Origin of the sequence: Streptomyces sp. LaBMicrA B280 (assembly GCF_049222185.1) — a bacterium.
Taxonomy (GTDB): Bacteria; Actinomycetota; Actinomycetes; order Streptomycetales; family Streptomycetaceae; genus Streptomyces; species Streptomyces murinus.
Window position 1 is genome coordinate 1 of record NZ_JBMJCT010000034.1, and the last position, 50,332, is coordinate 50,332.

At 68.3% G+C, this 50,332-nt stretch carries 40 protein-coding genes, 1 tRNA gene and 3 pseudogenes; 36 read left to right on the forward strand and 8 right to left on the reverse strand.

All coding sequences use genetic code 11. The features are described from left to right. Together ACLF5H_RS26775 and ACLF5H_RS26780 are read left to right on the forward strand one after the other, a co-directional pair. The coding region (locus tag ACLF5H_RS26775; protein ID WP_421678568.1) for a transposase at window positions 1-301 on the forward strand (301 nt) is incomplete at its 5' end. 126 nt (window positions 302-427) lie between these two features. Next, window positions 428-501 (forward strand) — tRNA-Thr (locus tag ACLF5H_RS26780). 610 nt (window positions 502-1,111) lie between these two features. Here the strand turns inward: ACLF5H_RS26780 and ACLF5H_RS26785 are convergent. The 5 genes from ACLF5H_RS26785 to ACLF5H_RS26805 all read right to left on the reverse strand — a co-directional run bounded on the left by ACLF5H_RS26785 (window position 1,112) and on the right by ACLF5H_RS26805 (window position 10,992). After that, window positions 1,112-2,713 (reverse strand): protein kinase domain-containing protein, encoded by a 1,602-nt coding sequence (locus ACLF5H_RS26785; RefSeq protein ID WP_421678569.1) that lies wholly within the window; start codon window positions 2,711-2,713, stop codon window positions 1,112-1,114. 68 nt (window positions 2,714-2,781) lie between these two features. Further along, window positions 2,782-5,928, reverse strand: coding sequence for a type I restriction endonuclease subunit R (locus tag ACLF5H_RS26790; RefSeq protein ID WP_421678570.1), 3,147 nt, complete (start codon window positions 5,926-5,928; stop codon window positions 2,782-2,784). Beyond that, entirely contained in the window at window positions 5,925-7,256 is a 1,332-nt protein-coding gene (locus ACLF5H_RS26795; RefSeq protein WP_421678571.1) for a restriction endonuclease subunit S, read from the reverse strand. Before ACLF5H_RS26795 ends, ACLF5H_RS26790 begins: the two co-directional genes overlap by 4 nt. After that, complete coding sequence (locus ACLF5H_RS26800) at window positions 7,253-9,208, reverse strand: type I restriction-modification system subunit M (RefSeq protein ID WP_421678572.1); 1,956 nt, start codon at window positions 9,206-9,208, stop codon at window positions 7,253-7,255. The genes ACLF5H_RS26795 and ACLF5H_RS26800 overlap by 4 nt, the downstream gene beginning before the upstream one ends. 23 nt (window positions 9,209-9,231) lie before the next feature. Continuing rightward, on the reverse strand, window positions 9,232-10,992 hold the full coding sequence (locus ACLF5H_RS26805; protein ID WP_421678573.1) for an N-6 DNA methylase: 1,761 nt from the start codon (window positions 10,990-10,992) through the stop codon (window positions 9,232-9,234). A 714-nt stretch (window positions 10,993-11,706) separates the two neighbouring features. Between ACLF5H_RS26805 and ACLF5H_RS26810 the strand changes: the two genes are divergently transcribed. Continuing rightward, complete coding sequence (locus tag ACLF5H_RS26810; protein WP_421678574.1) at window positions 11,707-13,488, forward strand: DUF6119 family protein; 1,782 nt, start codon at window positions 11,707-11,709, stop codon at window positions 13,486-13,488. Window positions 13,489-13,581: 93 nt separating this feature from the next. Here the strand turns inward: ACLF5H_RS26810 and ACLF5H_RS26815 are convergent, their stop codons facing one another. Continuing rightward, window positions 13,582-14,859: a hypothetical protein gene (locus tag ACLF5H_RS26815; protein ID WP_421678575.1), complete on the reverse strand. Its 1,278-nt coding sequence runs from the start codon at window positions 14,857-14,859 to the stop codon at window positions 13,582-13,584. 678 nt (window positions 14,860-15,537) lie between these two features. On the opposite strand from ACLF5H_RS26815, the pseudogene ACLF5H_RS26820 reads away from it, so the two are divergent. The 19 genes and pseudogenes from ACLF5H_RS26820 to rfbC all read left to right on the forward strand — a co-directional run. Then, window positions 15,538-15,759 (forward strand): annotated as a pseudogene (locus tag ACLF5H_RS26820) (hypothetical protein); the annotation flags it as partial. 532 nt (window positions 15,760-16,291) lie between these two features. Further along, a complete protein-coding gene (locus tag ACLF5H_RS26825) occupies window positions 16,292-16,441 on the forward strand; it encodes a hypothetical protein (RefSeq protein WP_421678576.1) in 150 nt (49 codons plus the stop codon). A gap of 392 nt (window positions 16,442-16,833) precedes the next feature. Continuing rightward, entirely contained in the window at window positions 16,834-17,796 is a 963-nt protein-coding gene (locus ACLF5H_RS26830) for an LLM class flavin-dependent oxidoreductase (protein WP_421678577.1), read from the forward strand. A 181-nt stretch (window positions 17,797-17,977) separates the two neighbouring features. Further along, window positions 17,978-19,033: a daptide biosynthesis RiPP recognition protein gene (gene mpaB, locus ACLF5H_RS26835; RefSeq protein ID WP_421678578.1), complete on the forward strand. Its 1,056-nt coding sequence runs from the start codon at window positions 17,978-17,980 to the stop codon at window positions 19,031-19,033. 5 nt (window positions 19,034-19,038) lie between these two features. Next, a complete protein-coding gene (gene mpaM / locus ACLF5H_RS26840; RefSeq protein WP_421678579.1) occupies window positions 19,039-19,845 on the forward strand; it encodes a daptide-type RiPP biosynthesis methyltransferase in 807 nt (268 codons plus the stop codon). Then, window positions 19,842-21,131, forward strand: a complete 1,290-nt coding sequence (gene mpaD / locus ACLF5H_RS26845; RefSeq protein WP_421678580.1) for a daptide-type RiPP biosynthesis aminotransferase — start codon at window positions 19,842-19,844, stop codon at window positions 21,129-21,131. The genes mpaM and mpaD overlap by 4 nt, the downstream gene beginning before the upstream one ends. After that, on the forward strand, window positions 21,128-22,345 hold the full coding sequence (gene mpaC, locus ACLF5H_RS26850; protein ID WP_421678581.1) for a daptide-type RiPP biosynthesis dehydogenase: 1,218 nt from the start codon (window positions 21,128-21,130) through the stop codon (window positions 22,343-22,345). The genes mpaD and mpaC overlap by 4 nt, the downstream gene beginning before the upstream one ends. Window positions 22,346-22,429: 84 nt before the next feature. Next, window positions 22,430-22,597: a daptide-type RiPP gene (locus ACLF5H_RS26855; RefSeq protein ID WP_421678582.1), complete on the forward strand. Its 168-nt coding sequence runs from the start codon at window positions 22,430-22,432 to the stop codon at window positions 22,595-22,597. 87 nt (window positions 22,598-22,684) lie between these two features. Further along, on the forward strand, window positions 22,685-22,849 hold the full coding sequence (locus ACLF5H_RS26860) for a daptide-type RiPP (RefSeq protein ID WP_421678583.1): 165 nt from the start codon (window positions 22,685-22,687) through the stop codon (window positions 22,847-22,849). Between the two features lie 109 nt (window positions 22,850-22,958). Further along, the gene (locus ACLF5H_RS26865; protein WP_421678584.1) at window positions 22,959-23,153 is read left to right on the forward strand and encodes a hypothetical protein; all 195 of its coding nucleotides are present in this window, start codon (window positions 22,959-22,961) and stop codon (window positions 23,151-23,153) included. Next, window positions 23,146-23,880: an ABC transporter ATP-binding protein gene (locus ACLF5H_RS26870; RefSeq protein ID WP_421678585.1), complete on the forward strand. Its 735-nt coding sequence runs from the start codon at window positions 23,146-23,148 to the stop codon at window positions 23,878-23,880. Before ACLF5H_RS26865 ends, ACLF5H_RS26870 begins: the two co-directional genes overlap by 8 nt. Then, window positions 23,873-24,613, forward strand: a complete 741-nt coding sequence (locus ACLF5H_RS26875; RefSeq protein WP_421678586.1) for an ABC transporter permease — start codon at window positions 23,873-23,875, stop codon at window positions 24,611-24,613. Before ACLF5H_RS26870 ends, ACLF5H_RS26875 begins: the two co-directional genes overlap by 8 nt. A gap of 11 nt (window positions 24,614-24,624) precedes the next feature. Beyond that, window positions 24,625-26,265: a daptide biosynthesis intramembrane metalloprotease gene (mpaP, locus tag ACLF5H_RS26880; RefSeq protein ID WP_421678587.1), complete on the forward strand. Its 1,641-nt coding sequence runs from the start codon at window positions 24,625-24,627 to the stop codon at window positions 26,263-26,265. Window positions 26,266-26,294: 29 nt separating this feature from the next. Further along, window positions 26,295-28,868: a class III lanthionine synthetase LanKC gene (gene lanKC / locus ACLF5H_RS26885; protein WP_421678588.1), complete on the forward strand. Its 2,574-nt coding sequence runs from the start codon at window positions 26,295-26,297 to the stop codon at window positions 28,866-28,868. Next, entirely contained in the window at window positions 28,865-29,911 is a 1,047-nt protein-coding gene (locus tag ACLF5H_RS26890; RefSeq protein WP_421678589.1) for a glycosyltransferase family 2 protein, read from the forward strand. Before lanKC ends, ACLF5H_RS26890 begins: the two co-directional genes overlap by 4 nt. Beyond that, window positions 29,908-30,975 (forward strand): glucose-1-phosphate thymidylyltransferase, encoded by a 1,068-nt coding sequence (locus ACLF5H_RS26895; protein WP_421678590.1) that lies wholly within the window; start codon window positions 29,908-29,910, stop codon window positions 30,973-30,975. The genes ACLF5H_RS26890 and ACLF5H_RS26895 overlap by 4 nt, the downstream gene beginning before the upstream one ends. 16 nt (window positions 30,976-30,991) lie before the next feature. Beyond that, window positions 30,992-31,987, forward strand: a complete 996-nt coding sequence (gene rfbB, locus ACLF5H_RS26900; RefSeq protein WP_421678591.1) for a dTDP-glucose 4,6-dehydratase — start codon at window positions 30,992-30,994, stop codon at window positions 31,985-31,987. After that, window positions 31,984-32,874, forward strand: coding sequence for a dTDP-4-dehydrorhamnose reductase (gene rfbD, locus ACLF5H_RS26905; RefSeq protein WP_421678592.1), 891 nt, complete (start codon window positions 31,984-31,986; stop codon window positions 32,872-32,874). The genes rfbB and rfbD overlap by 4 nt, the downstream gene beginning before the upstream one ends. Further along, window positions 32,862-33,503, forward strand: coding sequence for a dTDP-4-dehydrorhamnose 3,5-epimerase (rfbC, locus tag ACLF5H_RS26910; RefSeq protein WP_421678593.1), 642 nt, complete (start codon window positions 32,862-32,864; stop codon window positions 33,501-33,503). The genes rfbD and rfbC overlap by 13 nt, the downstream gene beginning before the upstream one ends. Window positions 33,504-33,604: 101 nt before the next feature. Here rfbC and ACLF5H_RS26915 read toward each other — a convergent pair whose 3' ends face one another. Then, window positions 33,605-34,579 carry a ScbA/BarX family gamma-butyrolactone biosynthesis protein gene (locus ACLF5H_RS26915; protein ID WP_421678594.1) on the reverse strand — a complete coding sequence of 325 codons (975 nt, stop codon included), beginning with the start codon at window positions 34,577-34,579 and terminating at the stop codon, window positions 33,605-33,607. Between the two features lie 85 nt (window positions 34,580-34,664). On the opposite strand from ACLF5H_RS26915, the gene ACLF5H_RS26920 reads away from it, so the two are divergent. Together ACLF5H_RS26920 and ACLF5H_RS26925 are read left to right on the forward strand one after the other, a co-directional pair. Then, on the forward strand, window positions 34,665-35,309 hold the full coding sequence (locus ACLF5H_RS26920; protein WP_421678595.1) for a ScbR family autoregulator-binding transcription factor: 645 nt from the start codon (window positions 34,665-34,667) through the stop codon (window positions 35,307-35,309). Between the two features lie 89 nt (window positions 35,310-35,398). Continuing rightward, window positions 35,399-36,130, forward strand: a complete 732-nt coding sequence (locus ACLF5H_RS26925; RefSeq protein WP_421678596.1) for an SDR family NAD(P)-dependent oxidoreductase — start codon at window positions 35,399-35,401, stop codon at window positions 36,128-36,130. Window positions 36,131-36,295: 165 nt separating this feature from the next. Here the strand turns inward: ACLF5H_RS26925 and ACLF5H_RS26930 are convergent, their stop codons facing one another. Further along, on the reverse strand, window positions 36,296-37,534 hold the full coding sequence (locus tag ACLF5H_RS26930; protein WP_421678597.1) for an IS701 family transposase: 1,239 nt from the start codon (window positions 37,532-37,534) through the stop codon (window positions 36,296-36,298). 414 nt (window positions 37,535-37,948) lie between these two features. Between ACLF5H_RS26930 and ACLF5H_RS26935 the strand changes: the two genes are divergently transcribed. The 12 genes and pseudogenes from ACLF5H_RS26935 to ACLF5H_RS26990 all read left to right on the forward strand — a co-directional run. After that, a complete protein-coding gene (locus ACLF5H_RS26935) occupies window positions 37,949-38,566 on the forward strand; it encodes a TetR family transcriptional regulator (protein ID WP_421678598.1) in 618 nt (205 codons plus the stop codon). A gap of 937 nt (window positions 38,567-39,503) precedes the next feature. Continuing rightward, complete coding sequence (locus tag ACLF5H_RS26940) at window positions 39,504-40,718, forward strand: FAD-dependent oxidoreductase (RefSeq protein ID WP_421678599.1); 1,215 nt, start codon at window positions 39,504-39,506, stop codon at window positions 40,716-40,718. A 47-nt stretch (window positions 40,719-40,765) separates the two neighbouring features. After that, window positions 40,766-41,113: a cupin domain-containing protein gene (locus ACLF5H_RS26945; protein ID WP_421678600.1), complete on the forward strand. Its 348-nt coding sequence runs from the start codon at window positions 40,766-40,768 to the stop codon at window positions 41,111-41,113. Next, on the forward strand, window positions 41,113-42,714 hold the full coding sequence (locus ACLF5H_RS26950; protein ID WP_421678601.1) for a class I tRNA ligase family protein: 1,602 nt from the start codon (window positions 41,113-41,115) through the stop codon (window positions 42,712-42,714). The genes ACLF5H_RS26945 and ACLF5H_RS26950 overlap by 1 nt, the downstream gene beginning before the upstream one ends. 70 nt (window positions 42,715-42,784) lie before the next feature. Continuing rightward, window positions 42,785-43,153 carry an aspartate 1-decarboxylase gene (panD, locus tag ACLF5H_RS26955; protein ID WP_421678602.1) on the forward strand — a complete coding sequence of 123 codons (369 nt, stop codon included), beginning with the start codon at window positions 42,785-42,787 and terminating at the stop codon, window positions 43,151-43,153. Window positions 43,154-43,218: 65 nt separating this feature from the next. Further along, window positions 43,219-44,550: a SidA/IucD/PvdA family monooxygenase gene (locus ACLF5H_RS26960; protein WP_421678603.1), complete on the forward strand. Its 1,332-nt coding sequence runs from the start codon at window positions 43,219-43,221 to the stop codon at window positions 44,548-44,550. Beyond that, window positions 44,547-45,632 carry an NAD(P)/FAD-dependent oxidoreductase gene (locus ACLF5H_RS26965; RefSeq protein WP_421678604.1) on the forward strand — a complete coding sequence of 362 codons (1,086 nt, stop codon included), beginning with the start codon at window positions 44,547-44,549 and terminating at the stop codon, window positions 45,630-45,632. Before ACLF5H_RS26960 ends, ACLF5H_RS26965 begins: the two co-directional genes overlap by 4 nt. Further along, window positions 45,629-46,969, forward strand: a complete 1,341-nt coding sequence (locus tag ACLF5H_RS26970; protein ID WP_421678605.1) for a hypothetical protein — start codon at window positions 45,629-45,631, stop codon at window positions 46,967-46,969. The genes ACLF5H_RS26965 and ACLF5H_RS26970 overlap by 4 nt, the downstream gene beginning before the upstream one ends. A 4-nt stretch (window positions 46,970-46,973) precedes the next feature. Then, window positions 46,974-47,825 (forward strand): VOC family protein, encoded by an 852-nt coding sequence (locus ACLF5H_RS26975; protein ID WP_421678606.1) that lies wholly within the window; start codon window positions 46,974-46,976, stop codon window positions 47,823-47,825. Next, window positions 47,822-49,507: pseudogene (locus ACLF5H_RS26980) on the forward strand (2-oxoacid:acceptor oxidoreductase subunit alpha); the annotation flags it as partial. The gene ACLF5H_RS26975 and the pseudogene ACLF5H_RS26980, both read left to right, overlap by 4 nt. 12 nt (window positions 49,508-49,519) lie before the next feature. Continuing rightward, window positions 49,520-49,807: pseudogene (locus tag ACLF5H_RS26985) on the forward strand (2-oxoglutarate ferredoxin oxidoreductase subunit alpha); the annotation flags it as partial. Then, window positions 49,800-50,332: 2-oxoacid:ferredoxin oxidoreductase subunit beta (locus tag ACLF5H_RS26990; RefSeq protein WP_421678607.1), on the forward strand; the 533-nt coding region annotated here is incomplete at its 3' end. The pseudogene ACLF5H_RS26985 and the gene ACLF5H_RS26990, both read left to right, overlap by 8 nt.

Below are 50,332 nucleotides of genomic sequence, written 5' to 3' on the forward strand. Positions count from 1 at the left end.
CGCCGTGCTGGCCGACCGCGCCTACTCTTCCCGCGCCATCCGCATCCACCTGCGGCGTCGGGGAATCCGCGCGGTCATCCCGCAGCCGTCCGACCAGATCGGCCACCGCCAGCGGCGAGGCCGGCGAGGCGGCCGCCCACCCGGCTTCGACCGCGAGGCCTACAAGCAGCGAAACGCCGTCGAGCGCTGCATCAACCGACTCAAGCAGTGGCGCGGCCTGGCCACACGAACCGACAAACTCGCCCTTGCCTACCAGGCCGCACTCCACCTCGCCGGCATCCTCATCTGGACCCGACGCTGACCAAAGAGACAGAACCTAGCCCCCGTCCGGCCCCGGATCTCCGCACCCCGGGGCCGGTACGAAGCACCCCCGGAAACTGTGTAGACTTACCGACGTTGCCGACCGCACCCTAGGTGCACGCAGCACGCCGCTTTAGCTCAGATGGCCAGAGCAACGCACTCGTAATGCGTAGGTCTCGGGTTCGAATCCCGAAAGCGGCTCAAATTAACCCCAGGCCAGGCTTCTGACCTGGGGTTTCTTGTATTCGTGAGTCTTGAAAACCGGGCTAATCGGTCACCTGCGACCTACGCATTTCAATGCGTAGGTCGCAGGTGACACTTTCTCGCCCCGGCGGGCGAAGTGCTTCTGGCCTGCTGTTTCTCCGTCTAGGACAGTTGGTCAGGCCATGCAGTGGGTCGCGGTGGACAACCGGTGGACAGGCGCGCTTGGCGCTCCTCCGCAGAGGTCTACCGCTGCCGTCCTAATGATGGTGAAGTGCGCCCCTCCTTCGCTGGGGAATCGGCGGCGTCGAGACTGGCCAGTCTCACAGGCCTCAAGAGCTGGCCTGCCTCGGAGGCGGCTATGCAGCGAGAGACGGTTGCGATACCCGGCGGCGAGCTGGGCGTGGGTGTCACCGCACCGTAGATGAACCGGCGGTACAGTGTCGCCACTGCGCCCCGATCTCCTGCAGCCTCACGTTCAGTCGCGCTCTTGGTGGACACGGGTGATCTCGGTTGAGAGGCTGTCTACCAGGCGTTTCGTCCTTATACAGGACTGTCCAACTCTCGGTCCGCCAGGCCAGCTTGGAAACGGCTCACTGTTTGGGGCGGTTCAGTGTTCCCTCCGTATGTGTTCCGACACCCGGTGGATTTGTTTGTCCAGGTTACGTACCTGGGTCGAGTTGCTACCGAAGGCGGCGGTCAGAAGTGGGCGAACGGCTTCGAGTTCCGCAAGAGCTTCGTCTAGGTGTTCCGAGGCGGCGAGCATCTGGGCGATGACGAAGCGCGACTCGCGGATTTGGTCTGCGGTATCGCGGCTCGCTGAGGCGTCGGCGTTCTGCACGTAGAAGCGGAGTTGGGGCAGCGACTTATCCGGTTTGTCGACTTCCGCATACGCGTGGCCTGCGTGGTAGGCACAGTCAAGGACGTACGAGTCGGTCGAGGCCAGATGCTTGCGGTAGGCACGACCGACGACCTCGAAAAGCGTGGCGGCACGGGTGTACTCGCCGGCGTAGAAAAGTGCGGCGGCGAGGAAGTGCCGCAGGCGCAGGTCCAGGAACGGATCGTGGGCGGCGCGGGCGACACCGTCATCGAGCAGCCGGATGGCCTCGGAGGGATGATCGTTTTTCAGCAGTACCCTTACGTTCGCCTGCAGTTCCTCGGCCTCGGCGTCGGTGAGCTTTCCTCGGCTCGTGGGCTGCTCCCTCTGCCTGGCCGGGGCAAGGAGGGGGCGACGGAATGGACGCGTCGGGTCCCGGTTCTCGTCGCCGCCTGCAGTGGAAACGCTCGGAGTCGATGCCAGGGGCAGCAGAGCCTCGTAGACCGCCTCCGCGGAGGGCCTCTCCCGTGGTTCCTTCGCGAGCATTGACGACAGGAGCGCGCTAAGAGCACCTGGTGTGTCGGCCCGTCGGCTCTGGACGGAGGGGGCGGGTGTCTGCAGGTGATGGGCCCGCAGCGGCATGCTGTCGGTCCCGTGAAAGGGCACGTCGCCAGTGAGCAGCTCGTAGAACAAGCAGCCGAGCGAGTAGATGTCCGAGGCGAAGGTCACCGCCTTGCCGAGACACTGCTCAGGCGACATATAGGGCGGGGTCCCGACGGTCTTGTCGATCTGAGTCAGACGTGGCAGCGCGCCGGCGCCGCGCAGGATGGCAATGCCGAAGTCTAGGACCTTGACCAAGCCGCCGTTGACGAGGATCACGTTGGAGGGCTTGATGTCGCGGTGAACGATGTCAACTCGGTGCACATCCGCTAGTACTGCTGCGATCTGGGCCGCGATCGACGCTGCCCATGCCACGTTCGGCGCTGCGGTGTCGTAATCCGTACGGTCGAGCACCGCTTCCAGCGTCGAGCCGCGCAACAACTGCATGACGAGCCACAGCTGCACGCTGCCATCGGGGACGGTTTCAACTCCCGTGTCGTAGACCGCAGGAATCCCGGGATGCTCCAGCTGCGCCGTGGTACGGATCTCGCGTAGGAACCGCCTACGGTCACGTTCCAGAACGTCAAGGATCTCCGCTGCTTCTGGACTGTCCGGCGAAGCCGGGATCGCAGCCGCCGGCGACGGGCGAAGCACCTTGATGGCGACGCGTCGGTCCAGCCGTTCGTCATAGCCGTGGAAGACCTCGCTCATGCCACCGCGGCCGATCGAACCGTCCACGCGGTAGCGTCCTGCGAGCAGAGGTCTTTCGGCTGGATGTTCTGTATCGTCCGTCATGCCCCACTCCTGCCAGAGAGCTCGGAGCATACGGCTCAGCCTGCCCCGCTGCCTGTCTGTTACAGCGATTACTGCTCGATCGCCTGGCCTCCGGTTTCACGACGCATCTCACTGCGAAGTTTCGCGAGGGCTTCGTCCCGCGCTGGTTCGGTGATGATCCGGTAGGCACGCTTGCGAGCCGCCTCCTTGATCGCCTTCTGGAACTCGTTGTTGTCGAAGTACAACTTCATGAAGTCGGTGTTGCGTTCGGCGTTCTCCGCGACGATGTCGTCGAGGCGGTCGTCGGCGACCTGTCCGAAGCGGGCCTCGTCGTTCATGAGCGCGATCTGCTGCATCGAGGTGTCCTCGACCAGGCCGACGACCTGCTGGTAGACCAGGATCTGGTCGGAGGTGCTCAGGTCGAGGCCGAAGCGCTCGTTGAGATCCTCGATGATTTCGGAGAGCGGTTTGACCTCTGGCTCGCGGTAGCCACCGCCGTCGGCGGCGTGCCCCCGGACGTTGCGGTCGCCCGCGGTGGAGAGCGAGACGTTGTGCCGGCCAGTGAACTCGAGCCGGAAATGACTCAGGTCGGCGTCCCCAATGTCCACCGAGGCCGAAGGCCGCCCCGGCAGGCGGATCAGCAGGATCCTGCCGTACTGGTAGAGGCGCTCCAGGTCCCGGTCGCCCCAGTCGACGATCTGGGCGATGAGGCTGTAGGCGCGTACGTAATCCTGCAACGCGCCTCGGAAGCCTTCGCGTTCGTCGTCTGTTTCCAGGGCGTTGAAGCGGTCGAGAGCGGGCTTGAGATACTCGTGGAGTTCGGCATGGAGCTTGCGTTCGGCGGCGTCCGGCATCCGGCCGGGGCCAGCTGCGGACAATACGCGGATGAAGGCTTCCATTTCCGATGCGGCGAGGAGGCCGTATCCCATCACCTCGTGCTGCTTGGTGTAGAGGAGGTTCGGGTCGCTCGGCTCGGTGATGGTCGTCTCGAACCAGTCTTCGAAGGCGGCCTGGACATCGACAGCCTCGTTGACGAAGTCGAGAATGTGCACGTCATCCTGCGACTTGAGCGGGTGGATGCGGTTGAGCCGGGAGAGCGTCTGCACGGCCGCGACACCGGTCAGCGGCTTGTCGACGTACATCGCGCACAGCAGTGGCTGGTCAAAGCCGGTCTGGTACTTCTCCGCGACGACCAGAAGCCGGTACTCATCCTGGGCACGCGCGACTGCCTGTGGATCGTCGGACTTGGTGTAGCCGAACCTGTCCGGCAACTGCCCCTCGGGGAACCCGTTGAGCTGGGCCTCCGTGAACTCCAGACCGGCGTCGTCCTTGAGCTGCCCGGAGAACGCGACGAGAGCGCCGCAGTCCTTGTACCCGCGCAGAGTGACGTACGCGCGAATCGCTTGGTAAAGGTCGAGCGCGTGCTGACGAGTGCTGGTGACGACCATGGCCTTGGCCCGGCCGCCGAGCCGCCCGGTGATGTTCTCTCGGAAGTCGTCGACGATCAGCCGCGCCTTCTGCTCCAAAGACTTGGGGTGCTGCTCGGCGTATCGGACAAGCTTGGTCTTGGCCTTCCTCTCATCGACATCAGGGTTCGAGATGGCCGACTCGGCCTGGTCGACGGCAGCGTTACGCAGGCGCCACTTGGTGTCATACGTGATGTAGTTGGCGAGCACGTCGAGGATGTAGCCCTCGTCGATCGCCTGCCGCATCGAATAGATGTGGAAGGGCACGTACATGCCCAGCTCGCCGGTGCGCTGATTCACCCGGTCTGGGTCAAAGGTGCCGAACAGCTTGAGGGTGGGCGACTTCGGGGTGGCGGTGAAGGCGAAGTAGGACAGGTTTGGCTGCTTGCCGCGTACCCGTGTCATGTACTCCACGGGGTCCTCGTTCTCCTCGCGAGGGGGAACATTCGAACCGAGTGCTTGCTTGATCTTGATCGCCGATTCGCTGCCCTGTGAGGAGTGAGCCTCGTCGATGATGACCGCGTAGCGCTTGCCGGACAAGCCCATGTCGGTGATCTTCTTCAGCACGAACGGGTACATCTGCAGCGTGCTGATGACAATCTTCGATGTGGAGTCGTCCAGGGAGCTGGCGAGTTGAGTCGAGTCCTCGTCGATCTTCTTGACAACACCAGGGGTGTGGTCGAACTGGAAGATGGTCTTCTGGAGTTGCCGGTCGAGGACCACCCGGTCGGTGATTACGATGATCTTGTTGAAGACCGGCTGATTAGCGGCGTCGAATAGGGTGGAAAGGCGGTGCGCCAGCCACGCGATCGTGTTCGACTTGCCGGAGCCGGCTGAGTGCTGGATCAGGTAGTTGTGCCCGGCCCCGTGCTCCCGTGCGTGGGTGACCATCTTCTGTACGGCGTCCCACTGGTGGTAGCGCGGGAAGATGCGGGGCGAAGTGTGCGGGTTCACCTTCGCGCCCTTCTTGTCCGGGGCCTGGACGTGGATGAAGCGGTGCAAGATCTCCAGCCAGTTGTCGCGCTGCCAGATCTGCTCCCATAGATAGGCGACGCTGTACGAGCCGGGGGCGCCGGCCGGGTTTCCGGCCCCGCCGGACACGCCAGGGCCGTTGGAGCCGAGATTGAACGGCAGGAACTGTGTATCGGCACCGCGCAGCCGCGTGGTGATGAAGGCTCGGTCGGGGTCCACGGCGAAGTGGACCAGGGCGCGTTTGGCGAAGAACACGTCGTTCGGGTCGCGGTCGCGGCGGTACTGCGCGACTGCGTGGTCGGCGTTCTGCTGCGTACTAGGGTTCTTCAACTCGGCGGTGGCCACCGGTAGGCCGTTGACGAAGAGCGCCATGTCGAGGGAACGGCGAGGGTGGCGGGTGCTGTAGTGCAGCTGGCGGGCGACGGTCAGCATGTTCGCGTTGTACTCGGCGAGTGCGTCCACGGCCAGGGTGTGGCCGGGGCGGAAGTACACTAGGTCGATCTGCACGCCCCGGTCGCGTACACCCTGGCGCAGGACGTCCAATACGCCCCGCGCGTCGACTTCGGCGGCGACGCGCTCCGCGAACTGACGTTGGGCGGTGTTCTGGTCGCCACCGTAGAAACCGATGAGCCGTTCCCAGGCTTTCGTTTGCGTCGCGCCGATGAAGCGGTACATCTCTCCGGTGTCGATGCCGAGCTCGACGTTGAACGTGCCTTGGGCGCGGGACCATCCGCGTGTGAGCAGCTCGGCCTCGATGTTGACCTCAAAGGCGTTTTCGGAGTGGGCTCCGTGGTTCATGCGATGCCCCCGGACGGGGTTGCGGTCGTGATGTCGAACTGGCCAGTGACAGCAGAAGTGATGAGAGTCTGGCGGCGTTCCGCGAGTAGGGCAAGCTGGCCGTCAATAGCATCGGCAGCAGAATCGATTGCGAGATTGCTCGACCGAATAACTTCGACGATGTTTCGCTGCTCCCGGATGTCTGGCAACGGGATCCGCAACCCTTGCAGATCTGGCATGTAAATAGTTTTGTGCGTCGAGCCCATTGCGAGCCTATTCAACAGATCGGTGCGCATCGCTCGGAGGCACCACAGCAAGAAGAATGGGTCGAGTTTAGGTCCACATGTCCAGGTCGCGAGATCCTGGCTCGTTGCCATGTCTCGCCCCATGACTGCCGAATATCCAGCTGACGCCGCTGTGCGGCAGAGGACTACCGTACCGCTTGGGTGAATTTCGGCGGAACTGTTCAAGAGTCCCGTCTCGCTGATCTTTTCGCGAGTCTCCGTGAGGACTTCGAGGCGGTCAGAGCGCATCTGACTTACTTCGCCCGTCGTGACCCATGGAATTGTGCAATCCATCCACCATTCCGGCTTGTTTCTGCTCGGCGTATGTCCACTTCCCATGCGAGCCACGTGGCCGAGCTTCACTGCTTCCCAGGTAGAAGGAAGGGTCTCGACCCAAGCCAGGGTCGACGGGATACGCTTTCTAATTTCCGATCCAGTTACCGCACTAAAGATCCCAGCCGCTCGCCGCTCAAGAAGTGCCCGCTTTGCGGCTTCTTGAATAGCCTTCAAATAGTCGATCCGTGCAGTCTCGGCGTCAAGGAAGTCTGCAATGCGGCGCTGCTCCGCTAGAGGAGGGAGAGGGATCGGTGATCCGGAGAGACGCTCTCGGTTCAGTTCGATCTGATTGGTCGCGCCTGAAATCAAAACTGAGTAAACGTAGTCCTGGAATGGCGTGGAAATGAACCAATAGTACATGTATCGAGGGTCTATGATTTGTGGATCCGCGCGAGTGACCGTAACGTGTCCGTCGGCAATGCAGGGGCGGTTGTCTGGTCCGGCTGTGAAGTAGCCGACGCGCCCCAGGGTTCCGGTCCCTGTTGAATTGATCAGGACGTCGCGAGGCAGCAAGTAGCCTTTGATTTTTCTCGGGTCACCGCTGTAGTTGTGGAAGCGCGTACGCTCCCAGTCGAGACCGGTGGCTTGGTTTGCTGCTTGGCTGATTACTCGGACTGGCCCATTTTCAACGTAGTCGGGCGCCGTGCCTCGATTGAGGAATGTTGAGATATACTTGAGTGGCGACCAGGACCACGAATCCGGGATCGTGATGTTGAAGCCTGAACTCATGCGGTCACCTCACCCAGCAACTTCTGGATCTGTGCCTCAAGTTCGCGCAGTTCTGCGTCGATCTCGGCCAGCGGCCGTGGCGGGGTGTACACGTAGAAGTGCCGGGTGAAGGGGATCTCATAGCCGACCTTCGTTTTGTCGTGGTCGATCCAGGCGTCCGGAACGTGCGGAGTGACTTCACGGGCGAAGTAGGTCTCGATGTCCTCGCTGAGCGGGATGTTCTCGTAGTCGCGCAGGTCCGGATCCGGGAGGATCGTTTCGATGCCGGCCTTCTTGACCTTCTGGACCTCACCCTTGGGATCCGAGACGGAGACCGCACCCCAGAGCCCCTTGAGTAGCGCCGCCGTGCCTGGCCACTGTGCACCGTCTGCTGCGATGGCCGCGTGAAGGGCGTCCCGTGCTTCCCGCTTAGTCCACCATACCGAGCCGACCAGTCCGCGCAGCGCCGCTACCATCGCTTCGCGGCCTTCCCACTTGGCCAGGGCCTTCGCGTTCTCCAGTGCCGACAGGGTGTCCTCGGTGATCTCAAAGCGTAGCTTCAGGGGGCGTTCGACGGTGATGCGGTGGTAGCCGAAGTCACGGGTCTCGAAGACCTTGACCTTGGCATGGTCCGGGTGGTTCTCGTCCCCCTCGCCCTTGAGTGCGTCGACGTACATCTCGGTGATGTGCTTGATCTGCTCGTCGTTGATCTGCTTGCGCTTTTCGCCGAAGGACTTACGCATCTTCTCCCACTGGTCACGGGCATCGACCAGAGCCACCTTGCCGCGCAGCTTCTCGGGCTTGCGGTTGGAGAGGATCCAGAAGTACGTGGAGATGCCAGTGTTGTAGAAGAGCTGGTCAGGTAGGGCGACTACGCCTTCCAACCAGTCGTTCTCCAGGATCCACTGGCGGATCTTCGATTCGCCGGACTCGGCCGCTCCCGTGAAGAGCGGCGAGCCGTTGAAGACAATGCCCAGGCGGGTCCCCTTGCCCTCGACGGGTTCCATCTTCGAGAGCAAGTGTTGGAGGAAGAGGAATGATCCGTCGTTGATGCGCGGTGTACCCGCACCGAAGCGACCCGCGTGGCCGATCTCAGTCTCGGCCTCGACCTCGTCCTTGACCTTCTTCCACTCCACACCGAACGGCGGGTTGGCCAGCATGTAGTCGAACTTCTGGTCCGGGTAGCCGTCGTCGCTGAAGGAGTTCCCGAAGTAGATGCGGCCGGGCTGGTTGCGCATGAGCATGTCTGCCTGGCAGATGGCCCAGGACTCCGCGTTGAGTTCCTGCCCGAAGAGGTAGACCTTGGTCTTCGGGTTGATCGACTTGATGTGGTCCTCGGCCGCGGTGAGCATGCCGCCGGTGCCGCATGCCGGGTCGAGGATGTTGATGACCTGACCCTCGCCGGCGATGGTCTCGGCGTCCGGGGCGATGAGTAGGTTGACCATCAGCTTGATGACTTCGCGCGGAGTGAAATGCTCACCGGCGGTCTCGTTGGAGTCTTCGGCGAACTTGCGGATCAAGTGCTCGAAGACGTAGCCCATGTCGTGGTTGGAGAGCTTGTCGAGGTCGCGCATCGTGTTGAATTTGCCGACGACCTTGTACAGGATCTTCGCGCCCGCGAGCCTGGTGATTTCGTTGTCCAAGTCAAAGCGGGACAGGATCTTCCGAACGTTCGGAGAGAAGCCGTTGATGTAGTCACGGAGGTTCTTCGCGACGTTCGGGGCGTCCGAGGCGATCGAGGCGAAGTCTTGATCGGAGGTGTTGTAGAAGGGCAGCTTGGCCGCGAGCTCAAGCAGCCGGTCCTTGTTCTGAACCTCCAGCGACGCGTTGCGGGCTCGCACCGCGTCGCGGGTTGGCGCCATCACCGCGTCGAGGCGACGCAGCAACGTGAAGGGCAGGATCACCTGCCCGTACTCATGGCGCTTGTAGTCGCCGCGCAGCAAGTCGGCGACCGACCAGACGTCGTTCGCCATCTTGGTGTGCGTGGGTGCTGAGGTCACAGAACTCTCGTCTCGTCGTCAGCCAGCTTGGCTTCATCAGTGTGCTGCGAGGTGGTGAACTCCGGTGCCAGAACACCGGTGGCCAGCCCAAGGAGGGTCTGCTCGATGACGTGTGTGCTCGTCTTCGCAAGCGTGGTGAGTACGTCTTCGAGCTGCTGGAGGTGGCGGAACGCGTCTCCGTAACGGCGTTGGTCGAAGAGGGGCATACGAGGAATGCGGCAGCGGCGCAGGTCCTCACGGCTGAGTACGCCGAGGGTGTTGGACACCGGCAGTGCGTTGGCGTCGATGCGCAGGAACGTGGCGAGGAAGTGCGCGTCCAGCCGGGTGTCGTCGATCTCGATGACCTGAGCGATGCCGATTTCGTCCTCGGCGCTGCCGGTAGCGACAACCGGCGGGCGGCCGTGCATCCGAAGAAGTAGATCGCCTGCGTGCGGGGTGGTCTCGCGGGAACGGATTCTCAGGGCGCCTGCACGTTCCAGCTCGCCGAAGGTCACGTACACGTGGTGCGTCGGCTTCGGCGGCGCGGCGAAGCGCGGAAGACCTTGGCCGAGGCTCGTGTACATGATCCGCAGCCGGTCGGTGACTCGGCGGAAGTCCTCGGGGCTCGCCTCGGTAGGAGAACTGATGTACCGGGAGGGCAGAAGGCTGGCGTCGCCGTCGAGGATCTCTCGGCGTGGAACGGCGCGGAATCTCGTCGGGTGGGCATCAGAGAAGAGACGTTGCCAGGCGGCGAACTCCTGCGGTACATCAGCAGGGTCGCCCAGTCCCGAGAGATCGACCATGCGCACTGTCTCCGTGGCGACCGCGTCGTAAGGGCGTTGCAGCACCCAGAGACAGAGCCCGGTGTCGGATGCCGATCCCATTCCCTTCGGCAGTGCGATCACATCGCGCAGGACCCCGGAACGTGTCAGCTCAGCGCGGATGTGTTCCCCGGAGGGCTGAAGGCTAGTACGGGGCGTTACGGCGACCACGGCCAGGCCGCGAGGCCGTAGATGGGCGTAGCAATGCTGGACCCAGGCCAGTTCGCCGTCACGTGGAGCAGCGACACCGAATTCCCAGCGCGGATCATCGGCCAGCTCGTCGGCCGGCCACCGGGGGAGGTCGAAGGGAGGCTCGCAGACCACTGCAGCCGCCTTGCCCAGGTAGGCGTCGAGTTGATTGTCCAGAAAGGAGTCGCCGGTGCGGATCTCGTACGGTGCCCCGTGTGCGTTGTTGCGCAGATTGCGGGCGGCGGCGGAGGCGGCTGACTCCTCGATTTCCTGGCCGACAAGATTGACGGCATCCCCGAAGCGGTCCGCGACGGCCAGCAGCAAAGTGGCGTCGGAACAGGCTGGGTCGAGTACCGCAGGTTCGTCCGTGAAACCGACCTCGATCGGTCGTGGCGTTGCGGTCGTGCGTGGCAGCAGCGCTGCCATCACCCTGGCCAGCAACTGCCCGGAGTCCAGGTTCGCGATTCCCAGCCCCGCTTCTGCCGTCGGCAGCTGGTCGCCGTGCGGAACAGGGTACGGCGCTTCTTGGGCCACGCGGTGGGTGCCGGTTTCAGTGCGGCCGGCCGTCGACAGCTGATCGCCCTTGCCGGTGGCTTCCAGCCACGCCTCGACCTCGGTCCGGGAGAACGTCGGCCTGCGCTCGTCACCGCCCACAGGCTGAGGGAACGCGGGGTAGCGACGGCGCCAGTTGGACACGGCGGCACGGCCGACACCCGCCAGCCTGGCGATTGCCGCGGCGGTCATCTCCTCGGACTCGGCTGGGGTCATGACAGTGACCATATCGGGCAGATTTCACCTCCGGCAAGCCCTTGTGTACACCTAGGCCCTCCGTCAACGAGCATCTGTGAACATTGATGACCTTCGTCAACATGCTTGCCTTCCATTGTCCGGTGTGGCTACGGTTCCTTCCGGTGAGAGCCCTTGGTCCGCCGCCTGCACCCGTCACGCCATCACAGCCCCGCACGCCCCAGTCGTCCCTTGGCCTCCTGGCGCCGGACGCGGCACGCCCGCTAACGGAACCGACGTTCCACAGATCGAGCAGATCCCCCGCCCTGAACACGGAGGAATCCCGGTGCACCATCAGCGCAAGGTCAGCACGAGCAGGCGGGAACCCCGTCCCTGCCGCCCCAAGCGGCAGACCTCCTGCGGCAAGACCAGGTTTGTCGACCGCATTGCGGCCGACCTCACGCTCGCCGGGATCCGCGCCCGCGGCCGTGCCAGGGGGAAGGACCCCATCCGCTCGTACCTCTGCCCGAGGTGCCACGGCTGGCACCTGGCCTCGGCCCCGGCCCGCCGTGTGCACGGCGGGCCCCAGATGACGACCCGCCGTCACTAACCGGCCGGAACCAGGTGCCGATGGTTCGAAGGGCACAACCGAACCGTCGACACCTGCCGCACGCGGTCAAATCGCTTCGCTGGCCAAGCGAGCTGTATGTGCACCAGAACGTCTCCCTGCCACAACCATCGAAGACGAGGACCCCCGTGACCCTTGAAGTCTCCCGCACCGTGACCCGCCCTCCTACGGCGAAGAAGACGCCGACCACCCGGAAGAGCTCGCTGCACCGGCTGCGCGCCAAGGGGCCCGATCGAGGCGAGGACCTCAGTGCCTTCGTGCTTCCCCGCTACTTGGACCGCGAAGGCTTCACGAGCCGTCCGGTCAACAAGGATGGCCTCGTCGGCCTGCTCGTCACCGGCACGATCGCCCCGGGCCGGGCCGACTGGTGCGACCCGCTCAGCATCCTGACGGGGCACCCCGTCGCGGAAGAGAACCGGACCTCGCTCGCCCTCTTCCTGGTCCGGACCGAGAACTCGGTGTACGGCATCACCTACGGCATGGGGCACCTGATGATCGACCCGGTCCGGATCGACCCCGGGTTTGGCATCGAGTTCGCCGTCCGCTGCCTGAAGGAGGACCGCATCACCAAGGTCCGCCGACAGGTCATGGACGCCCGTGGCCGCACCGACGAGAACTCCGCCACCAGCGGTGAGCACATCCGAGGCTTCGGCATCGAACAGTTCGGCGAGATCGTCAGCCAGATCTCCGGACAGATCGAGAACGTCCCCCTCACCTTCACCGCAGGGAGTAAGCGGCCGGCCCACGTCACTGGCAACGACAGGTCGATCAAGATACATCTTGGCAACTCGCCCGCCGCCCTCCTCCGTGACCTCCAGGAGATCGAAGAGGTGTGCGCGCGGCCCAACCCGCTGCCCGAGTTCGAGTTCATCGCCCAGGTCCGACCGCTCAGCCCGAAGAGCGAGCAGGCGCAGAAGCTTGACGTGCGCCTCGACGCCATGCTTGGCGAGGGGCAGACGAGCCGCATGGCGCTTGCTGTGCCCAGCGTGTGCAGGGAACATTTCGAGTTCGCCGAGTCTTTCAAGGTGACGCTCGCCGGCCATGCCGGGCAGCACGCCGAGCTTGACGTCGACCAGCTCGTTGCCGCTGTCCAGCGTCGTCCGGAGGGAGGTCGCCTGCGTGCGCTGCGCGAGGGCCGTATCCAGATGTTCTCCAGCACCGACGACTCCGAAGCGAACAGCGGCAAGGTTCCTGTCGACCACTGGTTCACTGCAGAAGTCCCTGACGGGGTTGCGCACTACTTCTACTGGCAGGGGAAGTGGTACGAGATCGGAGCCGAGTACCTCACCGTTGTCGAGCAGCGGGTCGCCGATCTCCTCGCCCAGCCTGCCAGCGTCACCATGCCGCCCTGGACCGTCGAGATGTGTGAGACGGGCGAAAGGTGTGGGGTTCCCCAGGGGCACAAGAGGCACAACGTGCATGACGAGGACTGGTACAACAAGGAGGTTGCCGCGCAGGATCGGTATGTATTGCTCGACAAGAACAACGTACACACAGAGCGCCTGCGGGGAGGCGGCCTGGAGATCGCTGATGCTCTCGGGCCGCAGGGCCAGTTCATCTGCGTCAAGAAGGCAGCATCCAGCACCGCCCCGTTGAACCACCTCTTCGCTCAGGGGCGCACCGGGATCGAGACGGTGCGCTTCGACCTTGAGGCCCGGAAGGACTTCCTCTCCAAGGTGGACAAGCTCTCTCCCGGGCACGCGCTGGACAGGTCGTTCAGTTCACCGACGCTCGTCTTCGGTATTCTGCTCAAGAATGGGGCAGAGCTGACCCCGGACTCGTTGTTCGCCTTTGCCAAGATTTCCCTCCTGCATACGGCGACGGCGCTCGAGGGGATGGGAGCTCGCCTCGAAGTCGTCTCGATCTCGCGGACGGCGGAGACTGGGATGGCACGCGCAACCACGGGCTGAAGCGTACGGTCCACGCCGCCCGAAGCAGGTCCGGCCCCTGGTCCCGGCGTCCGCTCGTGTGAGGGACGCCGAGCGGCTGGGCACTGATTGCGATCAGTCGCGAGCCATGCCCCGCGGTTGCTGACCGATCGACATCTCGAAGTCCTCCAGGCGCGGGAAGAGTAGGTCGGCACCACGGGCGTTGCCGTTGAACAACAAACCGGTCTTCGCATCCCACTGGAACGCGAGCGCCTTGGCCTTATCCGCGAACTGGCCCGCCGGCCGCGTCAGTCCACTGCGACTGAGGACGAGGAGCTGTTTCTCCTCGGCCGCGGCGACGCCGTTCAGCCGTTGGACCTCCGAAGTGGACATGCTTCGGGCGGCGTTGTGCCAGGCGACGTGGTGCGAATGTGAGACAAGCGGATAATTGGATTGGCCCCATTCGACGGCGAGGCCGAATGCTCGGAGCTGGCTCTCTACCCGGCGCACGAGGAGGTCTGAGGGAAGTTCCTGCGGGGCGGTCCGCTCGGCTGCGGAATGGGCGGGTAGCAGGAGTTCTTCCAGCAGGTCAGGGGTGCGCATGCCATCAGGAGCAGCGCGGAACGGAGGAGCGTCGAACGGGCTCCACGGGTGATGGCACTCCCACCGCGACTCCCTGGTGAGCTCACACGCCAAGTAGGCGATCGCCTCGGGCGATACGTCGATGAGGTCGGCGATATCGGGGAGCTTGCCGATGCCCTGAGGATCGCCAGCGCCCAGAGGATCTGCGAGCCGAGCCCACTGCCGTTCACGCGGATCGTAGATGTCAGCCCGCCAGCCGAGGGTCTTGTGGTGGGAGGCGCGGTAGGCGAAGTCGCCGTAGGTGGCGTCGAGATAGGACCGTGCCCCGGTCCTGGCGATCCCTACTTTCGGGTCCCACCATTCATCGACGTGGTGGTAGAGGAAATAGTGGTTCTTGCCCACAACGTTGTGCACCACCGCGCCGTTGGCGGTCAACTGGTCGGCCAGCTGGACGATCGGAGTGACTTCCGATTCTCCCCACTTCCAGGGGGACGCGACAGAGCGTTCCTGGAGCTGCGCAGATGCGGCGGCGTGCAGGGTATCCACCAGGTTCTCGTCGGACATCCCGTTGAGGGGCAGGATGATCGGCCGACTTCTGATGACCGGCGCTGTTACGGCCCAGACATGGATCCCCCCGATCTTCAGGATGGCGAGGAGAGCGCCTTGAGTGTCTCCCAGGTCGATCTTGACGTAATGAGGTGGGATGTCCGGGACCGAGACCGTCGACGCGAGGTCAGGGTGTCGCATTCTGAGGAGGTCGGCCAGGCTCCTGAACTTCAAGTACATGCCGAGTGAGGCGACTACGTCGCCGGGCGGGAACTGCAAGGACATCCCCCGGGAGATTCGCAACCACGGTGATTCGTACGGAGATCATGTCACGAGGAGCCTCATGGGACCTGGGGCGGTGAGATGACTTGTGGGTGCATCATCGTGCTGCTCGCCCATCCCGCGAGAGAACGACGGGCCACCCGTACAACTCTTGGTCCCAGTGGCCGCCGACAGCGTCGGGTACTCGCGGGAGCGGCTGATCGAACTTGCCGCCGGCGGAACACAGACTTCGACAGGACCGTTCTGGCTCAGATGCTGGCCGGTGTCGGTAGATTCAGCCATCGGCTGTTCCTGGCGTACGGGTGGATCAGGTCCGGGTTTACGGCGTCCGCGCGCAGTTCGAGGTCTGGCGACAATAACTTCTGAGCCCGGACTCGGAGGGCGCGCGTGCGACAGGGTCCCATGCTTCTTCCCCGCCGCAAACAGGGCCCACGCGATTTCAACTGTGCGTTCCGGTTCAGTACCCCTGGTGGCTTGCGCATCCAGCCGGGAACCTCCGAGCCTTGGTCCCCGGTGTCGCTGGGTCTGCTTTGCGGCCCACGATCACAATCGGTTTCGACCACTCGTACGGGTGAATCTCTTGTTCTGGGAGGTTCTTTCCGAGTGCCTATGGATGACGCTGGTGATCGGCCAGGGGGCGTAAGAGGCTGCGGTGTCGATCCGTGTCATGGGGAGGGTGCGGTGACAGAGCGACTCGGGGCGATCGGTGGTGCGGCCCTAACCCGTGAGGACCTGGTGGCCTTGCCACCCACGGTGGATCTACAGACAGCGAACAGAGCCCTCTCAACAGGGAGGTCTACCGGCTACGGTCTGGCGAAGCCGGGTGAGTATCCGTGCAAGGTGCTGAAACTCGGCAACGCCTACCGGGTAGTGACCGCCGACCTCCAGCGTTTGGTGGGGGTCGAAGACACACCGCAGGAACCGACGCTCGCGGCACCGCCGTCGGACCGGGGGAAGGCCGCCAGCGGGCATGAAACAAGAACACGACGTTGCTGCTGTCACTGCAGTTGCTGTTCCCTGCGGGACGCGTAGGGGTGCCACGCCCTCAGTGCTGCATTGTAGGTTTGCAACAGCCAGTGCGGCGAACAGGCGAAGGTAGTACCACTCGTAAGCAAGACGCTTGTGCCGGGCCGCCCAGTGGCCGGAGTCACCTTTACCGGTGGACGGCCGGTGGACAGACGCCTTTGGACAGCGCAACACGAGGTGGTGCGGGGCAACCTGCTGCACATGCTCTGACCAGCTCAAACGCTACTTCGCAGCACAGTTTGGCAGCGGTCGGCACAAGCCTTCTCGGTCTCGTAATGCGTAGGTCTCGGGTTCGAATCCCGAAAGCGGCTCCACTGGAACCCCAGGTCAGAAGTTCACTGACCTGGGGTTTTGTCGTTCAGCGGAGGCGACGGCGTCGCCGGGAGCGGGCCGCGCGACTATCGCGGGCATGGCCGCGCCCAGCCCGTTGGGGCGGGTGAAGGCGAGCCTGCCTCCCTTGCGTTCCGGGTCGGCGCTCGCGTGCTTCGTGCACGGCTTCGAACTGCTCCGCCTCCAGGTCCACATACGGCCAGTGCAGCCCGAGCATCTCCCCCTGTGAAACGAGATCGCCGCCCATCGCCCGCGGCCGCCCCAACAGCGCAGGGGCATGCGTACCGTCCGCCGCCACCTCCACCTGCCCGGTCTCGACCCGGCCGATAGGGCGGATTCGGGCCCGGGCATATGCCTGGACCCGGGCTCTTCACAAGATCAGGCAAAGTGTTTACAAAGCAGAGCCCATGCGCCATGATCATGTGCAGCACCGCACAACTGCGGTCGGCAGCAACCTTGGACCAGCAGGGTTGTGTGTCAACGACGGGGAAGTTTCTTCATGTACAGCCACACCATCCGCCTGGGTGGCTTTGCGGCGCTGACCATCGCCGCGCCTCTCAGGTTCAACAGCTTCAGGCCCTTCCGCGAGCGTGCCGCGACATCTACAGGCGCGGTTTCGGCATGACGTCGTACTCGGTTCTCGTGCCTTTCGTGCCTCGTCGGCCTGAGCAACTGCTGCCGTACGCGGGCCTGGTCCACTGGACCCAGGCAGAACGACTGTGGCAAGGCCAGGCCCTGCTCGTGGAGCCTCACCAGGGCTTCGCGCACGCGGCAGGCTCGGGTTTCCGAGTCCCTGCCGGGCTCGGTGTGACGCTCATGCCGTTGCGCCATCCCTTCGAGGCCGCGCTGCAGGCTCGGTCACTGGCGATGACCACCGGTCAGCCCGTGACAGCCGGGTTCGGTCCAGGGGCGAAGTCCCTTCAGCAGAGCTTGCTCGGCGCGCCCTACGCGAGCCCGCTGACCGCGGCGCGGGAGTATCTCACCGCCGTGCGCGGGCTGTTGGCGAACGAGATCGTCGACATCAAGGGTGAGTACGTCTCCTGCCACGGCTCTCTTCCGCCCTTCCCGGCGCCACCGGTGGAGGTCGGCCTCGGAGTTCTGCGACCGGGCATGGCCCGGCTCGCCGGTGAGCTCGCCGATGTCGCCATTACCTGGCTGACGCCTGCCGCCTATCTGCGGGACGTTGTGCTTCCGGCGATGCGTGCCGGGGCGGAAGCGGCGGGGCGGCCGGTGCCGCGCCTGACCGCGATGGTGCCGGTCGCGCTCAAGCACCCCGGTCACGAGCCGGCGGAACTGGCGCTGGCCGGCAATGCCGCCCACCTGAAGGGGCCGCACTACATCGACATGCTGCGCCGGGCAGGTGTGGAAGTCGAGGGCGGGGACCCGGCGGCCGGCGCCAGGGCCCTGGTGGGCGGCGGGGCCTTCCTCAGCGGGGACACCGACCAACTGCTCGAACAGCTCAAGGCGTATGAGACAGCGGGCGTGGATGAGGTCGTCCTGAACCTGACGGGCGTGTACAACCTGGTCGGTGCGCAGGCGGCGATGGCCGACCTGAAGGCGCTTCTGGCCGCTCTGGCCCAGTAAGTGCGTAGCCGCTCCGGCTCATAAGGCGCGCCGTCGACAACGGATGTCGGCGCACCGACCCGTGCTGCCCCGGTCCAGGGCACAAGCCTGGCCAGAGCAGGAACGGTTCGGCTTGCCTCCGAGCCTTCGGGTCCTCAGATCAATCCGAGTCGTCAACTGAGTGTGTGAACAGGGGAAATGCATGTCTGCGGTGAAAGAGCACCTGATGAGCTGGGCAACCGGCCGCGCGGGGCGTTTCCCTCGTGGGCGGGAGTCTGCCCTGACGGTGGTTCTCGAGGACTCTGAGCACCTGTCGGCTCTGTTCGCCTCCGACGTGGTGGACGCCAGCACGATGGTCTTTGCGCCCGGTCACGCGGGCGGCACGGACGGTCCTGTGGTCATCGGCTACGAGGGCTCACTCAGTGAACCGGGCGCGGAGTTCTCCCACGATCCCGGCTTCTACCTTCAGATCCAGGCGTACGGCATCAGCGAGTACATGTCGGTGGTCGGCCCCACTCTGATCCGGGTGGCGGACGGAACGGACTTCGAGATCTACCTTCGCGACGCCGACCGCGCACGCCACGAGGGTGTGTTCGCCGAGTTCCTGACCAACCCGGTGATCCAGCTCGCGGATCTTCCCGCCTTGGGAGCGGGTCCGCAGGACGACGGCCCCGTGCTCCGACTGCACGTGGGGCGGTCCGGGGAGTTGTCGACTTCCCCGGGCGGCAAGCGACTGGGCACCGTGGGTGACAGCTTGGACCAGATCGCCGTCGAGTGGGCGCGCGTGAACTCCGAGAGCGCACAGCCCTGCGCGGTGTGCCTGGGCGGATGGCTGCCGGAGCCGACCCGGGCCTCCGCGCTGGCCGAACGGCCATGGCTCGGACGATATCTCGCCGCCCTGCACGGCATTCGTGATCTCCGGGCGCGAGGTCTGAACATCACCGGGGTGTCCGGTTTCGGCCGTCGCCTCGTGGCCGCCCTCAGTGAGCTGCCCGACGCGGCGGACGCCGTCGATCCCGCATTGCCGCTCCTCCTGTGGACAGACGACTCGGTGTACGCCCACAGCGCGTCCCACGGGCGGAGTTTTCAACTGGACCGCGCCACCGCCGAGGTGACGGAGGCGCTGCTGGTGTGCGGTTCGGTGGAGGCCGCAGCCCGCTTCGCCGACCGGGAGAACCTCGAACAGGTGCGCGTGCTGTTCGATCGTGCGGGCATCGAACTCGGCTCCCGCGTTCTCCATGCTGCGGGGACGCGATGAGGGACATGACACCGAACAGGCCCCTGATCCCCGGCCGCGCCGGCGCGCTCCTGGCGGAACTCGGCGACAGAGCGGTGTGCCGCGACCTCTACGACGAGGTCGGCGCGCCCGTCTACCACGACCTGGCGGGGCAGGACACACACGAGGTACGTGAACTGCTCACACTGGTAAGGACCGTACCCGGGCCGGTGCTCGACTTGGCGGCCGGCTCCGGACGCCTGACCATGCCCTTGCTCGCGTCGGGACGGGACGTCACCGCACTGGAGCTCTCCGGCAGCATGCTGAAGCTGCTGAGCGCACGGCTTGCCGAGGCGCCCGAGGCCCTGCGGAACCGGTGCACACCGGTGCGGGCCGACATGAGCGACTTCGCTCTCGGGCGGGAGTTCGGTGTGATCGTCCTGGGCACGACGTCCGTCTCGCTACTGGATGCCCCTGGCCGGAAGGGCCTGTACCGCTCCGTACGTGCCCACCTCGCACCCGGTGGCCGCTTCCTGCTGTCCACCGTGGACTTGACAGCTGATGAGCAGGCGCCGACCGAGACCGAGGTCGAGTTCACCGCCGACAGCGGCCGGAGTCACCGGGTGTTCGAGTACTGGACGCCCGGGGCGGAAGCCCGCACCGTCACGGTGTTCCCGGCGGTGACCGGAGCGGGACAGGTCGACGTGTGCACCACCACCATCCGCGTCCTGTCGGCCGGTCAGCTCGAAGAGGAACTGCGCCGGAGCGGGTTCGCCGTGTGCTCCCGGCGTCTGCTGCCCGACGTCGGCGCGCGCCACCACAGCGTGCTGATCGAGGCGGAGGTGACCGCGTGACCTCGCGGCGAAGCGCACTGTGGCCCTCGCTGCTCACACCCGATCAGCAGGGCCGGGACGACCTGTGCGCGGTGTCCGCGCAAGGCGTGCGCGTGAGGTTCGCCGACGGGCGGGAACTGCTCTGCGGCACCAGCGGCCTGTGGAACACCAACCTCGGATACGGCAATCAGGCCATCGCCGAGGCCGCCGCCGAAGCACTGCTCACGGCCTCGTATCTCAGCGTCTTCCGCTACGAGAACGAGTACGCCCGACGTGCGGCCGATGCCCTGGTGGAGCTCGCGGGTGCCGGACACTACGGGCGGGTGCTGTTCTCCACCTCGGGCGGCGCGGCCAACGATCTCGCGACGAAGCTTGCCCGGCAGTACCAGGCACTGCGCGGCAGGGGCGGGCGCAAGGTCGTGGTCGGCTTGCGCGGCAGCTATCACGGTCTGACCTTCGGCGGCTTCGCTCTGACCGGTGAGGACCTGGGACAGCAGGTCTACGGGGTCGACCAGCGGCTGGTCCGGCACGTCACCCCGAACGAGCCCGGGGAACTGGCGGCGCTCATGGCCCGCCAAGGTGCTCAGGTCGCGGCGGTGGTGGTCGAGCCGGTGCTGGGCTCGGGAGCCGTGCCGCTCAGTGAGGAGTACGTCGCCGAGCTGCTGCGGCTGCGCGAGGAGCACGGATTCCTGCTGGTGGCCGACGAGGTGGCCACCGGGTTCGGCCGCACCGGGGACTTCTTCGCCTCCCAGCGGTGGCCGGCCCAGCCCGACCTCCTCATCACCTCCAAGGGCCTGACCAACGGCACCAGCGCCGCCGCCGCGGTGCTGGCCGCACAGTCGGTGGCAGACGCCTTCGACGATACGGGCGTGGTCCTCAGCCACAGCGAGACGCAGGCCGGAACGCCGGTGACCTGCGCGACCATCCTGGCCACCCTCTCCGAGATGCGCAGGCTCGACGCGGTCGCCCGGGGACGGAGGCTGGCCGGCCGGCTGGAGGAGGAACTGAGCACGCTTGTCGCCGAGCATCCCCTGGTGACCGGCACGACGGGCGTGGGCTGCTTCCGGTCGGTTCGGGTCACGGCGGCCGACGGAAGCGGAGTTCCGCTGCCGCAGTCCGAGGTCCCCTCGCTCGTCGCCGCGGTCCGGGAGGCGGGTGCCATCGTGCACCCCGGACTGCATGGCATGCAGCTCTTCCCCGCACTGACCTACACCGACGCCGAACTGGACGAACTCCTCGCTTGTGTCCGGGCGGGTCTCGGCCTGTATGCCGACCGGGTCGCCGCGCGAGCGGAGGCCCGGGGATGAGGACCACGGGCGACGACAAGCGGCAGCCGCTGAGAGGTACGGACGAACTGGCGCGGCTGCTGAGGAAGGACGACGCCATCCGTGGCCGGAACGCCACGGTTCTCGTCGACGACGCGGTCCGTGACAGCGTGATCCACCAGCGAGTCGCGGGCGCCCTGGGCGGGGCCTGTGCCGAGACCCTCGTGTTCCACGGATCCGGCGATCTGCGCAGCGTGCTCGCTCTCGCGGAACGGCTGGCCGGTGCGGAACTGGTCGTCGGGCTGGGGGGTGGCTCCCTGCTCGATCAGGCCAAGCTGGCCTCGCTGGCGGTGGCGGGCCCGGAGGTGTGCGCCCGGCTGACGGTGCCCCAGCGCAGTGGCCTGATCGTGCTCGCTCCCAAGCCGTTCCGGCCTGTGCCGCTGATCGCCGTACCCACCACCGTGGGCACGGGATCGGAGTCCAGCGCTGTCGCATGCCTGACATACCCGCAAGGAAAGCGGCTGGTCATGGGCAAGGCGCTGCGGCCCGAGAGCGCCGTGATCGACCCTGAGGCCACGGTCACGCTGCCGCAGGAGCTGATTGCCGAGGGTGTGCTGGAAGCGCTGTTCCGCTTGGTGAGCCCGTATGTCGGCGACCACGGCGACCTGCCGCCCCAGGACGCGCACGTGGAGGACGCCGCCAGGCGACTGGTGCGGCTCGGGTACGAGGTGCGGGACGCGGAACGGGCTGGACAGCGGTGCTCCGACGGGCTTCGGCTGGAGATCGCCGAGCTGAGCGGCAGCAGTCATGACGAGTGGTTCCACTCGGGCCGCGATCCGTACGCGGTCAAGGGCTGGCTCGTCGCCAACGAGCTTTCCTCGGCGCTCGCGATCCGCAAGATGACAGCGGTGGCCGCCCTGTTGCCGCCGTTGTGGCGGGCGATCGACGCCGGCGAGAAGCGGCTGGGCTCGGCCCGGCGGCTACGGCGGCTGTGGTCACTGCTCCGGTCGGAAGGACCGCAGCAGCTTCCCGCAGACCCGGCCTGTGGGGTGGCCGCACTCGTCGACTCGTGGGGGATCGACCGGAGCGTCCCCCTGACGCTTGACCATGCCGAGGCCATTGCGCTGCGGATCGTACGGGCTTGGGGGGCAGGGCTGCCCATGCTCGGTGGTCTTGCCGCCGACGACCTGTTGAGCCTGCTGCGCGAGGCCGCCGGACCGGAACCTCCGGTCCAGGAGCCGCCCCCGGCAGCCTGAGCAATCGAGGACTTCCGTTTCGGCCCGCAGCCCAGCGGCTCGAAGCGGGGGAAGTGCAGAACTTCGACAAGAGAAGGAGGGGAAATGCAGGAGATCGAGAAGATCCAGCCGGTGCTGGAGCTGGGGATGCAGGAGCTCGAGGCCATGGACGCGCCCGGTTGGTGGACCGCCGCCGGTGTCGGCGCCGGAATCGTCGTCAGCGCCTCCGCCGCCTACGGCAGCGCCGCGCTCTCGGCCGCGGCGATCACCTGATCCCGGTCGTTGTCAGATCACCGGAAAAGCGACCGGTGACGACACGATCGAGAGACGTTCGGACCTGAATGTGAGGGGGTGTCATTAATGCAGGAGATCGAGAAGACCCAGCCGGTGCTGGAGCTGGGGATGCAGGAGCTGGAGGCCATGGAGGCCCCCGGTTTCTGGACCGGTTTCTCGTACGGCGTCGCCGTGAGCGGTACCGCCGCCGCGAGCGCTGCCGTCAGCGTGGCCGCCAGCATCGCCACGTGACGAGCTACGGGAACTGAGCCGGGAGTCTGTGGTGGCGGGCATCATCCGTCACCACGGACTCCCGGCCGCCACACAGAAAGTAGCACCAAGCGGTGGATGAGGAGCAGGCATGAACAGTAGGAGCCAGTTGGGCATCACCTCGGCGATGGCCGGCCTCTGTGCGCTGATCGCGCTGGGAGTGGTGATGGCCACGATGAACCTGTCCGGAGGGGTACGTATCGGCGTCACCGCCGTACTCGTCCTCGCGCTGGCGGGCGCCATGGCCGGTGTCGGAGCCGCCGTGGCACGGAGCCGTCGTGAGTGAGGTTCCCGTCATCGAGTTCCACGGCGTCAGCAAACGGTTCGGGCCGGTCTCGGCCGTGGAGGACCTCTCCTTCACCGTCCGGCCCGGACGGGTCGTGGGCCTGCTCGGCCGCAATGGCGCCGGCAAGACCACGTCGCTGCGGATGCTCCTCGGACTGACCCGACCCACCGCGGGGAGCGCGACCGTACTCGGCCACGCCTACGGCGATCTGCCCCATGCCGCCCGAAGGGTCGGTGTCAGCATGGACGCGATCGGACCCACCCCGGGCACCACAGGCCGCCGCGATCTCCTGGTCTGGGCCAGAACGCTGGGTCTGTCCAGGGCCCGGGTGGACGAAGTGCTCGACCTGGCCGGCCTCACCGACAGCGCCGATCGCAAGGTCAAGGGCTACTCGACCGGCATGAGACAGCGGCTGTCCCTGGCCACGGCACTGCTGGCCGACCCCGAGCTGCTGGTACTCGACGAGCCGGTCAACGGCCTGGACCCGGACGGCATTTGGTGGCTGCGCGGACTGCTGCGCTCCCTCGCCGCCGAGGGACGCACCGTTCTGCTCTCCAGCCATCTGCTCGCTGAGGTCGAGCAGACCGTGGACGACGTGGTGATCCTGCAGCGCACCCTGCGCTATGCGGGCGAGCTCAGCGCCCTGACCTCCAGCGGCACGGAGCGTCTGGAGGACCGCTTCTTCGAGTTGGCGGGAGCGGGCAGCGGAGGGAATACGCATGCGTGAGGCATTGTGGGGCGAGTGGACGAAGGCATGGACCGGCCGCGCCTGGGCCGTGCTGGCCTCGGTCGCCGTCTTCATGTCCCTGCTGACGAGCTTCGGTTACGCGGCCGAGGGCGACAAGAGGATCGGCACAGGCCAGACCGACATCGCGGCCGTCACCGACGACGTGGTGCGTTCGTGGATGATGACCTTCCTGTTCGCCTCGCTGTTCGGCGCGCTTCTGGTGACCCGGGAGTACGCCTCCGGGTCCGTCAGCCGCTCCGTGCTCTTGACCGGCAGAAGTCGCCTGTTCACCGCGAAGCTCTTGGTCGGCACAGCCGCGGGTGCTCTGTCCGGGCTGCTCGCCGTCCTGCTGGCGGCCGTGTCGAGCTGGGTGACGCTCGCCGGGTACGACCGCGGTCCTGAGTGGACCTCGGAGACCTCGCTGATCGCCCTCGGCGTGTTCGCCTGCAATGTGCTGGCCGCCCCGTGGGGTGTCTTCATCGGCTGGATCATCCGGCACCAGATCGGCGCCGTCGGCGCGCTGATGGCCCTGACCCTGCTCCTCGACCCCGCCCTGCAACGCCTGGTACCCGATCTCGCGAAGTACCTGCTCACGATCGCCATGAGCGCGGTCTACCGCGATGTGCACACCGATCTGCTCTCCCCCGGAATCGCCCTCCTGGTCATAGCGGGCTGGCTGAGCGCGGCAGGGTTCGCGGCGCACAGGCTGTTCCGCTCCCGCGACATCACGTGAGGCCGACCATCATGTCCTCCAAGACCGCGCCGCCGGTCGAGATCGCCCCTGAGCTCCTGGCCCGGCCCAGGCTCGCTGCCGACGTGTCGGTGCACGAGCCTGCCGAGGAAGGAGCCCCCTGGGTCATCCAACGCGGCCAGCACACGTACTTCCGTGTCCAGCCCGACCTGGCTCGACTGGCGCTCGCCGTCAACGGAACACGCGATCACGCCGGCCTGGCAGACATCCTGGGACCGCCGTGGACCGTGGAGGCGGTCGGCACCGCCGTCGGCAAACTCGCGGAAGGTCGGCTGCTCGACAATGGCGAGCGGGTCAGGCAGCGCAGTCGGTGGGTCAAGTTCGTCCCGCCCCTGACCGTGCAGTTCACCGTGCTCAGACCCGAGCGCCTGCTGCGCCGGTTCTCGCCGCTCGTCAGGCTCCTGACGAGCCGAGCGGGGGTGGCCGCGGCCGTCGCGCTCGCGCTGTGCGGTCTGCTGGCGCTGGCCGCTCAGGCACCCCGGGTGAGGATGGCCTTGGGGCAACCGCTGCCGTTGTCCACGTATCTGGCCGTCGTCGGCGGAGTCCTCGCCACCACAGCGGTCCACGAGTTCGGTCACGGCGCCGTCCTCAGCCACCACGGCGGCCGCCCCGGGCGGATGGGCGTCATGCTGTTCTACATGTCGCCCGCCTTCTTCTGCGACGTCTCCGACGGCTGGCGGCTCCCTCGCAGGCAGCAGCGTGTCGCGGTGGCCCTGGCAGGGATCGCCACCCAGGTGGTCATCGCCGGCGCGGCGGCCGTGGCCTCGCTGTTCGCCGAGGCGCACGTACGGGACGGCCTGATCGTCTTCGCCGTCGTCACCTACATCTCCGGGCTGCTCAACCTGACTCCGTTCGTCAAGCTGGACGGCTACATCGCGTTGATGAGCCATCTCGACATCCCGCACCTGCGGGACCGCGCCCTGGACGACGCACGGCGCTTCACAGCCCGGATCCTGTTCGGCGGACGCCATGAACGCCGGCTTCCTCAGCGGTGGGCGATTCCCTTCGGCCTCGCCTGCATGGCCTTCCCCCTCTACATGGTCGCCACGGCCATGCGGCTGTGGGCGGACTCGCTGCAGCGCCTCGGGGCCTTCGGCGCGTCGTTGGTGCTGTGCGGCATCGGCTACCTCGCCTGTCACCTGGTGCGCGGTCTGGTGCGCTTGGTCCGTGAGGCGAGGGCCGGGGGAGCCCGTGCCCTGCGGATCGCCGCCGTGGTGACGCTGGCCGTGGCCGTGGCCGGAGCGGCACTCACGTTCGTCAAGGTGCCGTACTCCGTCAGCGGCGGCTATCTCGTGCGGGACGGCGGGCGGGTCGAGCTCGTCCTCGCCCCTTCGGCCGACCGATCGGTGATTCGCGAGAACACCGCGGTGCGCCTGTACCGGGCGGGTGTGGCCGCCCGAACGGAAACCGGCCAGGCCGTCGTCGCCGGTGGCGACGGCACGGACACGACCGCACCCCTGTCGGTGTTCCTGCCCCTGCGCACTGACGCGCTGCCCGCGCCCGCCGTCAGTTATCCGCTGACGGCGAGCAAGGCCCCCGATGACCGGGTGGGTGTGGCCCAAGTGGATGCCGGGACCAGGTCGGTCGGGGCGTGGCTGTACGCCAGGTACGTCGCTCCGGCCTGGCGCTGGTAGACGAGCGAGAGAACGGCAAGGAAAAACGCATGGACTTCCGGTACTTCACCTTCTGCCAGCCCGGCGGCTCCTTCTACGACGTGCCGGACGCCGCTTCCTCGGAAGGGGACTTCGCCGCCGCGAGCGCCCCTCTCCCGGACGGCTGGCGCAGGAGCACCAACGACGACTGGGTGGTGCTCACGCCCCCCGGCGTTCAACTCCCTTTCCAGGGCTGGAAGATCCACGTGTCCGCGACCCCCGGGAACGCGGAGAGGATCATCGAGGTGGTCAGCGCGTACTGCCTGCCACGCAAGGTGACCTTCAAGTTCCTCCGCGGAAGCGGCGTCCTGATGCGCCGCAACAGCAAGTACGGCGATCGCGGCAGCAGCGGCAAGTTCGTCACGGTGTACCCGCTCGACGAGGCGCACCTGGCCGAGATCCTGACCGAGCTCGGCGGACTCCTCGACGGTGAACCCGGCCCGTACGTCCTCAGCGACCTCCGCTGGCGCTCCGGCCCGCTGTACGTGCGCTACGGCGGATTCGTGGCCCACCTCGTCCGCTCCGAGTCGGGTGGACTCGTGCACTGCATCCAGGACCCGGACGGCAAGTGGGTGCCGGATGTCCGCGGCCCCGGGTTCCGCCCTCCCTCGTGGGTGACCCTGCCCGCCTGCCTCGAAGAGTCGCTGGCGGCGCGTAACGCCGGAACCCTGGACGACTTCCCGTTCCGTCCCACGAAGGCGCTGCACTTCTCCAACGGCGGAGGGGTCTACGAGGCCACGGACATCAGGTCGGGCGACACCGTGCTGCTGAAGGAGGCTCGTCCGCTCGCCGGCCTGGACGCCGAGGGCGCTGACGCACTGGAACGCCTGCGCCGGGAGCACTGGGCTCTTCAGCGTCTCGAAGGGCTGGACTGCATGCCCGCGCTGCTGGACTTCCGCAAGGGGCGCGAGCACTACTTCCTGGCCCGCGAGTTCGTCGAGGGACAGCCCCTGGCGCGCGAGATGCAGCAGCGCAATCCCCTCCTCGTCCCGGGCACGCCGACCGCCGACGACCTCGCCGACTACACGCAGTGGGCGCGGTCCGTACTCGGCCAGGTCGAACGTGGCATCCAGGAACTGCACGAACGGCAAGTGGTCTTCGGCGACTTGCACCCGAACAACGTCCTCATACGCCCCGACGGAACGATCGCCTTCATCGACCTGGAGGCCAGCAGGGAGTCCGGCTCCGCCGCTCAGCAGGCCCTGGCGGCACCCGGCTTCCAGGCCCCGGCGGGCTGCAGCGGCCCAGACATCGACCGCTATGCCCTGGGCTGCCTGCGCCTTGGCGTCTTCCTTCCGCTGACGCAGGCGTTGCCCTGGAGCCCGGTCAAGGTCGATCAGTTCATCGAGCTGATCGCCGGAATCTTCCCGGTTCCCGCGGACTACGCGGAACAGGTCCGGCGCGACCTCAGCCCCGCGACCCACCGTGACCGTGCCGAACCCGCCTTCGCGCCGCAGCCACTGTGGCCCGTGGCCGGCCCCGGGCAGGAGGACTGGCCCGCGCTGCGCGCGGGCATCGCTGAGGGCATCGTCGCCGCCGCGACTCCCGAGCGCGACGACCGGCTCTTTCCCGGAGACATCGAGCAGTTCCACGGCCAGGGAGGCGGGGCGAACTTCGCCTTCGGCGCGTCCGGTGTCCTCTGGGCACTGGCCGAGGCCGGCCTCGCCGTCTCTGACGATCACATCGACTGGCTCACAGACTCCATCAGCCGTGTGACAGAACCACGGCCGGGGTTCTACGACGGCCTCAGCGGTGTCGCCTACGCCCTCGACCGGCTCGGCCGCACCCAGGAGGCACGGGAACTCCTCGGCCGCGTCGCGGACCTGCCCGACGAGGATGTCGACCACAGCCTCTTCAGCGGCAGGGCCGGGATCGGGCTCACCCTCCTGCACTTCGCCCGCCGCCATGGCGAGAGCCCACTCCTGGAGCGCGCCGTTCGCCTCGCCGATCGCGTCACCGGCCAGGCAGCGCACGCCTCGGGGCCACGGCGGCGGCCGGGCCTGATGCACGGCGGCTCGGGCAGCGCGCTGTTCCTGCTGCGCCTGTACGAACAGACACAGGACCAAAAGCACCTGGACCAGGCCGTCGACGCGCTCAGGCACGACCTTGCCCACAGCGGCTGGGTCTCGGGGCAGTCCGCAGCGCAGGACGCTCCGTGGCGTACGCCCGTCCTGACCGGCGGTGCGGGGACGGCGCTGATCCTTCACGAACTGCTCGCGCACGCTCCGGATCCGGAGCTGGGGAAGGCTTTCGACGACCTGCGGGAGACGACCGCCCCGCGTTTCTTCGCCCACGCGGGACTGTTCACCGGTCGCGCCGGTGCCGTACTTTCCCACCACCAGCTGCGCGGGTCCGCCGGGCAGGACGACACCCTGCGACAGCACCTGGCGGCCTTCGGCTGGCACGCCATCCCGCATGCCGACAACCTCGCGTTCCTCGGCGACCAGTGCCTGCGGTTGTCGACGGACCTCGCCACCGGCGCGGCGGGAGTGCTCTTCGCGGTCGACGCCGTCCTGGGCGGCAAGGACCTCGGACTGCCCTTCCTGACGCCCCGGCCCGGTGGCCGGCCGAGGGCCGAGCGATGACGAAGACCCCGTCCGCCCCCCGCATCTCGGTGATCTGCCCCACCTACAACCGCTCCCGGGCGATCACCAGCACGCTCGACTCGGTACGGGCTCAGGCCGTCACCGACTGGGAGCTGCTCGTCGTCTCGGACGGCAGCACCGACGACACGGACGACTGGGTACGCCGGGCCGCAGACGAAGACGCGCGGATCCGGCTGATACGCGCCGAGCGGCACGGCCATCCCAGTGGCCCCCGCAACATCGGGCTGGCCGAAGCACGCGGCGAGTTCGTCGCCTATCTCGACCACGACGACCGCTGGCGCGAGGAGCACCTTCAGCTCCTGCTGTCCGTCTTCGGCACCGGGGCAGATCTGGTGGCGACCGGCTTCGAACGCAGGGACATGTCCGAACGTGTCACCTCCCGCTCCGATGTCCTCGACCTCTGCTGGCACCCGGAGATCCAGGTGCTCGGCGCGATGTTCGAGCCCTCAAGGGTGGCGCACCGCCGCCCGCTCGCCGACCGGGTCGGCGGCTGGCGTCCGGGAGACGGCCTGGAGGACTGGGACCTGTGGCTGCGCATGGCGGACGACAGCATGCGCTTTTGCACCGTGCGTGACCGCAGCGCGCTCCTCCTCGACGACAGCGGCACCCGCCGGTACCGCACGGTGCGCAGGCACCGCCTGCCGCTCGCTGTGTTCGACGACCCGCGCCACGCCCGCGCGGCGCTCGGAGAGCTTCGGCACGAACGCCACGAAGCCGCGTTCCGCGAAGCCTACGCCGCCGACACCATCGCCTGGTACGAGCGGATGCAGGCCACGGAGCAGTTCTCCGCACCGCTCGGTTGGCAGGGGGACCTGAGCGCGGAGATCGCGCGAGCGGCCGGGAAACCCGGCCCGCTCTGGCCCGATCTCGTCGTCGTACCCGGACAAGGGCGCTTCGTACTGGCTCAGCCCTTGTGGTGCCCCACCGCCGAACACGCCCGCCGCGTCGAGGAACTCGTGCGGCGCGTCCAGCGCAGGCAGTTGGACCTGATTGCCGAGATCGCCGCGGAGTGCGCCCGGTGAAGGCTCTCGTCCTGGCAGGCGGAACGGGAAGCAGGCTGCGGCCGATCACGCACACCGCGGCCAAGCAGCTCGTACCGGTGGCCAACAAGCCCGTTCTCTTCTACGGCATCGAAGCGATCGTCGCGGCGGGCATCACCGAGATCGGAGTCGTCGTAGGAGAGACGGCCGAGGAGATCAAGGCCGCTCTGGGCGACGGCGCGCGCTTCGGAGCGCGTATCACGTACCTTCCTCAGGAGCGCCCGCTCGGACTCGCGCACGCCGTGTTCACCGCCCGCGACTGGCTCGGCGACGAAGACTTCGTGATGTACCTCGGCGACAACTTCATCGTCGGCGGTATCACCGCGCTCGTCGAGGAGTTCCGCGCCGAGCGGCCCGACGCACGGATCATGCTCACCCGGGTCAAGGACCCCTCGCTGTTCGGAGTCGCGGAACTCGGCCCCGACGGGCAGGTCGTCGCCCTGGAGGAGAAACCGCGCCATCCGCGCAGCGATCTCGCCCTGGTCGGCATCTACCTCTTCTCGGCAGCCATCCACGAAGTCGTCGCCACTCTTGAGCCCTCAGCCCGCGGGGAATGGGAGATCACCGACGCGATCCAGAAGCTGATCGACTCGGATCGCACGGTGCGTTCCACCGTCATCACGGGCTACTGGAAAGACACGGGCAACGTCGCGGACATGCTGGAGGTCAACCGGTCCGTGCTCGAAGGCATTGAGCCCTGCGTGGCGGGATCGGTCGACGAGACCAGTGAACTCATCGGGCGCGTCCGGATCGCGCCAGGAGCACGGGTGGAACGATCACGCATCGTCGGGCCTGCGGTCATCGGGGAGAACTGCCTGATCCTCGACTCCTACATCGGTCCCTCCACCTCCGTCGCCGACGGCTGTGTGATCAGCGGTAGTGCGGTGGAGTATTCAGTGGTCCTGCGGGACTCGCGGATCGAGGACGCCGGTCGTGTCGAAGGCTCCCTCATCGGGCGGTCGGTCCGGGTCATAGGGGCGGAGCGACGGGCACACGCACATCGGCTCGTCCTCGGGGACCACAGCGAGGTCCGGATCAACAAGTGAGAGAAAGCATGTACGCATGAAGCTCCTCGTCACCGGAGGCGCCGGATTCATCGGCTCCCACTTCGTACAGTCGGTGCTGCGCCCGCCCCCGTCGTCGCGGCCGTCCGAGAAATCCCGCGTGTCGTCCGTCACCGTCCTTGACGCGCTCACGTACGCGGGCAACCGGGCCAACCTGTGCGCGGTCGAAGACGACTCACGGCTGCGCTTCGTGCACGGGGACATACGGGACGCGCGACTCGTCGAGGCGCTGCTGCCCGGTCACGACGTCGTCGTCCACTGCGCTGCCGAATCACACGTCGACCGCTCCATCGCGGCGGGGGGTGACTTCGTCTCCACCAACGTATTGGGAACCCAGACCCTCCTGGAGGCGGCCCTGCGCGCCGGCGTCAGCACCTTCCTGCACGTCTCCACGGACGAGGTGTACGGCTCCACGGCCACCGGTTCCTGGACCGAGGAGCAGCCCCTCCGTCCCAGCTCCCCGTACTCCGCCTCCAAGGCTTCCTCGGACCTGCTCGCGCTGGCCTACCACCGCACCCATGGCCTGGACGTGCGGATCACCCGCTGCTCCAACAACTACGGGCCCCGCCAGCACCCCGAGAAGCTGATCCCCCGATTCCTCACCAGCCTGATGTCGGGAGGCACCGTGCCGCTCTACGGCGACGGCTACCAGGTCAGGGACTGGCTGCACGTCGAAGACCACTGCCGGGCTCTGCGGCTGGTCCTGCGTGGCGGGCGGCCCGGCGAGATCTATCACGTCGGCGGCGGCACCGAACTCACCAACAAACAGCTCACTCAGCGGCTGCTGGGTGCCTGCGGCGCGGACTGGGACCGCGTCGAGCACGTGCCCGACCGGAAAGGCCACGACGAGCGCTACAGCGTCGACTGGTCCAAGCTGCGCAGGGAACTGGGATACGCGCCGCGCCGCTCCTTCGAGGAGGGCTTGGACGAGACCATCACCTGGTACCGGGCCAACCCCGCGTGGTGGGGGTCGCCGGCAGGAGCACGGGTATGACCGGCTGGCTCGTCACCGGAGCCGGCGGCCGACTGGCTCGCGAGCTGACCGCCCTGCTCCCCACCGACACGACTACGGCGCTCACCCGTGAGGAACTGGACCTCACCGATGCTCGCGCGGTCGATGATGCGCTCGCCGAACTGCGCCCGTCCGTCGTCGCCAACTGTGCCTCCTGGACCGACGTCGACGGAGCCGAGGAGCACGAGGACGCGGCACTGGACGTCAACGGGCTCGCCGTGTCCCGGCTGGCGGCCGGCTGCGCCCGCACTGGCGCCCGGCTCCTGCACGTGTCCACGGACTACGTCTTCAGCGGCCTCGACGCCGAGGGGCTTCCCTACGACGAGGACGCCGTGCCCGACCCGCGCACCGCCTACGGGCGCGGCAAGCTGGCCGGCGAACGCGGTGTGCTGACGGCACTCCCGGACAACGGCGTCGTCGTCAGGACGGCCTGGCTCTACGGGGCGCATGGCCGGAGCTTCGTGAGCACCATGGCCGCGCGCGCCCTGAGCGACGCGACCGTGAAGGTGGTCACCGACCAGTACGGTCAGCCCACCTGGACCCGGGACGTCGCGGAGCGGCTCCTTGTCCTGGGGAGCGGTCCGGCCCGGCCCGGCATCCACCACGCCACCGCGTCGGGCAGCACCAGCCGTTACGAACTCGCCCGCGAGATCTACCGCCTTCTGGGCCGTGACCCCGCTCTCGTCAGCCCCGTCCGCGGCGCGGATCTCGGGTGCGCCGCGGTCCGGCCGGCCTGGAGCGTCCTCGGTCACCGGCGCTGGGCCCTCGAAGGCATGAGCCCGCTGCCGGAGTGGCGCGGCGCTCTCCGAGAGGCGCTGCCCGCTGTCACCGCCTCTCCCGCCTTCGGGAGTGCTCTGTGCGCCAGCTGAACATCAAGGGCGCCTGGCTCCTGGAGCCGACGCTGCACCGAGACAGCCGCGGCAGCTTCCACGAGTGGTTCCGGAACTCCGAGTTCACCGAGGCCACGGGAGCGGCCTTCCCCCTTGCCCAGGCCAATTGCTCGGTCTCACAGCGGGGCGCGCTCCGTGGCATCCACTATGCCGACGTGCCGCCAGGGCAGGCGAAGTACGTCACCTGCGTCCACGGCGCGGTTTACGACGTCGTTGTCGATCTGCGCACCGGATCCCCCACTTTCGGTCACTGGGAAGCCGTCCGGCTCGACGACCAGCGCAGGCAGGCGCTGTACCTGTCGGTGGGACTCGGTCACGCTTTCCTCGCACTCGCCGAGAACACCACCGTGGTCTACCTGGCCTCCAGCGAGTACGCACCCCGCCGCGAGCATGCGATCCACCCGCTTGATCCCGCACTGGGCATCGAGTGGCCCGCTGGGATCACGCCCGTCCTGTCTGCCAAAGACGCCGCAGCTCCACCCCTCGAACAGGCCGGGCGAGCCGGGATGCTGCCCTCTTACCGTGATTGCCTCGCTGCCGTGGGGCTTCCTCGGACCAAGGCGCGCGGTTCCGAGGGACATGAGGGTGCCCACCGGCCAGTGGGCTGAGCCTGGCCCGGAAGCGGCTCAGGCAAGGCCCAGGACAGATCGCATCTGACCTGGGCCTTTCTTCTTGCCGCGGAGGGCCCTAGGCGTCACCCGCCTCGGCTTCAGGTGGGTTCGCCGGCGGTGACATGTATGGAGAAGACGTGTCTGCCGTTCTGCTCCCCGGTGACGTCCGTGCTGACCATGCCGTTCCTGTTGCGGCGCAGGGGGGTGGCCTCGATCCAGCAGGGGGCGTCCAGTTCGACGTACCGGACGAACCTCGCGTCGAACTCCATGGGGGCGATCTGGGTGGTGCCGGACATGGCGTGGACCGCTTGGGCGGCGGCCTCCAGGAGGAGCAGCCCGGGTATGTGGTCGTGGGCGTGGTCGAAGAAGGAGCGGTTGGCGGTATCCACCCGCAGCTGCCAGCGGTTCGGCTCCCCGAGCGGGCTCAGGAGGGCGTTCTCCAGCGAGGTCGCGCCGCCGCGGACGGCTTCGTCGAGGGCGGGGCCCAGGGGCAGGGCGCGTGCGGTGGCGGCCTGGGCGTCCGCGTACTCGCCGCGGAGCCTGCTGTAGATCGCCGGGGGGTGGGCGATGTAGCGGACCCGGGCGATGCCGAGGGGTTCCTCGTCGCGCACGGCCGTGATCTGGGCGGCGAGGTGGGTGGAGCCGAGCCGACGGCGGGTCACCTTGGTGTGAGTGATCGTCAGGCGTACGTCGCTCGGCGGCGTCCGGGTGCTCAACGCCGCCGGGACGATGGAACTGTCGTAGGACTCCCACCCCAGGCGGAAGTCCAGCGGGACCTCGTGGGCGACGTGGGACAACAGGGCGAGGGACTGTCTGATCGTCTCGGAGAGGAGGAGGGGGTTGTAGCGATCCACGTGCGACGCGTAGAGGGGGTGGCGCGTGGGCCAGTGGGCGATGACGGTGTGTGAGATCCCGTCATCGTGGCTGCGCCATCCCGACAAGAACACCTGGCCGGGTACGGTTTTGCGGGTGAGGGTCGCAGAGACGTGCTGGACGCCTTTGAGGGTCGTGATCGAGCCAGTTGTCACGTTCATGGTGTTCCCCCTGGAACAACGCGAGTCAGGCGGCGGCATGTGCCATAGGCAGTGGTGCAAGGGGCTCTGTGACCAACATAATGATGACTATATTTATTTGTCGAGAGAGTACGAGGACAGGTCTATGGCTCAACAAGAACGAAGTGCCCGGACGCGGGCGGCCATCCTGCGGGCAGGCGCCGAGGTCTTCGCCGAACTGGGCTTCGCAGGGGCGAGCGTCAGCAAGATCACTCGCAGGGCGAACCTCACGCTGGGGGCGCTCTACTTCCACTTCGAATCGAAGGAGCACCTCGCCCGCGAGATAGTCCGGGCCCAGCCGGAGCTGGTGATGTCACCGGCGGCGGCCGGTCTCCAGGGCGCTGTCGACATCACCCTGGCCTGGGCGACGCGGCTCACGCAGGACCCTTTACTGCTGGCGGGCGCCCGACTGGTGATGGACCAGGAGTACTTCGTCCGCAGCGAGGAGGGCGATTCCTACCGCCAGTGGGCGGGAGTGATCCTTCCGTTCCTTCACGAGGCCCACGAGATCGGCGAGTTGCGGCCGGAGGTGGACGTGCTGCCCCTGGCGCAGCTGATGGTCAACGCCAGCACGGGGGCGCAGATGAACTCCCAGCTCGACAGCGGGCGGCGGGACCTTCCGGACCGTATACGGCAGATGTGGTCCCTCCTGCTGCCACTGATCGCCACCGAGGAGTGCGCGGGCCGTGTCATGGAGACACTGCGGCCGCGTGACGGCGATTCTCCGATGATTGACGGGAATCAGGCTTGATCACCCCCTAAAGACTCCCGTGTCCGTCATGGATGGCGTTGAATCTGCCCATGCCGCATGTATCGCGAGCGTTACAGGGTCGAACGGTCATGATCACGGGAGCGTCCAGCGGCATCGGGGCCGCCGCCGCGAGGCTCTTCGCCGAAGAGGGCGCTGCCGTCGTACTGATGGCCCGGCGCAAGGACAGGCTCGAGGAACTGGCCGAGGCGATCCGCGGCGGGCGGGGGCGGGCGGTGGCCGTGCCGGGGGATGTGCGCGATCCCGCGGACGTGGAGGCTGCCGTCACCCGGGCGGTCGAGGAGTTCGGAGCGTTGGACGCCGCCTTCAACAACGCCGGGTCGGGGACGTTCGGTGGCGCCCTCCACGAACTCGACGAGGACGCCTACGACACGGTGATGGACGTCAACGTGCGGGGCGTGTGGAACTGCATGCGCCGGCAGATCCCGGTCATGCTGGGTCAGGGCGGCGGCACGATCGTCAACACCTCCAGCGTCGCCGGGCATTCGGCGACGGGCGCCACGGCCCCCTACATCGCGGCCAAGCACGCGGTCCTCGGCCTCACGCGGGCCGCCGCGGCCGAGTACGGGGCCGCCGGGATCCGGGTGAACGCGCTGATGGTGGGCGCCACCCGCACGGCTCAGCTGGAGCCGTACCTGGCCGAAGCGCCTGAGGTGGAGCGGGAGTTGACCAGGCGCGCGGTGCAGAAGCGGCTGGCGGACCCGGCTGAGGTGGCGCAGGCCGCGCTCTGGCTGTGCAGTGAGCGGGCGTCCTTCGTCACCGGTGGGGCGATCGCTGTGGACGGAGGGTGGAGCGCGGTGTGAACGGCGGCGGGCGGGGTGCCGGTGCGGCGCGGGCCCGGTGGGCCACCTGCCGCGCGGGCACGACGAGTTGGCCGGGCGCGCCATCGTCCCGTGGTCCCGTGGTCCCGTGGCGAGGCTTCCGCGCCCTCCTGCGCCACGGGTCCGTACGGGCGAAGCGGCCGGAGTTCAGACGCGGAGCCGCGCCGCCCGCCGCGGGGCGCGGAGCAGAGGCGCGGCGGAGACGGTACCGGGGAGGCTGGTCGGGTCGACGTCCGACAGTTCCTGGTAGCAGCAGGCCGCCGACACCAGCGTCACATGCCGGTGCCAGCCGGGGTAGGACCGCCCCTCGAAGTCCTGGAACCCGAAACTGCCTTCCAGCCGGCGCAGCGCCCGCGGGGTGGTGCCCGGCAGCGAGACCAACTCCAGGAGCTCCTCCATCGACAGGTGGACCAGGGTGGTGAGCCATGCCGCGGTGGGCCGCTCGCCCTCCCGGGGAACTTCGGCGAACAGCCGGTAGAAGCGCTGCGGTTGAGGGCCCCGGGGCAGCCGTATCAGCCCGGTGACCACACGCGTGGGACGCGACGGACGAAGGTGACTCGTCCCGATGACCGAGCGCAGCAGTTCGCCCTCGGTCTCCAGGAACTGGCGCGCGCTGACCGGTGAGACGGACGCGTCCGTGCAGGAGCCGGAGGGGTGGGCCGCCGCGGAGGGCAGTATCGGCAGGGTGCCGGGAACGGTGAGGGCGAAATCGTGCCCGCGCTGCCGCAGCCCGTGGAGCAGCCGGTCGGGTTCCTTGCAGTCGCGGAGGTCGGCCACGAGCGGCAGTGCCGGGGACCCGCCCGCGGCCATGGCGTCGGCCAGGTCGAGGACGTGCGCCCAGGTCGGCAGCGGCTGGACGGCCTCGGGAATGCGGGTGCGGCTGCGTAACCGGTCCTCGCTCCATTCGCTCGGCAGGTGCAGCCGCCAGTCGACGGGGACCTGGCCGCGGCCCGTCGCCAGGAACTGGCCCATGCCGACCTGGCAGTTGATGGTGCGGCCCAGGTCCGGGACGAATCGGCGGTGCACCCCGCACGACTGGTCCCCGCGCTTGGGGACCACGGCGATGCCGACGGTCCACGCCTTGGGGCGCGTCCGCGCCTTCACCCAGCGCCTCAGCTCGTCGCGGACCGGCTCCCACTCCCAGGGGCTGGCGTTGACGAAACGGTGCAAGGACTGGGAGGCGGTGGGGGAGTCGGTGATCGCGGCAGCCATGCTGCGCATGGACTTCCGCCCCGAGACGGCCAGGAGCCCCGTCAGGTAGGCCGCGGCCCAGCGGCGCTGGTCCGCCCGTGGCAGGTGTGCGAAGAGTTGATCGGCGAATTCGGCAACTCGTTGCCCGGCTTCCAGGGTGGACAGGCGGCCTGTGCCGTACATGACATTGATCATGAGGGCTCCCGAGGGCGGCTCAAGGGGTCGACGATCGGAAGAATAATAGGAGTTGCTATTTTTTTATCGAGAGGAATCAGCCAACCGTCGGCCCCGGGGATCGTGCCGCAGTAAAGGGGTCGGCTCTGTGTGAACCGGTCAACCGTGATCGACGGACTTGTAGACGCTGACCTGCGGAGTCACACTGGCCGCCACGACCGCTGGGCAACCAGATCGGCCCCTCGGCGGCGCCCTGTGGGAGGAGGTCGCACGCGGACCCCGCTCCTGTGGAGGGCCGCGTGGCGCTCCGCCGCCGGGCCGGGCCAGGGGTGGGCGAGGCGGCGCGTTCGGCGTTCACGGCGCGTGCCGTACGCGAGGCGCGGCCCTCCACCCCGCTGCTACCTCCGGAGGGGGACGCTCTGTTGGGAGACATGCATGACAAGGCAGTTGCGCGCGGTACGCACCCGGCAAGCCCTGGTGAGTGCCGCGGCGTCCGAGTTCGATCGGCGCGGGTATGACGGCACCGCGCTGAACAGGGTCTGCCGGGCCGCCGGTATCACCATGGGCGCTCTGTCGTTCCATTTCGCGACCAAGGATGAACTGGCCTCCGCCGTGCAGGTGCAGGGCCAGGCCATCACCCGGGCCGCCCTGGAGGGCCTGTCGGCGGGACCGGCGCCCGCGCTGCACCGGGCCATCGACGTGACGCTCGAACTGGCCCGGCTGCTGGAGGAGGAGCCGGCGGTGCGCTCCGCGGCCCGGCTCAGCCGCGAGCGGCCGGACCAGGACCTTGCCTGGACCACGTCCTGGATCGCCGCCGTGCAGGATCTTTTCGGACAGGCTTACCGTGACGGGCAACTGCACGCGGCCGTCCGCCCGGAGGATCTGGCCACCTTGTCCCGATCCCTGGTCCTCGGCGCCGAGTACCGGGCGCGCGCGGGGTCCGCGCAGGGCGACGAGGAGCCGCGCGAACCGGGCGCCGTCGAGGAGATCAGACAGATGTGGAACATCATCCAGCGAGGCATCTGCGGACCCACCGGCCGCACGCCTTCATGAGGCGGCCGGTTCGCCGCGTAGCTCGCTGGACCGGGTGACGCTCCTCACCGGGCCCGTGGCGCACGCCCGTGGCCCGCGGTGAGGCGGATCCCCCCGGGGCCTCCCCCGGCCCGCGCCGGACATGACCGATCGGCCCGCTCCTCACCACCACCGCCGTCGTGACCACCGCCGCCGTGCCGCCGTGTCACCGAGGAAGCGGGCGCCCGGTGGACGAGCGTCTTCGGCGTCGCCTCTCCGGGGCGGCGCCGCCCACCGGCCCCGGCGTCGCCCACCGGCCCCGGCGCCGTCACCCGGCCCCGGTCCCTGTCACCCGGCCCCGGCCCCGGCCCCGTCACCCAGCCCCGACGCCGTCACCCGGTCCCGGCGCCGCCCCCGGCCCCTGGCCACGCTGAATGGGCTCAGTGATCAGAAAATCGACCGGCCCCGCACGCCCGTTTCCGGCGTTGGTGTCATTCGCATCTTTGCGCGAATCGGGTCACGATTTTCGCGAGTCGGCATTGCCGCCCCCGGCGCGGACCCGGATCGTGGAATACGCAACCGACACACATTCAAGGGGCGACCTGTGGTGGAGACGGAACGGGCCGGTGTGATCTCCGCGCAGGCGGCCACGATCGCCATGGATCCCCAAGATCCGCCCGGCGGTGATCGGCGGCGTCCGCACGGAGAGTTGGAGCGGCCGGGTTCCGCCCATGGCCACCGTGGGACGGCGCCCGCCGTCTAGGCCGCCGGCGCGCGCCCCGCTCCTCTGGGCGAGGGCCGAGGAATTCCCGGAGAAGTTCCCTGTATCGCCCTGCCGCGTTTATGGCCTGCGGCAACTCTATCGATTCGACCAGCTCAGAATTCCGGCTGCCCATTTCCCGGGCGGTCCATACGGCAATGCCTTGAAAAGGCTTCTGTGGAGGGCTTCATGGCGACAGCTGAGCGTAGGGACGCAGTGGTGATCGGGGGAGGTATAGCCGGATCCGCGCTGGCCGCGGCGCTGGCGGGGGACGGCTACGACGTACTGCTCCTGGAACGCCAGACCGTCTACCGGGACAAGGTGCGCGGCGAGGTCATCAACTGCTGGGGCGTGGTCGAACTCCTCCGCCTCGGCCTGGAGCGGCAGTTGCTCGACGCCGGAGGCACCTATATCGACCGCTTCATCGGATTCGACGAGATCGTCGACCCCGAGACCGCCCGGGCCAACGCCCTCCACCTGGACGAGATGCTCCCCGGCATCCGCGGCGTGCTCGACGTCGGCCACCCCGAGGCATGTGAGGCGCTCGCCTCCGCCGCCGCCGAGGCCGGGGCCACGGTCGTACGGGGAATCGGCGATGTCACGGTGACCGGTGGTCCGCACCCGAGCGTGCGCTACGAGTACAACGACATCGAGTACGAGGTCCCCTGCCGCCTCGTCGTGGGAGCGGACGGACGCACCTCCACGGTGCGGCGCCAACTCGGCATCTCCTTGACCCAGACCCCGCCGAACTCGCTGGGCGGCGGCATGCTCGTGGAAGACCTCCACGAGTGGCCCGCCAACGTCACCTCGATCGGCACCGAGAAGGATCTGCTCTACTTCGTCTTCCCGCGCGCGGGCGCCAAGGCCCGGCTGTATCTGCTGCACGATGCCGCGCAGAAGGGCCGTTTCGCCGGACCGACCCGCCAGGCCGACTTCCTCCGGGCCTTCCAGCTCGACTGCATCCCGCACAGCGAGATGTTCGCCACGGCCACCCCGTCGGAGTCCTGCGCCTTCTATCCGATGAACGACGCCTGGACGGACGGACCCGTCGTCCCCGGCGCGGTACTGATCGGCGACGCGGCCGGCTGGACCGATCCCGTGGTCGGCCAGGGTCTGTCCATCGCGCTCCGGGACGCGCGCCTGGTGTGGGAGGCGCTGCGCTCCAGCGGCACCTGGTCCCCGCAGATCCTCAAGCCGTACATGGACGAACGCGAGGAGCGGATGCGCCGCCTGCGTATCTCGGGCGCGGTCCGGACCGCGATGAACATGACCTTCACCCCCGAGGGCGCCGCCCGCCGCAGGGCCTACGCCCAGGCGTGGCCCACCGATCCGGTGCTGGCCGGCTCCCGGCTCGCCACCTTCCAGGGGGCGTTCGGCGTCCCCGACGAATCCTTTCACCCCGGCACCATCCAGCGCCTGCTCGCCCTCGGCTAGCCCGCGCCGGACCCGACGCATCCATCGAAGGGACTTCCCCCGTGCACGTGAAGACCGAAGCTGACGACACCCTGATCCGGAAGAACGGCTGCGACATCCGCGAGCTCTACCCCTGGGCCGGGGTCGTCGCGCCGCCGTGGAACAGCACCCTGTGCTCGATCCGGCCGACCGAGTCCAGCACGCCCCACGGCCACGCCACCGACGAGACCTTCATCTTCATCAGCGGCCAGGGCCACTTGCGCGTCGGCACCGAGGAGCGCCCGATCACCCCGGGCGACGTCGTCTACATCCCGCACGGCACCGACCACAAGGTCACGAACACCAGCGAGGCCGACCCGCTGACCTTCGTGAGCATCTACTGGCTGCAGCCCACCGGGCAGGGTGAGGGCGCGTGATGACCGATTCCACGGGCGCCGGGACGCCCGCCCCGCGCCGTGTCAACGTCACCTTCTCGCCCCCCACCCCCAACGGCGACCTGCATCTGGGCCATCTCGCCGGTCCCGTCCTCAACAGTGACGTATGCGCCCGGTCCCAGAAGGTCCTCGGGCACGATGTCGCCTTCGCCACCAGCACCGACGACAACCAGACCTATGTCGTCACCACCGCGGAACGGCTCGGGGTCACGCCGGAGGCGCTCATCCAGGACGCTCTGGACAGCGTGACGAAGTCGCTGGAGCTGGCCGGTGTCGACGTCGACCTGTTCGAACGGCCCGACGACGACTACACCGCCTTCGTCCGCTCCTTCTTCACCCGCCTGTGGGAGCACGGCGCGTTCGACCTGCGCGAGGTGGAGCTGCCCTACGACCCCGACAGCGGGGAGTACAAGGCCGAGGCGTTCGTCACCGGGCTCTGCCCCACCTGCCTGGCCCATGCCAGGGCCGGCGTGTGCGAGGCATGCGGCCTCTACAACCTGCCCGGCGCCCTGCTGCCGGTGTCCGACACGGCCTCGGCCCTGCCGCGGCGCACCGTCTCCATCTGGGTCCTGGACCTCGAACGCCACCGGTCCTTGATCACCAACTGGTACCGGACCACCGATGTGCAGCTGCGCCCCGACCTGGCCAAGGTCGTGGCCGACACGCTCGCCGGGCGGCTTCCCTACATCCCGCTCACCTACCCCACCGCCTGGGGCATCACGGTGGAATGGGACGGCCCCGGCATCCAGCCGCAGGCCATCAACGCCTGGCCGGAGATCTACGTCGGACACCTCTACTGGATGCAGCAGGCCCGCCTGGACACCGGGGCGCAGTGCGACGAACTCGTCCAGTTCATCGGCATCGACAACGGCTTCTACAACGCCTTCGTCTATGTGACCCTGGCGCTGCTCGCGGCCCGCCACGGCATGCCGGTGAACCTGCCCAGGACGCGCACGCTCACCAACCAGTACTACATGCTGGAGGGACGCAAGTTCTCCACCAGCAAGGGAGACGTGCGCTGGGCGCGCGACTACCTGGAGTCCGTCGGCCGCGACCGGGCGCGGTTCGTCCTCGCCCTGACCAGCCCTGAGCTGCAGCGGGCGGAATTCAGCGAACCCATCGCCGCCGACACGATCGCGGCACGCTTCGACACCCCGCTCGCCACGATCGCCGACGGGCTCGGCGCCCTGGCCGGACGTCAGGTCGACGCCACGCCCTCACCCTGGTGGGACGCGGCCCTCCAGGCGTCCCGGCGGCGCTTCGAAGACGCCTACCGGCTGGAGAACTTCAGCGTGCGCAGGGCGGCCGAGGCCGTGGCCCTCCACCTGGAGGTGCTGGCGCTGCGCTGCGCCCGGATCCAGCTCGACGACGCGGGCGACGTCTCCGGCGCGCTGCGGTTCCTGTGGGCCCTGCGCACCCTGGCCTGGCCCGTCACCCCGGACCTCGCCGAGCACATCTCCGCCGCCTTCGCCGGTCCCTCCACCGTCGGCAAGGCCCCGCTGCTCGCCGACCTCTCCGTCGCACCGGAGCACCCCTTCCGCGGCCTGACCGTCCCGGCCGCCCCGCTCACCGCCGCCCCGTGATCCACGGGTGAGCAGTCCCACGAGCCACTTCCGCACGGACGAAACCCATAACCCCCCGAGGAGACCCGCCATGCTGCGCACCTTCATGAACGCGAAGATCCACCGCGCCACCGTCACCGACAGCAACCTGAACTACGTCGGATCCATCACCATCTCGCCGGAACTGCTCGACGCCGCCGGCATCGGCGTCCACGAGCTGGTGCACGTCGTCAACATCAACAACGGCGCTCGATTCGAGACGTACACCATCCTCGGCGAGCCGGCCGCCAACCAGGTCATCGTCAACGGTGCCGCCGCCCGCCTCGTGGAGACCGGCGACAAGGTCATCATCATCAGCTACGCGCAGCTGACCCCGGACGAGGTCGCCGACCACAAGTCCCGCGTGGTCCACGTCGACGGCACCAACGCGATCACCGAGACGGCGCTTCTCGGCGCGTGAGCCCTGAGCCCGCCTGTTCTGAGACGACGTTCCTGCATGCACGACAAGTCGAGGATGCGTGAACCGTGACAACCCATGAGATCCACCCGGTGCTGGGAGTGGGGTTCGGGCCCGCGAACCTCTCCCTGGCGGTCGCGCTCGAAGAGCGCGGCCGCGCCGGCCTGGCCCACTTCATCGAGCGGTCCGCCGAGTTCCAGTGGCAGCAAGAACAACTCCTGCCGGGCGCCGACATCCAGAACAACCCCTTCCGCGACCTGGCCATGCAACGCAACCCGGACAGCCCGCACACCTTCGTCAAGTACCTGGCCGCACAAGGGGGCTTGACGGGCTATCTGCACCTCAACGCCAAGTTCCCGCTGCGCAGGGAATATTCGGGCTATCTCGCCTGGGTCGCCGAGGCCTTCCGCGACCAGGTGGACTACGGCCGGTCGGCCGTGCACCTCTCGCTCGTCGAGGGCGACGACGGAAGCGAGCTGTTCTGCGTCGAGACCGACGACGGCGGCCGCCACCTCGCCCGGAGCGTCTCCGTGGGCACCGGCCGATCGCCCCGGATCCCCTATGTGTTCCAGAAGGGTCTGGGGGAGAGCGTCTTCCACTCCACCCGGTACCTCACCTCCATCGAACAGTTCAAGGACAAGCCGATCCGGGTCGCGGTCGTCGGGGCCAGCCAGAGCGCGATCGAGATCATCCTCGATCTGCTCGGCCGCCCGAACGTGCGGCAGGTGACCGCCGTCCACCGCAGCATCGGGTTCCGGCTCAAGGACACCAGCCCCTACAGCCGACAGGTGTTCCTGCCCGAGTTCGTGGACTACTTCCACTCGCTGCCCAGCGCCAAGAAGCGCCGGCTGCGCAACGAGCTGCGGTCCATCAACTACGCGGCCTGCGACCAGGACGTCATCGACCGACTGGTCGGCGTGCAGCGCGAGTACGACCTCACGGGTTCCGACCGGCTCGTGATGAAGCCCTTCCGCGAAGCCGTCATCAGCAGGCCGCACGGCCAGGGGCAGCGCATGGTCCTGCGCGACATCAACCACCTCACCGAGGAGATCCTCGACACCGACGTCGTCATCCTGGCCACCGGCTTCCGGGACTTCGGCGGCGAGCCCGGCGACGAGCCGTACCACCCGCTCCTGGAAGGCGTCGCCCACCGTCTTCCGCTCGACGAGGACGGCACCCCCGTGGTCGCGCGGGACTACTCGATCGAACTGAAGTCTGAGGCCGGTACCTCGCGACCGCTGAAGATCTACCTCAACGGGCTCTGCGAGGCGAGCCACGGCATGGGTGACGCCGGGGCACTGGCCATGCTCTCCGTACGGGCGACCGACATCGTGGACTCGATCCTGCGGCACGACACCCGCGGGCGCGAGGAGCTGCTGGCCGCCGGGACCGCGCCGTGACCCGGTCCGCCATCACCGCCGACGTCGCCGTCGTCGGCGGTGGGATCATCGGGCTGGCCACAGCCGAACGGCTGACCGCCCGCGGTCTCACCGTCGCCGTCATCGACATGGCAGGCATCGCCGGAGGCGCCACGGGCGCCTCCGGCGGGCTGGTCCGCGCCTTCGACCTGTCCCTCGCCCACCGGCGGCGCGCCGCCGCCGGTCTCGACCGCTACCTCCGTCAGGGCCACCGGGGGACCTGGCCCGCGGTGTGCCGCCAGGGCAGCCTGAGCCTGGTCGCGCGCGGCGATCTCCCCCGGGCCGCCGAGGCGGTCGCGGACCTCAACGCGACCGGCCACAAGGCGGAGATCCTCACCGCGGCGGACCTCGCCACCCGCTTCCCGGCCCTGCACGTGCCCGACGAGCTGGCCGCGGTCCACGAACCGAACGCGGGCTGGCTCCCGGTCGGGCCGACGGCCCACGCCATGGCGCGCGACGCGGGCCCCCGGCTCCTGCTGATCCGGGCCCGCGCCACCCATCTGCTCACCTCCGGGTCCCGCGCGACCGGCGTCCGCACCACCGTGGGACCCGTGTCCGCCCGGGCCGTCCTGCTGGCCGCGGGCGCGGGCAGCACCGCCCTGGCCGAGACCGCCGGTGTCCATCTGCCGCTGCGCACCCGGGCCGTCAGCTACTGCCTGTTCCGGGTGGACGAACCCGCCGGCCTCGCCTCGCTTCCCACCCTCGTGGACCGCACCACGGGCGCCTGGCTGCGCCCATGGGGTTCGGACGCGCTGGTGCTGGCGGGAGTCACGTCGCGGAGGACCGACGTTCCCGAGACCGTACGGCCGGAGGTGTCACCCGAGGAGCAGGAGCGCGTCCGCGCGGTGGTCCGCCACCGCTACCCGCGACTGGCCGCCGCCCCGGTCGCGGGCGGTGTCACCGCGTACGACGCGATGGCACCGGAGGGCGACGGCGAGGTGTGCGCCCGGACCGGACTCGACGGCCTGGTCACCGCGACCGGCTGGAACGGCGGCGGATTCAAGCTGGCCCCCGCGATCGGCGAGCTCGCCGCCGCGCGCCTTCAGGAAGAGGCTGCCCGATGACGGCCACCGTGCGCCTGAACCCCACCGACGAGATGCTCCACCGCACCGCCGACACCCTGGGCTCCACCCGTGTCGTCCAAGTGCTGTGGACCTTCGCGGACCCGGTGCCGGTCACCGCGCTGCAAGCCGCCTGGGAGGGCCTCGACCAGGGCAGGCTGAGCCGCCGGGCCCGGCCCGCGCGGGTGCCCGGCGCGCGACGCAGCTGGGTGCGCGCCGCCAACGCGGAAGCCCTGTGCACCACATCGACGCCGCTGACCGACGCCACCCTGACCGACTGGATCGACACCCAGGTCAAGGTGCCCCTGCGGCCCAAGGACGCCGCGCTGTGGCGGCTGGCCGCGGCCCCGTACGGCGAAGGCACCCTCGTCTCCCTGACGGTGCCGCACTTCCGCTGCGACGGGCTCGGCATCTTCGACGCCATCGGGTCCGGCGGGCAGGAGGCCCACCGCCCGTCTGCCGCTCCCCGTGTGCTCGACGACCTCGCCGACCTGGCCAGGCAGACGCTCCGGGGCGGCCTGGCCGCCGCGCACTGGCTGCCGACGACCCTGGCGAGCCCGGCCCGGCGCGCGCGGATCAGGTCCGCGCTCCAGCCCCCGCCCCCGGCGCCTCCCGCCCCCTCGGCCGAACCGCGCTTCTTCACCTCGGCGGTCTTCGAGACGGACGCGGCCCTGTGGCAGCGGCAGGCAGACCGGTTCGGCGGGACGGCCAACAGCCTCTTCATCGAGATCGCCGCCAATCTCGTACGGTCGGCGGCGGCCGAGGGTCCGTCCGGATCGTTCGACGTCGGCATTCCGGTGAGCCTGCGGCACTCCGTCCACGACGCACGGGCCAACGCCCTGGTCGTGGTGCCGCTGACGGTGCCGGGCGGCCCCGTCCGGCACGGCAGCCTCCGGGGGACCCGCGCGGCGACGAAGGACCTGCTCCGGAGCACGGGAGAACACAGCGCCACCCTCGTCCCGGAACCCCTGTGGCACCTGCTCCCGGCGCGGCACGCCCATCGGCTCAAGAACCCCGGCGCACAGCAGACCACCGTCGTCGCGTCCAACTTCGGCCGGACCCCCGACGCCATCGCCCGGTTCGCCGGACGGCAGGCCGCCGGTATCGCCGTCCGCACTATGAACGTGCCCGGTGTGCTGCCGGACCGGGCCCGCCTGCGCGCCTCGCTCTGCCTCCTGCGGACCGGCGACCGGCTGACCGTGACCGTGACCGGCATCCCCGACCACTTCGGCGACGCCTCGTCCCTACGGCGCCTCGTCCACGAGGAGTTGGCGTCCTGGGGGCTCACTGTCCAGCGCTGGTGGGGCGCCCCCACGGCACATCATGTGAAGGAGCCCTGACGCGATGTCCGCTGTTCCCATGGCCGCGCTGCCGGACCGCTGGTTCCGCGCCACGCCCGACTCCGCCCTGCTGGCGCGTCCGCGCCTGCTGGCCCGGTCCCTCATCGATGTCGCCGACCTCGATGACCGCATCCGCTCCTACGAACGACTCACCGGAACCCCCGCGGACCTGCGGATGCCGATCCCCGACTTCGGCGGCCTGGAGCTCGCGGCGGTCGGGAACATGCTGCTGATCGCCAGCGCACGGCCCTTCACCGCCATTCAGCGCCGGACGGCCTACTCCGTGATCGTGCCCTCGCTCGACGGCGCGCTGAGTCGACTGAGCCAGGTGGGCGCCACCGTCCTGGAACCCCCGGAGGCGATTCTCCCGGGCAGCCGCGCCCGCGTGCGGTTCCCCGACGGCGCGATCGCCGAACTCGTCGAGCACCGCCCCAACCCGGGCGAACAACCGTGTCCCCCGAAGCCCCGAGGGACAGAACGTCCCGGCGTACGGCTGCTGCTGCGCAAGGCGGTGAGCCGCAGCATGTTCGACTCCCTGCTCCGGCTCTACGAGACGGCCCTCGGCATCGCCTGCGACACCCGGCTCCGGCTGGACGCCCCTGCCGCCGTCGAACTGGCGACCGTCGGCAACCTGCTCCTCGTCGGCACGGACGGCCCGGAATTCACCCGCGCCGCGCACATCCGGCTGGCGCTGGTGACCCCGGCACCGCAGGACATCCCGGGCGCTCACCCCTGCGGCCACCGACTCGTCCAGCTCGACGACGGCTCCGTCGCCGAGGTCTGGGACAGCGCGATCGGCCTGACCTCCCTGTCTGCGGCTCCCGCGCGGAGCACCGCCGGAACCGATGCCTCATGACCACCGAACACGAGGTCCGGCGCCTGGACCGGGTGATCATCCGGTTCGCGGGCGACTCGGGTGATGGCATGCAGCTCACGGGCGACCGGTTCACGGCGGAGACGGCGTCGTTCGGCAACGACCTGTCGACCCTGCCGAACTTCCCGGCCGAGATCCGCGCCCCCGCAGGCACCCTGCCGGGCGTCTCGTCCTTTCAGCTGCACTTCGCCGACCACGACATCCTCACCCCGGGTGACGCGCCGAACGTCCTCGTCGCGATGAACCCCGCCGCGCTGAAGGCCAATATCGGTGATCTGCCGCGTGGCGCCGAGATCATCGTGGACACGGACGAGTTCACCAAGCGGGCCCTTCAGAAGGTGGGTTACGACGCCTCGCCGCTGGAGGACGGCTCGCTCGACGCCTACGGCCTGCACCCGGTGCCTTTGACCACCCTGACGGTGGAGGCGCTCAAGGAGTTCGACCTCTCCCGCAAGGAGGCCGAGCGCAGCAAGAACATGTTCGCCCTCGGGCTGTTGAGCTGGATGTACCACCGTCCGACCGAGGGCACGGAGAAGTTCCTGAGGTCGAAGTTCGCCAAGAAGCCGCAGATCATGGCGGCGAACATCGCGGCGTTCCGGGCGGGCTGGAACTTCGGCGAGACCACCGAGGACTTCGCCGTCTCCTACGAGGTCGCCCCCGCGACCCGTGCCTTCCCCACCGGCACCTACCGCAACATCTCCGGCAACCTCGCCCTCGCCTACGGACTGATCGCCGCGGGCCGGCAGGCCGGTCTGCCGCTGTTTTTGGGTTCGTACCCCATCACTCCGGCCTCGGACATCCTGCACGAGCTGAGCAGGCACAAGAACTTCGGGGTGCGGACGTTCCAGGCGGAGGACGAGATCGCGGGCATCGGCGCCGCGCTGGGCGCGGCGTTCGGCGGCTCGCTCGCGGTGACGACCACGTCCGGGCCCGGTGTGGCGCTGAAGTCGGAGACGATCGGTCTGGCGGTCTCCCTGGAGCTGCCGCTGCTGGTGGTGGACATCCAGCGCGGTGGCCCGTCCACCGGTCTGCCGACCAAGACCGAGCAGGCCGACCTCCTCCAGGCCATGTACGGGCGCAACGGCGAGGCGCCGGTCCCGGTCGTCGCGCCCAGGACACCGGCCGACTGCTTCGACGCGGCCCTGGAAGCGGCCCGGATCGCCCTGACGTACCGCACCCCGGTGATGCTGCTGTCGGACGGCTACCTGGCCAACGGGTCGGAGCCGTGGCGGATCCCGGACCCCGAGGAACTGCCCGATCTGCGCGTCGTGTTCGCGATGGGCCCCAATCACGTCACACCGGACGGCACAGAGGTGTTCCGGCCGTACCAGCGCGACCCGCGGACCCTGGCCCGGCCGTGGGCGGTGCCGGGCACGCCGGGTCTGGAGCACCGGATCGGCGGCATCGAGAAGCAGGACGGCACGGGCAACATCTCCTACGACCCGGCCAACCACGACTTCATGGTCCGCACCCGCCAGGCCAAGATCGACGGCATCGAGGTCCCGGACATCGAGGTCGACGACCCGCACGGCGCACAGACCCTGGTCCTGGGATGGGGTTCGACCTACGGGCCGATCACGGCGGCGGTACGACGGCTGCGCGCGGCCGGCGACGCGATCGCGCAGGCCCACCTGCGCCACCTCAACCCCTTCCCGCGCAACCTCGGCGAGGTCCTCTGGGGTTCGACCTACGGGCCGATCACGGCGGCGGTACGACGGCTGCGCGCGGCCGGCGACGCGATCGCGCAGGCCCACCTGCGCCACCTCAACCCCTTCCCGCGCAACCTCGGCGAGGTCCTCGCACGCTACGACAAGGTCGTGATCCCCGAGATGAACCTCGGCCAGCTCGCCACCCTGATCCGGGCGAAGTACCTGGTCGACGCCCACTCCTACAACCAGGTCAACGGCATGCCGTTCAAGGCCGAGCAGCTCGCCACCGCGCTGAAGGAGGCCATCGATGACTGACACCGGCAACGGACTGCTCCAGCTGGTACCCAGGGCCGAGGCCAGGCAGTCGATGAAAGACTTCAAGTCCGACCAGGAAGTGCGCTGGTGCCCCGGCTGCGGCGACTACGCGATCCTCGCCGCCGTCCAGGGCTTCATGCCCGAACTCGGACTGGCCAGGGAGAACATCGTCTTCGTCTCCGGCATCGGCTGCTCCTCCCGCTTCCCGTACTACATGAACACCTACGGGATGCACTCCATCCACGGCCGCGCCCCCGCCATCGCCACCGGCCTCGCCACCAGCAGACGAGACCTGTCCGTGTGGGTCGTCACCGGAGACGGCGACGCGCTCTCCATCGGCGGCAACCACCTCATCCACGCCCTGCGCCGCAACGTCAACCTCAAGATCCTGCTCTTCAACAACCGGATCTACGGCCTCACCAAGGGCCAGTACTCACCCACCTCCGAGGTCGGCAAGATCACCAAATCGACACCGATGGGCTCCCTGGACGCCCCCTTCAACCCCGTGTCCCTGGCGATCGGCGC

Bases quoted from the DNA above. Each gene is read 5' to 3' on its own strand.
- ACLF5H_RS26785 (WP_421678569.1), bottom strand. From the start codon at position 2,713: ATGACGGACGATACAGAACATCCAGCCGAAAGACCTCTGCTCGCAGGA.
- ACLF5H_RS26790 (WP_421678570.1), bottom strand. From the start codon at position 5,928: ATGAACCACGGAGCCCACTCCGAAAACGCCTTTGAGGTCAACATCGAG.
- ACLF5H_RS26795 (WP_421678571.1), bottom strand. From the start codon at position 7,256: ATGAGTTCAGGCTTCAACATCACGATCCCGGATTCGTGGTCCTGGTCG.
- ACLF5H_RS26800 (WP_421678572.1), bottom strand. From the start codon at position 9,208: ATGGCGAACGACGTCTGGTCGGTCGCCGACTTGCTGCGCGGCGACTAC.
- ACLF5H_RS26805 (WP_421678573.1), bottom strand. From the start codon at position 10,992: ATGACCCCAGCCGAGTCCGAGGAGATGACCGCCGCGGCAATCGCCAGG.
- ACLF5H_RS26815 (WP_421678575.1), bottom strand. From the start codon at position 14,859: ATGTCCTTGCAGTTCCCGCCCGGCGACGTAGTCGCCTCACTCGGCATG.
- ACLF5H_RS26825 (WP_421678576.1), top strand. From the start codon at position 16,292: ATGGCCGCGCCCAGCCCGTTGGGGCGGGTGAAGGCGAGCCTGCCTCCC.
- ACLF5H_RS26830 (WP_421678577.1), top strand. From the start codon at position 16,834: ATGACGTCGTACTCGGTTCTCGTGCCTTTCGTGCCTCGTCGGCCTGAG.
- mpaB (WP_421678578.1), top strand. From the start codon at position 17,978: ATGTCTGCGGTGAAAGAGCACCTGATGAGCTGGGCAACCGGCCGCGCG.
- mpaM (WP_421678579.1), top strand. From the start codon at position 19,039: ATGACACCGAACAGGCCCCTGATCCCCGGCCGCGCCGGCGCGCTCCTG.
- mpaC (WP_421678581.1), top strand. From the start codon at position 21,128: ATGAGGACCACGGGCGACGACAAGCGGCAGCCGCTGAGAGGTACGGAC.
- ACLF5H_RS26855 (WP_421678582.1), top strand. From the start codon at position 22,430: ATGCAGGAGATCGAGAAGATCCAGCCGGTGCTGGAGCTGGGGATGCAG.
- ACLF5H_RS26860 (WP_421678583.1), top strand. From the start codon at position 22,685: ATGCAGGAGATCGAGAAGACCCAGCCGGTGCTGGAGCTGGGGATGCAG.
- ACLF5H_RS26865 (WP_421678584.1), top strand. From the start codon at position 22,959: ATGAACAGTAGGAGCCAGTTGGGCATCACCTCGGCGATGGCCGGCCTC.
- ACLF5H_RS26875 (WP_421678586.1), top strand. From the start codon at position 23,873: ATGCGTGAGGCATTGTGGGGCGAGTGGACGAAGGCATGGACCGGCCGC.
- mpaP (WP_421678587.1), top strand. From the start codon at position 24,625: ATGTCCTCCAAGACCGCGCCGCCGGTCGAGATCGCCCCTGAGCTCCTG.
- lanKC (WP_421678588.1), top strand. From the start codon at position 26,295: ATGGACTTCCGGTACTTCACCTTCTGCCAGCCCGGCGGCTCCTTCTAC.
- ACLF5H_RS26890 (WP_421678589.1), top strand. From the start codon at position 28,865: ATGACGAAGACCCCGTCCGCCCCCCGCATCTCGGTGATCTGCCCCACC.
- rfbB (WP_421678591.1), top strand. From the start codon at position 30,992: ATGAAGCTCCTCGTCACCGGAGGCGCCGGATTCATCGGCTCCCACTTC.
- rfbD (WP_421678592.1), top strand. From the start codon at position 31,984: ATGACCGGCTGGCTCGTCACCGGAGCCGGCGGCCGACTGGCTCGCGAG.
- ACLF5H_RS26915 (WP_421678594.1), bottom strand. From the start codon at position 34,579: ATGCCGCCGCCTGACTCGCGTTGTTCCAGGGGGAACACCATGAACGTG.
- ACLF5H_RS26920 (WP_421678595.1), top strand. From the start codon at position 34,665: ATGGCTCAACAAGAACGAAGTGCCCGGACGCGGGCGGCCATCCTGCGG.
- ACLF5H_RS26925 (WP_421678596.1), top strand. From the start codon at position 35,399: ATGATCACGGGAGCGTCCAGCGGCATCGGGGCCGCCGCCGCGAGGCTC.
- ACLF5H_RS26930 (WP_421678597.1), bottom strand. From the start codon at position 37,534: ATGATCAATGTCATGTACGGCACAGGCCGCCTGTCCACCCTGGAAGCC.
- ACLF5H_RS26935 (WP_421678598.1), top strand. From the start codon at position 37,949: ATGACAAGGCAGTTGCGCGCGGTACGCACCCGGCAAGCCCTGGTGAGT.
- ACLF5H_RS26950 (WP_421678601.1), top strand. From the start codon at position 41,113: ATGACCGATTCCACGGGCGCCGGGACGCCCGCCCCGCGCCGTGTCAAC.
- panD (WP_421678602.1), top strand. From the start codon at position 42,785: ATGCTGCGCACCTTCATGAACGCGAAGATCCACCGCGCCACCGTCACC.
- ACLF5H_RS26970 (WP_421678605.1), top strand. From the start codon at position 45,629: ATGACGGCCACCGTGCGCCTGAACCCCACCGACGAGATGCTCCACCGC.
- ACLF5H_RS26975 (WP_421678606.1), top strand. From the start codon at position 46,974: ATGTCCGCTGTTCCCATGGCCGCGCTGCCGGACCGCTGGTTCCGCGCC.